At 71.5% G+C, this 51,240-nt stretch carries 22 protein-coding genes; 9 read left to right on the top strand and 13 right to left on the bottom strand.

The window, feature by feature from the left end; translation table 11 throughout:
• From ABZ707_RS31215 to ABZ707_RS31190, 6 genes are all read right to left on the bottom strand, one after another.
• Positions 1–2,007, bottom strand: a 2,007-nt coding sequence (locus ABZ707_RS31215) for a type I polyketide synthase (protein ID WP_360181504.1), incomplete at its 3' end; no start/stop codon positions are given.
• A gap of 25 nt (positions 2,008–2,032) precedes the next feature.
• The gene (locus tag ABZ707_RS31210; RefSeq protein WP_360181501.1) at positions 2,033–12,538 is read right to left on the bottom strand and encodes a type I polyketide synthase; all 10,506 of its coding nucleotides are present in this window, start codon (positions 12,536–12,538) and stop codon (positions 2,033–2,035) included.
• Between the two features lie 47 nt (positions 12,539–12,585).
• Positions 12,586–31,950 carry a type I polyketide synthase gene (locus ABZ707_RS31205; RefSeq protein WP_360181499.1) on the bottom strand — a complete coding sequence of 6,455 codons (19,365 nt, stop codon included), beginning with the start codon at positions 31,948–31,950 and terminating at the stop codon, positions 12,586–12,588.
• Positions 31,951–32,285: 335 nt separating this feature from the next.
• Complete coding sequence (locus ABZ707_RS31200; RefSeq protein WP_360181496.1) at positions 32,286–33,830, bottom strand: PH domain-containing protein; 1,545 nt, start codon at positions 33,828–33,830, stop codon at positions 32,286–32,288.
• Complete coding sequence (locus ABZ707_RS31195; protein ID WP_360181493.1) at positions 33,827–34,327, bottom strand: PH domain-containing protein; 501 nt, start codon at positions 34,325–34,327, stop codon at positions 33,827–33,829. The genes ABZ707_RS31200 and ABZ707_RS31195 overlap by 4 nt, the downstream gene beginning before the upstream one ends.
• Before the next feature lie 59 nt (positions 34,328–34,386).
• Positions 34,387–34,935, bottom strand: a complete 549-nt coding sequence (locus tag ABZ707_RS31190) for a hypothetical protein (RefSeq protein ID WP_360181490.1) — start codon at positions 34,933–34,935, stop codon at positions 34,387–34,389.
• Between the two features lie 169 nt (positions 34,936–35,104).
• On the opposite strand from ABZ707_RS31190, the gene ABZ707_RS31185 reads away from it, so the two are divergent.
• Together ABZ707_RS31185 and ABZ707_RS31180 are read left to right on the top strand one after the other, a co-directional pair.
• A complete protein-coding gene (locus tag ABZ707_RS31185) occupies positions 35,105–36,349 on the top strand; it encodes a sensor histidine kinase (RefSeq protein ID WP_360181487.1) in 1,245 nt (414 codons plus the stop codon).
• On the top strand, positions 36,342–36,974 hold the full coding sequence (locus tag ABZ707_RS31180; RefSeq protein WP_360181484.1) for a response regulator transcription factor: 633 nt from the start codon (positions 36,342–36,344) through the stop codon (positions 36,972–36,974). Before ABZ707_RS31185 ends, ABZ707_RS31180 begins: the two co-directional genes overlap by 8 nt.
• Positions 36,975–37,090: 116 nt before the next feature.
• Here the strand turns inward: ABZ707_RS31180 and ABZ707_RS31175 are convergent, their stop codons facing one another.
• Entirely contained in the window at positions 37,091–37,456 is a 366-nt protein-coding gene (locus tag ABZ707_RS31175) for a hypothetical protein (RefSeq protein WP_360181481.1), read from the bottom strand.
• A gap of 427 nt (positions 37,457–37,883) precedes the next feature.
• On the opposite strand from ABZ707_RS31175, the gene ABZ707_RS31170 reads away from it, so the two are divergent.
• From ABZ707_RS31170 to ABZ707_RS31145, 6 genes are all read left to right on the top strand, one after another.
• Complete coding sequence (locus tag ABZ707_RS31170; RefSeq protein ID WP_360181478.1) at positions 37,884–38,867, top strand: ABC transporter permease; 984 nt, start codon at positions 37,884–37,886, stop codon at positions 38,865–38,867.
• Between the two features lies 1 nt (position 38,868).
• Positions 38,869–39,822: an ABC transporter permease gene (locus ABZ707_RS31165; RefSeq protein WP_360181475.1), complete on the top strand. Its 954-nt coding sequence runs from the start codon at positions 38,869–38,871 to the stop codon at positions 39,820–39,822.
• Positions 39,819–41,903 carry an ABC transporter ATP-binding protein gene (locus ABZ707_RS31160; RefSeq protein WP_360181472.1) on the top strand — a complete coding sequence of 695 codons (2,085 nt, stop codon included), beginning with the start codon at positions 39,819–39,821 and terminating at the stop codon, positions 41,901–41,903. The genes ABZ707_RS31165 and ABZ707_RS31160 overlap by 4 nt, the downstream gene beginning before the upstream one ends.
• A 119-nt stretch (positions 41,904–42,022) precedes the next feature.
• Positions 42,023–43,708 (top strand): ABC transporter family substrate-binding protein, encoded by a 1,686-nt coding sequence (locus ABZ707_RS31155; RefSeq protein ID WP_360181469.1) that lies wholly within the window; start codon positions 42,023–42,025, stop codon positions 43,706–43,708.
• Between the two features lie 442 nt (positions 43,709–44,150).
• On the top strand, positions 44,151–44,618 hold the full coding sequence (locus ABZ707_RS31150; protein ID WP_360181466.1) for an Rrf2 family transcriptional regulator: 468 nt from the start codon (positions 44,151–44,153) through the stop codon (positions 44,616–44,618).
• Positions 44,619–44,861: 243 nt separating this feature from the next.
• A complete protein-coding gene (locus ABZ707_RS31145) occupies positions 44,862–45,368 on the top strand; it encodes a MarR family transcriptional regulator (protein WP_360181463.1) in 507 nt (168 codons plus the stop codon).
• 161 nt (positions 45,369–45,529) lie between these two features.
• On the opposite strand, the gene ABZ707_RS31140 is transcribed toward ABZ707_RS31145, so the two are convergent.
• From ABZ707_RS31140 to ABZ707_RS31115, 6 genes are all read right to left on the bottom strand, one after another.
• The gene (locus ABZ707_RS31140; protein WP_360181460.1) at positions 45,530–46,387 is read right to left on the bottom strand and encodes an alpha/beta hydrolase; all 858 of its coding nucleotides are present in this window, start codon (positions 46,385–46,387) and stop codon (positions 45,530–45,532) included.
• 317 nt (positions 46,388–46,704) lie between these two features.
• A complete protein-coding gene (locus tag ABZ707_RS31135; RefSeq protein ID WP_360181457.1) occupies positions 46,705–47,013 on the bottom strand; it encodes a hypothetical protein in 309 nt (102 codons plus the stop codon).
• 349 nt (positions 47,014–47,362) lie between these two features.
• On the bottom strand, positions 47,363–48,241 hold the full coding sequence (locus ABZ707_RS31130; protein WP_360181454.1) for an alpha/beta hydrolase: 879 nt from the start codon (positions 48,239–48,241) through the stop codon (positions 47,363–47,365).
• Positions 48,242–48,376: 135 nt separating this feature from the next.
• Positions 48,377–48,568, bottom strand: a complete 192-nt coding sequence (locus ABZ707_RS31125; protein ID WP_360181451.1) for a hypothetical protein — start codon at positions 48,566–48,568, stop codon at positions 48,377–48,379.
• Positions 48,569–48,794: 226 nt separating this feature from the next.
• Positions 48,795–49,400, bottom strand: a complete 606-nt coding sequence (locus ABZ707_RS31120) for a hypothetical protein (RefSeq protein ID WP_360181448.1) — start codon at positions 49,398–49,400, stop codon at positions 48,795–48,797.
• Positions 49,401–49,666: 266 nt separating this feature from the next.
• Complete coding sequence (locus ABZ707_RS31115; protein ID WP_360181445.1) at positions 49,667–49,963, bottom strand: hypothetical protein; 297 nt, start codon at positions 49,961–49,963, stop codon at positions 49,667–49,669.
• A 750-nt stretch (positions 49,964–50,713) separates the two neighbouring features.
• Between ABZ707_RS31115 and ABZ707_RS31110 the strand changes: the two genes are divergently transcribed.
• Positions 50,714–51,240: NAD(P)-binding domain-containing protein (locus ABZ707_RS31110; protein WP_360181443.1), on the top strand; the 527-nt coding region annotated here is incomplete at its 3' end.

Below are 51,240 nucleotides of genomic sequence, written 5' to 3'. Positions count from 1 at the left end.
GATCTCACCCACCGAATGCCCCGAGACAAAGTCCGGCCGCACACCCCACGACTCCACCAACCGGAACAGCGCCACCTCCACCGCGAACAACGCCGACTGCGCAAAACCCGTACGGTCAAGGATTTCAGCGTCCTCCCCGAACACCACATCCCTCAACGACCGCTCAAGACGCACATCCACATGCGCACACACCGCGTCAAAGGCATCCGCGAACACCGGATATGTCTCATACAACTCACGCCCCATACCAAGACGCTGACTCCCCTGCCCGGTGAACAGGAACGCCACCTTCCCCAGCACCGGCGAACCCTCCACCACCCCCGCCACACTCCGACCCTCACCCAACGCCACCAGAGCCGAATCGAAATCCTCACGACCGGCACCAACAATCACCGCACGATGATCAAACGCCGCACGGGTCGTCGCCAGCGAGTAGCCGATGTCGGTGATGTCGCCGGGAGTTGACCGATCCCCGCTCTCGGCCAGGTACGATCGCAGCCGCTCCGCCTGGGCCTGTGCCGCTTCGGCGCCGCGCCCCGAAAGGAGCCAGGGCTGGACGGGAAGAGACCGCGCCGGTGTGTCCTCGGCGGCCGTGGACGGATCGGGTGCGGTGGTGTCCTCCGGGGCCTGCTCGATGATGGTGTGCGCGTTGGTGCCGCTCACACCGAACGCCGAAACACCGGCGCGGCGCGGCCTGCCGGTCTCCGGCCAGGGCCTCGCCTCCGTCAGCAGCGAGACCTGGCCGTCCTCCCAGTCGACCTCCGGTGTCGGCCGGTCGATGTGCAATGTGCGCGGAAGGACGCCATGACGGATGGCCATGACCGTCTTGATGATCCCGGCGACGCCTGCCGCGTTCTGGGTGTGTCCGAGGTTGGACTTCAGCGATCCCAGCCAGAGCGGTTCCGCCTCGGGCCGGCCCTGGCCGTAGGTGGCGAGCAGCGCCTGCGCCTCGATCGGGTCACCCAGTGTGGTGCCCGTACCGTGGGCCTCGACGGCGTCGATGTCCGGCGGTGTCAGCCGGGCGTTCTCCAGGGCCTGGCGGATGACACGCTGCTGCGCGGGGCCGTTGGGCGCGGTCAGACCGTTGGACGCGCCGTCCTGATTGACTGCCGAACCACGGACGACGGCCAGCACCTGGTGGCCGTTCCGCTTGGCGTCGGACAGCCGCTCCACCAGGAGCACGCCGACGCCCTCGGACCAGCCGGTGCCGTCCGCGCCCGCCGCGAACGACCGGCACCGGCCGTCCGGGGACAGCCCGCGCTGCCTGCTGAACTCGATGAACACGTCGGGCGTCGCCAGTACGGTCACACCGCCCGCCAGCGCGAGTGAGCACTCGCCGTTGCGCAGTGCCTGCACCGCGAGGTGGAGGGCGACCGAGGAGGACGAGCAGGCGGTGTCGATGGTGGCTGCGGGCCCTTCGAGACCGAAGACATACGCGAGCCGTCCGGACACAACGCTGGAGGCCGTGCCGGTGAGGAGGTGCCCTTCGACGCCTTCCGGGAGTTCCTGCCGGCCCGTGCCATATGCCTGGGACGACGCCCCGACGAACACACCGGTCCGGCTGCCCTGGACGGACGCCGGGTCGATGCCCGCGCGCTCGAACGCCTCCCAGGAGGTCTCCAGCAGCAGCCGCTGCTGCGGATCCATCGCCAGCGCCTCGCGCGGCGAGATGCCGAAGAACGCCGGGTCGAAGTCGGCGGCGTCATGGAGGAAGCCGCCGCCCCGGGCGTAGAAGGTCCCCTGGCGGTCGGGGTCCGGGTCGTACAGCGACTCGATGTCCCAGCCGCGGTCGGCCGGGAAGCCGGAGATGGCGTCCCCGCCCTCGGCGACGAGCCGCCACAGCTCCTCGGGTGAGCTGATGCCGCCCGGGAATCGGCAGCTCATGCCGACAATCGCGATGGGTTCCCGCGACGCGTCGGTGAGCTGCTGGTTCTGCCGTCGCAGGCGCTCGGTTTCCTTGAGCGACGCCCGCAGCGCTTCAACGATCTTTTCGTTGGGGGTTGTCATCACTTACTCCGCTTGAGGGGCCGCGTCAGGATTCGGTGCTGCCGGCACTGGCAGTGCCGTCGGGGCCGCCGGACAGGTCGAGCCCGTCGAGCGCCATGTCGATGAGGTTCTGCACGTCCATGTCGTCGATGGACGTGGTGGTTCCGGTGGTCTCGTCGTCGCTGCCCGGGGTCGCGGCCCCGGAGCCGGCGAGCCGCAGCAGCGTCTCCAGCAGACCGGCTTCCCTGATCCGGCCGACCGGGATGGCGGCGAGGGTTCTGTGCAGTTCCGCTTCGTGGGGATCGGACTCCAGGTGCGCCCAGCCGTCGGGGGCCCGGCCCTGTCCGGGGCCGGACGGGGACAGTTCGCGGAGCAGATGGGCGGCGAGCACGGTGGGGTTCGGGTAGTCGAAGACAAGGCTGGAGGGCAACCGCAGTCCGGTGCCGGATCTGAGCCGGTCGCGGAGTTCGACGGCGGTGAGCGAGTCGAAGCCCAGTTCCTTGAAGGCCCGGCCTGCTGCCACGGCGTCCGCCGAGTCATGGCCGAGCGCGGCGGCCGCGTGGGTGCGGACGAGTTCCAGGAGTGTGTCCCGGCGGTCGGTGTCGTCGAGTTCAGCGAGGTGGCGCCGCAGCTCCGAGGCGCCGTCGGCCCGGTTGTCCTCGGCGTCCCCCACGGCGTCGCCGCGCAGCGTCGCCGCGACCTCGGGCAGGTCCTCGATCAGCGGGCGGGGACGGGCGGCGGTGAAGGCGGGGGTGAAGCGCTCCCAGTCGACCTCGGCCACGGTCACGGCCGTGTCGCCGTGGTCCAGTGCCTGGCGCAGCGCGATCAGGTTCAGCTCCGGTTCCATGGGCGGTAGTCCGCGCCGGGTGAGCTGCTCCTCCGCGTCGCCTTCGGTGGCCATTCCGCCGTCGGCCCAGGGGCCCCAGGCCAGGGCGGTGACGGTGAGGCCGCGGGCCGCGCGGTGTTCGGCGAGCGCGTCGAGGTACGCGTTGGCCGCCGCGTAGGCGCCCTGGCCGCCGCTGCCCCAGACGCCGGCGATGGACGAGAACAGGATGAAGGCGTCGAGCGGTTCGGAGTCCTCGCCGAAGAGGTCGTCCAGATGGCGGGCTCCGGCGGTCTTGGCTCCGACGACGCGCGCGAAGCCGGCCAACTCCTCACCGGTGCCCGGTGGCTGGGAGATGCCCGCGGCGTGGACGACGGCCCTGACCGGGGTGCCGTCGGCCGCCAGCTTGCCGACGAGCGCCTCCAGGGCGCCGCGGTCCGCGACATCGCAGGCGGCCACGATCGTTTCGGCGCCGAGTGCGGCCAGTTCGGCCGTGATCCCGGCGGCGCCCGGTGCGTCGGCGCCGCGCCGGCTCAGCAGGACCAGCCGTTCGGCGCCGTTCTCCGCGAGCCAGCGGGCGGCATGCCTGCCGAGCGCGCCGGTGCCGCCGCTGATCAGGACGGTCCCGCGGGGCTTCCACGGCGCCGGGGTGCCGGATGCGCCGAGCCCGGTCCTGCCGGTGTCGTACGGGGCGTGCACAAGCCTCCGTACGAAGACTCCGCCGGTGCGTACGGCGAGCTGGTCCTCGTCGCCCGCTGCCGCGAGCAGTCCCGCCAGCGCCGTCAGCACCCGTGGGTCCGGCGTTTCCGGCAGGTCGATCAGGCCGCCCCAGCGTTCGGGGTGTTCCAGGGCGGTGGTCCTGCCGAGTCCCCACACCTGTGCCTGGGCGGGGCGGGTGAGCCGGTCGGTGGCGTCGACGGAGACGGCGCCCGAGGTGACACACCACAGCCGGGCCCCGCTACCCGCGACCGGTGCGGGCGTCGGGCCGGCGGGTCGGGTGCCATTGAGTACGTCCGTCAGTGTGACGGTCAGTGCCAGGCCGGTGGGCAGCTCGGGGTGTTCGGGATGCGGTCGCTCGTCCAGTGCCAGCAGGGACAGCACACCGGCCACCGGGCCACCGTCCGCCGCGGTGTCCAACCGGGCGGCGACCGAGGCGTGTTCACCGGTGTCGGCGGTGTCCAGCTCGACGCGTACGACCCGCGCGCCGCGCCGGGTCAGCTCGTCCTCCACCGCCTCGGCCAGAGTGTCGTCCGTGCGTGCGGCGGACAGGGCCAGAAGCCAGGTCCCGGTGAGGGCCGTCGCGCCGCTGCGCGGGCCGGTCGCCGGGCGCGGCTTCCACACGACGCGGTAGCGCCTGCTTCCGGCGACGGACTCCTTGTGCCGGCTGCGGCGCCAGGACGACAGCGCGGGCAGGACGGAGCCGAGCGGCTGTGCGCTCTCGACGCCCAGTTCGGTGGCGATCGACTCCAGGTCTTCCCGCTCCACGGCCGCCCAGAAGCGGGCTTCCACCGCGTCCGCCGGTGTGCGCGCCGGGGCGGCGGCCGGGGAGGCGGCCTCCGGCCAGAACCGGCGCCGCTGGAAGGCGTAGGTGGGCAGGTCCACTCGCCGGGCGCCGGTGCCGGCGAAGTACGCGTCCCAGTGCGGGCCATGGCCCACCACATGCAGACGGGCGACGGCGGCGGACAGTGCTTCGGTTTCGGGCCTGCCCTTGCGCAGGGCCGGTATCAGCGAGGCGGATTCCGGTCGCGAGAGACAGTCCACGGCCATCGCGGACAGCACGCCGTCCGGGCCGAGTTCGAGACAGGCCGTCGTCCCGCGCGCCTCAAGGGTGCGGACCGCGTCGAGGAACCGGACCGTGTCACGGACGTGCCGTACCCAGAACTCGGGGTCGCGGATCTCGTCGGCCGGGACGAGAGCGCCAGTCAGGCCGGAGACGATCGGGATGCCCGGGACCTCATAGGTGAGCCCGGCCGCCACGTCCCGGAACGCGTCCAGCATCCCGTCCATATGGGGCGAATGAAACGCGTGGCTGACCGTAAGCCGCTTGGTCTTGCGCCCCTCCGCCTCAAAACGCGCCGCGATCTCCAGGACAGCGTCCTCGTCACCCGACACCACCACCGAAGAAGGACCATTGACCGCGGCGACAGCCACCCGGTCCGACAGCAGCGGCAGCACCTCGTCCTCCGACGCCTCCACCGCCACCATCGCACCACCGACCGGCAACGCCTCCATCAACCGGCCACGCGCCGCCACCAGCACACACGCATCCGCCAGCGACAACACACCCGCCACATGCGCCGCGGCGACCTCACCGATCGAATGCCCGGCCAGGACGTCCGGCCGTATCCCCCATGACTCCATCAGCCGGAACAGCGCGACCTGTACGGCGAACAACGCGGGCTGGGTGAAGCCCGTGCGGTCCAGCGGAGCCTCTTCGTCGCCGAACAGCACGTCTTTCAGGGGCCGTTCGAGCTTCCCGTCCAGTTCCGCGCAGACCGCGTCCAGCGCGTCCGCGAACACCGGATACGCCGCGTACAGTTCGCGTCCCATGCCGAGGCGCTGACTCCCCTGCCCCGTGAACAGGAACGCCATCTCGCCCTCGGTCACCTGGCCGTCGATCAGCCGCACCGGCGCCTCGCCGTGTGCCATCGCGTCGAGGTCCCTCAACAGCGAGGGCCGGTCCGTCGCGGTCAGCACGGCACGGTACTGATGAGCGGCGCGGCCCGTGGCCAGTGTGTGGGCGACATCGGTCAGGCCGAGTTCCGGCGCGGCCTCCAGTCGCCGCCGCAGCCGCTCGGCCTGGCCACGCAGTGCGTCCGCGTCCCGTGCCGACAGCGGACAGAGAACGGCCGGGGGCGGCGCGCTCCCACCGGCGGCGTCGGCCGGCTCCGTGTCCGTGGTGGCCACGGCGGCGGGCGCCTGCTCGATGATCGTGTGCGCGTTGGTGCCGCTGATACCGAAGGACGACACCGCGGCCCTGCGGGGTCTGCCGGTCTCGGGCCAGGCCACCGGCTCCGTCAGCAGCTCCACCGCGCCCGATGCCCAGTCGACGTGCGGTGTCGGCGCGTCGACGTGCAGAGTCCGCGGCAGCGTTCCGTGCCGCATCGCCAGCACCATTTTGATGATTCCGGCGACACCGGCCGCCGCCTGCGTGTGGCCGATGTTCGACTTGACCGAGCCGAGCAGCAGGGGCCGCCCGGCGTCCCGGTCCTGGCCGTAGGTGGCGAGCAGCGCCTGTGCCTCGATCGGGTCACCGAGTTTTGTGCCCGTGCCGTGTGCCTCCACCGCGTCGACGTCCGACGCAGACAGACCGGCGCCGGCCAGCGCCTGCCGGATCACCCGCTGCTGCGACGGGCCGTTCGGCGCCGTCAGTCCGTTGGACGCGCCGTCCTGGTTGACGGCGCTTCCCCGTACGAGGGCCAGCACCGGATGCCCATGGCGGCGCGCGTCGGAGAGCCGCTCGACCAGCAGCACCCCGGCTCCCTCGCCCCAGCCCGTGCCGTCGGCCGCCGCCGCGAACGCCTTGCACCGTCCGTCCACGGACAGCCCGCCCTGCCTGCTGAACTCGGTGAAGGTGCCGGGTGTCGCCATGACCGTCACACCGCCCGCGAGCGCGAGCGAGCATTCGCCTCGGCGCAGCGACTGGATCGCCCAGTGCAGCGCGACCAGTGACGACGAGCAGGCCGTGTCGACCGTGACCGCGGGTCCCTCCAGGCCGAAGACATAGGAGATACGGCCGGAGGTGACACTGCCGGCGTTGCCCGTCATGACATGCCCGGCGACGCCTTCACCGGCTTCGTCGAGGCTGGTGTCGTAACCGCTGTGGGACGCGCCGATGAACACGCCCGTACTGCTGCCGCGTACGGTCGCGGGGTCGATGCCCGCGCCTTCGAAGGCTTCCCAGGAGGTTTCGAGGAGCAGCCGCTGCTGCGGGTCCATCGCCAGGGCCTCCCGGGGCGAGATGCCGAAGAACGCGGCGTCGAACCGGTCGGCGTCGTGCAGGAATCCGCCCACGCGTGGGTAGTCCTGCCCGCGTGGTGTCCCGGTGGCCGGCCGGTCCCGTGTCTCCCAGCCGCGGTTGACCGGGAAGCCCGACATGGCGTCCGCGCCGGTGGACACCAACTGCCACAGGTCGTCGGGGGTGTGTATGTCTCCCGGGTAGCGGCAGCTCATCGCCACGATCGCGATCGGTTCGCTGTCGGTTGCCGCTCCGTCCTGGCGTACCGGTGGTGTGGTGGTCTCCGTGTCCGCGCCGAGGAGTTCGTCGCGCAGTTGTCCGGCGAGCGCCGCCGGGGTCGGATGGTCGTAGACGAGTGTGGTCGGCAGCCGCAGTCCGGTGGCGGTACGGAGGCGGTTGCGCAGTTCGATGGCCGTCAGCGAGTCGAAGCCGAGGTCCTTGAAGGCCCGGCCGGATTCGACGGCGTCCGGTGAGTCGTGTCCGAGGACGGCGGCGGCCTGGGTGCGGACGAGGTCGCGGAGTTCGCGTGTCTGCTCGCCGGCGGAGAGTCCGCGGAGCCGCCCGGCCAGGGTGGCGGCTCCGGCGGTGGCCGCGCTCGTCGCGGTCCTGCGCCGGGGCGTCCGGATCAGGCCGCGGAGCAGCGCGGGTACGGATTCCGTGCCCGTGGCGGAGCGCAGCGCGGCGAGGTCGAGGCGCGCCGGGACCAGGGCGGCGCGGTCGCTGCGCCACGCGGTGTCGAACAGGGCCATGCCCTCCTCTGAGGAGAGCGCGCCGACGCCGCCGCGCTCCATGCGGCGCAGGTCGGCGTGGGTCAGGTGTCCCGTGATGCCGCTGGTCTCGGCCCACAGTCCCCAGGCGAGGGAGGTCGCGGGCAGGCCCTGGGCGTGGCGGTGGGCGGCGAGCGCGTCGAGGAAGACATTGGCGGCGGCGTAGTTGGCCTGGCCGGCGCTGCCGAGGGTGCCGGCGACCGCGGAGTAGAGCAGGAACGCCGACACGTTGAGGTCGCGGGTCAGTTCGTGCAGGTTCCACGCCGCGTCGGCCTTGGGGCGCAGGACACGGTCCAGGCGTTCGGCGGTGAGTGCGGTGATCACCCCGTCGTCGACGACGCCTGCCGTGTGGACGACGGCGGTGAGCGGGCGGTGCGCGGGAACGGCGGCGAGGACCGCCGCGAGCGCGTCGCGGTCCGCCGCGTCGCAGGCGGCGAGGGTGGCTTCGGCGCCCAGCTCGGCGAGTTCGGCGACAAGGTCCGCGGCGCCTTCGGCGTCGGGGCCGCGCCGGCTGGTGAGCAGCAGGTGGCGGGCGCCGTGGGCGGTGGCGAGGTGGCGGGCGGCGAGGCGGCCCAGGGTGCCGGTGCCGCCGGTGATGAGAACCGTGCCGTCCGGGTCGAGTGCGGTGGCGGTGGGGACGGCCGCCGCAGCGGTGGCGGCGCGGGCCAGGCGGGGCACCAGGACGGTGCCGTCGCGCAGTGCCAGTTCGGGTTCGCCGGTGGCGAGGGCGCCGGGCAGCGCGGTGTACGAGGCGTCTTCGGTGTCGAGGTCGACAAGGGTGAAACGGTCGGGGTTCTCGGCCTCAGCCGACCTGATGAGGCCCCACAGTGGGGCGTGTGCGAGATTCCGCACGCCCCGCCGCTGGTCCGGGCCGTTGTGGTGGCCGGTGTCCGCCGCGACCGCGTCCCGGGTGACGAGGACCAGCCGCGAGGTGGCGAACCGTTCGTCGGCGAGCCAGCTCTGGACGAGGGCGAGGGCGTCCCGGGCCGCCTTGTGGACGGCCCCTGCGAGGTCGGTGTCCGTGCCGTGCGGAGCGGTGAGCGGCACCAGCACCAGGCGGGGAGCGGGCGCGGAGGCCGGTGTTCCCGTTCCCGGTGCGTCGGCTGTCGTTCCGGCCGCGGTGCCCAGGGCGTCTCCGAGCGCCGTCAGGTCGCGATACGTGGTGACGGGCGCGCCGGCCGCCGTCAGGGCGCGTGCGACCCCGAGTCCGTCGGTGCCGAGGACCGCGTAGCGCTCCTGGCCGGTCGGTGTGGCGGCGGGCGCCGGGGTCCAGTCGAGCTGGAAGAGGGACTGCCCGAGTGCGCTCCGCCGGGGGCCGTCGAGCAGGCCGGCGGGCGGCGCGCCGAGAGTGAGCCCCTCGATGGTCGCGACGGGCTGCCCGGTGGTGTCGGCGAGCGCCAGGGACACGGTGTGGTCGCCGGTGGGGGTGACGCGTACGCGCAGCGCGGTGGCGCCGACGGCGTGCAGGGTCACACCGCGCCAGGAGGACGGCAGGCGTCGTTCACTCTCCGGCCCGTCCGCCGCGAGCGCGGCGTGCGCGGCGGCGTCGAGGAGCGCGGGGTGCAGTCCGAAGGCCCGGGCGTCGGCCTCGGCGCTCTCGGGCAGCCGTACGTCGGCGAAGATCTCTCCGTCGCGGCGCCAGGCGGACCGCAGACCTTGGAAGAGCGGGCCGTGGACCGGGCCTGTGGTGTCGGTGTCCTCGTAGAAACCGTCGAGCGTGATCTGTTCCGCGCCGGGCGGCGGCCACTGGGCCGGACGGAAGCCGCTGTCCCGGGCGCCCGTGGCGAGGGTGCCGGTCGCGTGGTGTGTCCACTCGCTGTCGGGGGCCGCGTCCTCCGGGCGGGAGGAGAGACTGAAGGTGCGCCGGCCGTCGTCGTCCCTGGCCGCTACGGCGAGCTGGATCCGTACAGCACCGTGGTCCGGCAGGATCAGCGGCTCCTGCGGGGCCAGTTGGAGAAGGTGGTCGCAGCCTGCCTGGTCGCCCGCGCGGAGTGCCAGCTCCACAAAGGTGGCGGTGGAGAGCACCGGCGTCCCGGCGACGGTGTGGTCGGTCAGCCAGGGGTGGGTGCGCGCCGAGAGGCGTCCGGTGAGGAGGAGGGTGTCGGAGCCGGCGACCGGGACCGCGGCGGCGAGCAGCGGGTGGGCCATGTTCTCCAGGCCGGCCGCGGCGATGTCGGCCGTGCCGTCGCCGGGCTCCAGCCAGAATCGCTGGTGCTGGAAGGGGTAGGTCGGCAGGTCGGCGCGGCCGGCGCGGCGGCCCGCGTACACCGCCTCCCAGTCCAGGGGCGCACCGCGTGTGTAGGCCCTCGCGACCGCCGAGGTGAAGGAGTCGGCCTCGGCCTGTCCGGGGCGCAGCGCGGCGGCGAAGGCCCAGCGGTCGGCGGGTGCGCCGTCGTTGTCCGGGCCGGTTCCGCTTTGGGCTTCGGTTGCGGTTTCCGGTGCGGCCAGGCATTCCTGTGCCATGGCGGTGAGGACACCGCCGGGGCCCAGTTCGACGAAGGTGGTCACTCCGTGGTCGCGGAGGGACCGTACGCCGTCGAGGAAGCGTACGGTTTCGCGGACATGGCGGACCCAGAAGTCCGGTGTGGCCATCTCCTGGGCGGCGACGGGGCGGCCCGTGAGGTGGGAGAGGACCGGTGTGTGCGGGGCCCGGTAGGTGAGTCCGGCGGCGACCTCGCGGAACGCGTCGAGCATGGCGTCCATGTGCGGCGAGTGAAAGGCATGACTGACCGTCAGACGCTTGGTCCTGCGGCCCTGTTGTGCGAACGAGGCGGCGAGCGCGAGGACGGCGTCCTCGTCACCTGACACCACCACCGAGGAGGGCCCGTTGACCGCGGCGACACTCACACCGTCACCGAGCAGCGGCAGCACCTCGTCCTCCGAGGCCCCCACCGCCACCATCGCACCACCGGCCGGCAACGCCTCCATCAGCCGGCCACGCGCCGCCACCAGCACACACGCGTCCACCAGCGACAACACACCCGCCACATGCGCCGCGACCAGCTCACCGATCGAATGCCCGGCCACGAAGTCCGGCCGCAGTCCCCATGCCTCCGCCAGCCGGTACAGCGCGACCTCGATCGCGAACAGCGCGGGCTGGGTGACACCCGTACGGTCCAGCAGATCCTGGTCGTCGCCGAACAGTGCGCTCTTCAGGGGCTGTTCGAGGTGGCGGTCGAGTTCGGCGCACACCGTGTCCAGCGCGTCCGCGAACACCGGGAAGGTCTCGTACAGTCCGCGGCCCATGCCCGGACGCTGGCTGCCCTGGCCGGTGAAGAGGAACGCGAGCTTGCCGCCGTCCGCCGAGCCCTCGACCAGACCTGCGGCGGCCCGGCCCGCCGCGAGGGCGGACAGGCCGGTGAGCAGGTCCTCGCGGTCGTGGCCGACGAGCACCGCACGGTGCTCCAGCGCGGCCCGGCCGGTCGCCAGCGAGCGGCCCACCTCTGCCGGACCGAGTTCCGGCCGGGACTCCAGGCGGTCCAGCAGGCGCTGCGCGTTCTCCCGCAACGCGGTGGTGTTCCTTGCGGTGAGGGGCCACGGCAGGGCCGCGCCGGTGACCTCCCGTACGCCGTCGCGCACCCCGTCGCCGTCGGCGGGGCCCGCCTCCTCGTCCTCGGGGGCCTGCTCGATGACGGTGTGCGCGTTGGTGCCGCTCACACCGAACGCCGAAACACCGGCGCGGCGCGGCCGGCCGGTCTCCGGCCAGGGCCTCGCCTCCGTCAGCAGGGAGACCGCGCCCGAGGTCCAGTCGACGTTGGGGGTCGGTTCGTCGAGGTGGAGGGTGCGGGGCAGTACGCCGTGGCGGATCGCCATGACGGTCTTGATGACTCCGGCGATCCCGGCGGCGGCCTGGGTGTGGCCGAGGTTGGACTTGAGGGAGCCGAGCCACAACGGCTGTCCCTCGGGGCGCTCCTGGCCGTAGGTGGCGAGCAGGGCCTGCGCCTCGATGGGGTCGCCGAGCGTGGTTCCCGTGCCGTGGGCCTCGACGGCGTCGATCTCGGCGGCCGACAGCCGCGCGTTCTCCAGGGCCTGGCGGATGACGCGCTGCTGCGCGGGGCCGTTGGGTGCGGTCAGACCGTTGGAGGCGCCGTCCTGGTTGACTGCCGAACCACGGACGACGGCCAGGACCTGATGGCCGTTGCGGCGCGCGTCCGAGAGCCGCTCCACCAGCAGCACCCCGACGCCCTCGGACCAGCCCGTACCGTCGGCCGACGCGGCGAAGGACTTGCAGCGGCCGTCCGGCGCGAGACCGCGCTGCCTGCTGAACTCGACGAAGACGTCGGGGGTGGGCATGACGGCCGCGCCGCCGACGACGGCCAGTGAGCACTCCCGCGCGCGCAGCGCCTGCGTCGCCCAGTGCAGGGCGACCAGCGACGAAGAGCAGGCCGTGTCTATGGTGACGGCCGGTCCTTCGAGCCCGAAGGAGTAGGCGATACGGCCGGACAGGACGCTGGTCGCGCCACCGGTGAGGAGGAGGCCCTCCAGTCCGGCGGGGACGTGTCGCGGATCGGCGGCGTATCCCATCGCGCCGGCGCCGATGAACACGCCGGTGCGGCTGCCCTGGACGGATGCCGGGTCGATGCCCGCGCGTTCGAACACCTCCCAGGAGGTCTCCAGCAGCAGCCGCTGCTGCGGGTCCATGGCCAGGGCCTCGCGCGGGGAGATCCCGAAGTGGGCCGGGTCGAAACCGGCGGCGTCGTCGAGGAATCCGCCGCCGGCCGTGTAGAGGGTGCCCCTGCGGTCGGGGTCCGGGTCGACCAGCGCGTCCAGGTCCCAGCCGCGGTCGGCCGGGAAGCCGGTGATGGCGTCCTCACCGTTGTCCACGAGCGTCCAGAGGTCCTCGGGAGAGGCCACGCCGCCGGGGAAGCGGCAGCTCATCGCGACGATCGCGATGGGTTCCCGCGCGTCCGCCTCGACCTCGCCGAGACGGCGCCGGGTACGGCGCAGCTCGGCGGTCATCCACTTCAGGTTGTCGAGAAGCTTCTCTTCGTTGGCGCTGGCCACTGGATCGTCACCCTCTGGCGGAAGTCGGAACAGATGCGGTCATGGCGTCAGGATCTTCCGAATTCGGTATTGATGATGTCGAAGAGGTCGTCGGCGGAGGCCGAGGCGAGTGCGTCGGTGTCGAGTCCGGCCGGTGCGCTGTCGGCTTCGTGCCACTTCCGCAGCAGAGCGTCGAGCCGGGCCGTGACCCTGGCGCGTTCGGTGTCGTCCGTGGGGACGGTGGAGAGCGCGAACTCCAGCTTGTCGATCTCCGCGAGCGCGGGCAGTTCCTCTTCGGTGTCGTCACCGAGGAGTTCGGCCCGCAGCCGGCCCGCGAGGACCGCGGGGGTCGGGTAGTCGAAGACGAGGGCGGCGGAGAGCCGCAGGCCGGTCTCCGCGTTCAGTCTGTTGCGCAGTTCGACGGCGGTGAGCGAGTCGAAGCCCAGTTCCTTGAACGCCCGGCCCGCGCTGATGTCGCCGGTGCCGTCATGTCCGAGGACGGCCGCGACATGGGCGAGGACCAGATCGAGCAGTATCCGTTCGGCGGCCGGCCCCGATGCTCCGGCGAGCCGCCCGGCGAGGGCCGCCGCGCCGTCGCCGCCCGCGCCGTCGGAGCCGGTGCCCGTGCCCTGGCCGGCCTGGGTGTCGAGGGCGGTCCGTACCTCGGGCAGGTCGGCGATGAGCGGGCGCGGGCGGGCCGCCGTGAAGCCGGCCACGAACCTCTCCCAGTCGACGTCGGCGACGGTCAGTGTGGTGTCGCCGAGGTCCAGTGCCTGCTGGAGTGAGGCGATGGCGTCCTCGGGCGCCATCACGGGCAGGCCCCGCAGGGCGAGTTGGCCGGCGGTGGTGTCGTCGGCGACCAGGCCGCCGCCGGCCCAGGGTCCCCAGGCCACCGAGGTGGCCGCGAGACCCCGTGCGGCGCGCTGCTGCGCCAGCGCGTCGAGGTGAGCGTTGGCCGCCGCGTACGCGCCCTGGCCGCCGCTGCCCCAGACACCGGCGATGGACGAGAAGAGGACGAAGGCGTCCAGCTCCCGGCCGTCGAGGAGTTCGTCGAGATGGCGTGCGCCCGCGACCTTGGCGGTGACGACATCGGAGAACTCGGCCGCCCCGGTCTCGGCGAGCGGTGTGAACTGCCCCGCCCCGGCGGTGTGGACGACGGCGGTGAGCGGTGGGTGCGTCCCGGCGTCCGCGTCGGCGTCGATACCGGCGAGCAGGGCCGCCACGGCGTTCCGGTCGGCGATGTCGCAGGCCACGACCGTGGCCGGGGTGCCCGACGCGTCCAGTTCCGCGACGAGGTCCGGCGCGCCGGGGGCCCCGGGTCCGCGCCTGCTCACCAGCACCAGCCGTTCGGCGCCGCTCGCGGCGAGCCACCGGGCGGCGTGCGCGCCGAGGGCGCCGGTGCCGCCGGTGACCAGGACCGTGCCGCCCGGCTTCCACGCCCCGGCGTTCTCGGGCGCGGGCTCGGCGTGGGTGATCCGCCGGGCGAGGACCCCGGTGGTACGGATCGCGACCTGGTCCTCGTAGCCGTGGTCGTCACCGGTGTCCGCGCCGGTCCCGGCGAGGACGGCCGCGAGCCGGGCGGCGGCGCGTTCGTCGAGGCGCGCGGGCAGATCGACAAGTCCGCCCCAGCGCTCCGGATGTTCCAGGGCGACAACGCGTCCGAGGCCCCACACCTGTGCCTGTGCGGCGCTGCGCGGCGGGTCGGAGACGGTCGTGGACACGGCGCCGCTGGTGGCGCACCAGAGCGGGGCGCCGACTCCGGCGTCGCCGAGTGCCTGGACGAGGACTCCGGTGAGGAGCGGTCCCGTGGGCAGCTCGGCCCGGTGGGGATGCGGGCTTTCGTCCAGGGCCAGCAGGGACAGGACACCGTCGACCGTGCTGTCCGCCAGGGCCGTCCGCAGCCGCGCGGCCAGTGCCTCGCGGTCGAGGCTCGCGTTGTCCGGTTTGAGGCGCAGCAGCCGGGCGCCATGGCCGGCGAGCGCCGCCACGGCCTGTTCCGCGGGCGTGTCCGGGCCCGCGTCGGGAGGCAGGACGACCAGCCATTCACCCGTGAGGGCGGCGGTGGGCAACGGCTCGACCGGTTTCCAGGTGACCCGGTAGCGCCGGGCGTCCAGCGCGGCTCGCTCCCGCTGCCTGCGACGCCACGTGGTGAGCGCGGGGAGTACGGCGCTCAGCGGCTGGTCGGCGCCGATGTCGAGCGCGGCCGTGAGGGAGGCGAGGTCGTCGCTCTCGACGGCAGCCCAGAACCGGGCGTCGGTGGATCCCCCGGCGGCGCCGGTGGCAGCGGCGTCCATGACACCGTGCTGGGTGTCGAGCCAGTACCGGCGGCGCTGGAACGCGTAGGTCGGCAGGTCGACGCGCCGGGCGCCGGTGCCCTCGTACACGGCCTCCCACTCCGGCACCGCGCCGCGCACATACGCCTGGGCGAGCGCGGTGGCCAGGGTGTCGTCCTCGGGCAGGGCCGCGCGCAGCAGCGAAACGAACGCCGTGTCCCGCGCGGTCACGCAGTCCTGTGCCAGTGCGGAGAGGACGGCGTCGGGGCCGATCTCCACATAGGTTGTGACGCCCTGCTTCTCCAGGGTGCGTATGCCGTCGAGGAAGCGAACGGCCTCGCGGACATGGCGTACCCAGTAGTCCGGGGAGCACCACTCGTCGGTGACGAGATCGCCGGTGACGGTCGAGACGACGGGGATGCTCGGCTCGTGGTAGGTGAGGAGGTCGGCGACCTCGCGGAAGTCCGCGAGCATCGCGTCCATGTGCGGCGAGTGGAAGGCATGGCTGACGGTGAGCCGCTTCGTCCTGCGGCCGCGCTCCTCGAACGACGCGGCGACCTCCGTGACCGCGCCGGTGTCGCCGGAGAGCACCACGGCCGCCGGGCCGTTGACGGCGGCGACCCCGATCTCGGACGCGCGTCCCGCCAGCAGCGGGGTCACCTCGTCCTCGGACGCCTCGACGGCCGCCATCGCGCCGCCCGTGGGCAGCGCCTGCATCAGCCGGCCGCGCGCGGCGACAAGAGCGCACGCGTCCTGGAGGGACAGCACCCCGGCGACATGAGCGGCGGCGATCTCACCGATCGAGTGCCCGGCGAGGAAGTCGGGCCGCAGGCCGGAGGCTTCGGCCAGGCGGTAGAGAGCCACTTCCACGGCGAACAGCGCGGGCTGGGTGTACGCGGTGCGGTGCAGCGGCTCGTCGGGATCACCGTCCGCGCCCCCGGCGGTGTCCCGCTCCGCGAACAGTATGTCGTGCAGCGGCCGGTCGAGATGGCGGTCGAGTTCCGCGCAGACCGCGTCGAGCGCCCCGGCGAACACCGGCCGGGACGCGTACAGTTCACGTCCCATGCCAGGCCGCTGGCTGCCCTGTCCGGTGAACAGGAACGCCGTACGGCCGTCGGCCGGCGCTCCCTGGACGACCTGGGCCGCCGGCTCGCCCTCCGCCAGCGCCCGCAGGCCCGCCAGCAGCGCGTCCCGGTCGTGGCCGACGACGGCGGCGCGCACGTCGAGGGCGGACCGTGTGGTCGCGAGGGAGTACGCGAGGTCGGCGGGCGACAGGCCGGGCTCCGCCGCCGCGTAGGCCCGCAGCCGTTCGGCCTGGGCCCGCAGCGCCTTCGGGTCGCGGGCCGACAGGGGCCAGATGAGTGTGGTGGGCTCCGCGTCGCCGACCGGGAGGGGTCCGGCGTCGGAGTCGGGCCGGGGCGTGCGGGCGAGGGCGAGGGTGTTGTCGGGGGCCTGCTCCAGCACGGTGTGCGCGTTTGTCCCGCTGAAGCCGAAGGAGGAGACACCGGCCCGGCGCGGACGGTCCGTCGCGGGCCAGGCCACCGTCTCGGTCAGCAGCTCGACCGCGCCCGCCGACCAGTCGACATGCGGCGTCGGCGCGTCCACATGCAGCGACCTCGGCAGCACCCCGTGCCGCATCGCCAGCACCATCTTGATGATTCCGGCGACACCGGCCGCGGCCTGGGTGTGCCCGATGTTCGACTTGACCGAGCCGAGCAGCAACGGCCGGTCGGCCGCTCGCCCCTGGCCGTAGGTCGCGAGCAGCGCCTGCGCCTCGATCGGGTCGCCCAGCTTCGTACCGGTGCCGTGCGCCTCCACCGCGTCGACGTCCGACGCCGACAGACCGGCGCTCGCCAGGGCCCGGCGGATGACACGCTGCTGGGACGGGCCGTTCGGGGCCGTGAGGCCGTTGGACGCGCCGTCCTGGTTGATGGCAGAACCCCGGACGACGGCGAGTACGGGGTGTCCCAGACGCCGCGCGTCGGAGAGCCGCTCCACCAGGAGCATGCCGACGCCCTCGCCCCAGCCCGTACCGTCGGCCGCCGCCGCGAACGCCTTGCAGCGCCCGTCCGGTGCCAGTCCGCGCTGCCTGCTGAACTCGATGAACGTACCGGGGCTCGACATGACCGTCACACCGCCGGCGAGCGCGATCGAGCACTCGCCGCCGCGCAGCGCCTGAATCGCCCAGTGCAGCGCGACCAGGGAGGACGAGCAGGCCGTGTCGACCGTGACGGCCGGCCCTTCGAGACCGAAGGTGTAGGCGAGCCGGCCGCTGACGACGCTCGCCGCGTTGCCGGTGCCGAGATAGCCTTCCACGCCTTCGGGGACGGCACGCAGCGCGACGTCGTAGTCCTGGCTGTTCGAACCGACAAAGACACCGGCGTTGCTGCCGCGCAGGGTCGCGGGATCGATACCGGCCCGCTCGAACGTCTCCCAGGAGGTCTCCAGCAGCAGCCGCTGCTGAGGATCCATCGCCAGCGCCTCACGCGGCGAGATGCCGAAGAACGCGGCGTCGAACCGGTCCGCGTCGTAGAGGAATCCGCCCTCACGGGCGTAGAAGGTGCCCCGCTTGTCCGGGTCGGCGTCGTACAGTCCGGCGAGGTCCCAGCCCCGGTCGGTGGGAAACGCGCCAATGGCGTCGCCGTCCGTGGTGAGTAGCTGCCACAGCTCCTCCGGGGTGCGCACTCCGCCGGGGAAACGGCAGGCCATCGAGACGATCGCGATCGGATCGTCGTCGGCACCTCCTGGAGCGGAGCCGCTCGCCGCCGGGGCACCCTCGGGCAGGGCCGCGGCGGGGCCGGTCGCCCGGTCGCCGAGGAGTTCGGTGCGCAGCCAGGCCGCCAGGGCCGCGGCGGTCGGATGGTCGTAGACCAGGGTCGCGGGCAGCTTCACGCCCGTGGCGGCGTTCAGCCGGTTGCGCAGCTCGACCGCGGTCAGCGAGTCGAAACCCAGCTCCTTGAACGGCCGGTCGGCGCCGACCGACTTGGGCTCCTCATGGCCGAGTACGGCGGCGACATGGGTACGTACCAGGTCGAGCGCTGCCCGGCCGCGCTCTGCCTCGGAGAGGCCCGCGAGCCGGTCGGCGAGGGCCCCGGGGGCCGAGCCCGGCGCGTCGGGACGCGGGCCGCCGTTCTCCGCGCCGACCGTGGTGTCCAGCGCGGCCCGGGCCTCGGGCAGGTCGGCGATGAGCAGGCTCGGCCGGACCGCGGTGTAGTCGGTGGCGAACCGCTGCCAGTCGATGTCGGCGATGGTCAGGGCGGCGTCGCCGTCCAGGTCGAGCGCCCGCTGGAGCGCGAGGATCGCGGGTTCGGGTGCCATGGGCGGTACGCCGCCCCGGCGCATCCGCTGTCCGAGCGACGCGTCGGCGGCCATCCCGCCTTCGGCCCACGGCCCCCAGGCGATGGACGTCGCGGGCAGCCCGTCGGCGCGGCGCTGCTCGGCCAGCGCGTCCAGATACGCGTTGGCTGCCGCGTAGTTGGCCTGTCCCGCCGCACCGACCGTGCCGGAGATCGAGGAGAACAGGACAAACATCTTCAGGTCGCCACGCCGACGGGTCAGCTCGTCCAGGTGGGCCGCGGCGGTCGCCTTGGCTCGGAGGACGGTCTCGATCCTGCCGGGTGTGAGCGCGTCGAGGACTCCGTCGTCCAGCACGCCGGCCGCGTGTACCACTCCGGTCAGCGGCCACTCGGCGGGCAGCGAGTCCAGCAGCCCCGCCAGCGCCGCGCGATCGGCGACATCACAGGCCGCGACCGTCACCCGGACCCCGAGCGCGGTCAGCTCGGCAGACAGCTCCCGCGCGCCCGGCGCCTCCGGGCCACGACGACTGGTGAGCACGAGATGCTTTGTGCCACGGCCCGCCAGCCAGCGCGCCACATGCCCGCCCAACGCGCCCGTACCGCCGGTGATCAGCACAGTGCCGTGCGACTGCCGGGCCGCGTCCGGCCCCTCGCCGCCGGGCGCGCGCACCAGCCGGCGTCCGAACACACCGGACGCCCGGACCGCGACCTGGTCCTCGCCGCCCGCTCCCGCCAGCACCCATGCCAGCCGGTCTCCCGCACGCCCGTCCATCACCGCGGGCAGGTCGACCAACCCGCCCCAGCGCTCGGGCAGTTCCAGCGCCGCGACCCGTCCCAGACCCCACACCTGGGCGCCCGCAGGACTGCCCACCCGGTCCGAACGTCCCACCGACACCGCGCCGCGTGTCGCCAGCCACAGCGGAGCACTCACACCCGCGTCGCCCAGCGCCTGCGCCAGCACCACCGACGCCACCACCACATCGGCACCGAGGCCGCGCGCCCCCGCGCCGAGGAGCGACAGCACTCCGGCGGCCGGTGCCACGGCTTCGCCGCCCGGGACGAGCGCCGTACGCAGTTTCGCGGCCACCCCCGCCCGGTCCTCGGCGCCCACCTCGACCCGCCGGACCTCGACGCCCCGCGTCGCGAACATGCGCACCACACCAGCCGTCAGTTCGTCGACGGCACCATCCCCGGCCGGCGGGACGACAAGCAGCCAGGGGTCCGTGCCGCGCAGAGTCCCGGTGGTCAGGTCGGTGACCGGCTTCCACTGCACCCGGTAGCGCCAGCCGTCCACCTCGGAACGGGCACGCTGACCGCGTCGCCAGGAGGAGAGTGCGGGCAGCAGGCTCTCCAGCGTGGATTCGTTGTCCGTGCCGTCGACCGCCAGAGTGGTGGCGAGTTCCGCGAGGTCGCCGCGCTCGACCGCCTCCCAGAAGCGTGTGTCGACGGTCTCACCGGACAGGGCACCGTCCTGTCCTTCCTCGTCCAGAGTCACCCAGTACCGCTGGTGCTGGAAGGCATAGGTCGGCAGATTCACACGCCGGGCGCCGGTACCGGCGAAGAACGCCTTCCAGTTGGGACCGTGGCCCACCACATGCAGTCCCGCCACCGCCGCCGCCAACGACTCCGTATCAGGACGGCCCTTGCGCAGCGCGGGCACCAGCACAGCCGACTCCGAACCGACAAAGCTCTGTCCCGCCATCGCGGACAGCACACCATCGGGACCCAGCTCCAGATACGCCGTGACACCCTGCGCCTCCAGGACACGCACCCCGTCCAGGAAACGGACACCCTCCCGCACATGCCGCACCCAGAACTCCGGATCACCCATCTCCCCCGCCGACACAACAGCACCGGTCAGATTGGACACGATCGGAATCTTCGGAGCCTCGTAGCCGAGTCCGGAGACCACCTGGCGGAAGGCATCCAGCATCCCGTCCATCCGGGGCGAATGAAACGCGTGGCTCACCGCGAGCCGCTTGGTCCGACGCCCCTCCGCCTCAAAACGGGCCGCGATCTCCAGGACAGCGTCCTCGTCACCGGACACCACCACCGACGTAGGTCCGTTGACCGCCGCCAAACCCGCCCGGTCCGACAGCAGCGGCAGCACCTCGTCCTCCGACGCCTCCACCGCCACCATCGCCCCACCCGACGGCAGCCCCTCCATCAACCCACCACGCGCCGCCACCAGCGTGCACGCGTCCGCCAGCGACAACACACCCGCCACATGCGCCGCCGCGATCTCACCCACCGAATGCCCCGAGACAAAGTCCGGCCGCACACCCCACGACTCCACCAACCGGAACAGCGCCACCTCCACCGCGAACAACGCCGGCTGCGCAAATCCCGTACGATCCAGCAGCCCCGCATCCTCCCCGAACACCACATCCCTCAACGACCGCTCAAGACGCACATCCAGATGCGCACACACCGCGTCAAACGCGTCCGCGAACGCCGGATATGTCTCATACAACTCACGCCCCATACCAAGGCGCTGACTCCCCTGACCGGTGAACAGGAACGCCACCTTGCCGGGCCGCACCGAACCTCGCGTCAGGCCCTTGGCCGTACCGTCGTCGGCCAGGGCCCGCAGTCCGCGCAGCGCCTCGTCGCGGTCTCCGGCGATCAGTACCGCGCGTTCGTCAAAAGCGGTGCGACCGGTCGCCAGTGTGTAGGCGACATCAACCAGGTCGACTCCGGGCTCCGTCTCCAAGTGCTCCAGCAGCCGCCCGGCCTGGCCACGCAGGGCGTCCGGGTCCTTCGCCGACATGGCGTACGGCAGCACCGGTGGGCGCACCGTCACGGGCTCGACGGCGAGGGACGTCATCTCGGGCTCGGGGGCCTGCTCGATGATCGTGTGCGCGTTGGTGCCGCTCACACCGAACGCCGAGATCCCCGCGCGCCGGGGCCTGCCGGTCTCCGGCCACGCCACCGATTCGGTCAGCAACTCGACGGCACCCGATGACCAGTCGACATGCGGCGACGGCTCATCCACATGCAACGTCTGCGGCAGCACACCGTGCTCCATCGCCAGGACCATCTTGATGATCCCGGCGACACCGGCCGCGGCCTGGGTGTGTCCGATGTTCGACTTGATCGTGCCCAGCAGCAGCGGGCGGTCGTCCGTCCGCTCCTGGCCATACGTAGCGAGCAGCGCCTGCGCCTCGATCGGGTCACCCAGCTTCGTACCGGTGCCGTGCGCCTCCACCGCATCGACATCCGCAGCCGACAGACCGGCGCTCGCCAGCGCCTGCCGGATCACCCGCTGCTGCGACGGACCGTTCGGCGCCGTCAGACCATTCGACGCACCATCCTGATTCACCGCCGAACCACGCACCAGAGCCAACACCGGATGACCGTTTCGGCGCGCATCGGAGAGCCGTTCCAGCAGCAGTACCCCGGCGCCCTCACCCCACCCGGTACCGTCCGCACCCGCCGCGAACGCCTTGATGCGCCCGTCGGCGGCCAGCCCGCGCAGTCGGCTGAAGTCGATGAAGTTCTCGGCCGTGGCCATGATGGTGACACCGCCGGCCAGGGCGAGGGAGCATTCACCGCTTCTGAGCGCCTGCACCGCGAGGTGCAGGGCGACCAGCGACGACGAGCAGGCCGTGTCGACCGTGACAGCGGGTCCCTCCAGGCCCAGCGTGTACGAGACACGGCCGGAGATCACACTCGCCGCGTTGCCCGTGCCCAGATGGCCTTCGAGGCCGCCGGGCGCGTCCATCGCCAGGAACATGTAGTCCTGGCCGTTCGTCCCGACGAAGACACCCGCCCGGCTCCCGCGCAGCGAGGTCGGATCGATACCGGCGCGTTCGAACGCCTCCCAGGAGGTCTCCAGCAGCAGCCGCTGCTGCGGGTCCATCGCCAGCGCCTCGCGCGGCGAGATCCCGAAGAACGCCGGGTCGAAGCCGGCCACGTCATAGAGGAATCCGCCCTCCCGGGTGTAGGAGGTGCCCCGGCGGGTCAGGTCCGGGTCGTACAGCGTCTCCAGGTCCCAGCCCCGGTCGTCCGGGAAGCCGGACACGGCGTCCGAGCCACCGGCGAGGAGCTGCCACAGCTCTTCGGGGTCGCGTACGCCGCCGGGGAAGCGGCAGCTCATCGACACGATCGCGATCGGGTCGTCGTCCGTCCCCCTGACCTCCGGCGCCACCGCGTCCGCGCCGGACGGGGCGGCCCCCGGGCCGGCGGCGTCCAGGAGTTCGGCGCGCAGATGGTCCGCGAGCGCTGCGGAGGTCGGGCGGTCGAAGATGAGGGTGGTGGGCAGCCGCAGGCCGGTCACGGCCGAGAGCCGGTTGCGCAGTTCCACGGCGGTCAGCGAGTCGAAGCCGAGCTCACTGAACGCCCGGCCGGCCGCGACGGCTCGCGGCCCGCTGTAACCGAGTACGGCGGCGACCTGCGTACGGACCAGATCCAGCAGTACCTGTTCACGTTCGGCGGCCGGCAGACCGAGAAGCCGTTCGGCGAGAGGCGCGTCGTCGGCGGTTCGCGGGAGGTCCGTGCCGGTGGCCACGGACGTCCGGTCCTCCGCCGGTGCGAGACCGGTGAACAGGGCGCGCGGCCGGGCCGTCGTCATCCCGGGCAGGAACCGGTCCCACTCGATGTCGGCGACGGTCACCGACGTGTCGCCCAGGTCAAGTGCCCGCTGGAGCGCGAGGATCGCGGACTCGGGGGCCATGGGCGGTACGCCGTCGCGCCGCATGCGCTGTTCGAGCGCCTCCCCGGCGGCCATTCCGCCGTCGGCCCAGGGGCCCCAGGCGACGGAGGTCGCGGGCAGCCCGTCGGCCCGGCGCTGCTCGGCCAGCGCGTCCAGATACGCGTTGGCGGCCGCGTAGTTGGCCTGTCCCGCCGCACCGAACGTCCCCGCGACGGAGGAGAACAGCACAAAGGCCGTGATGCCGTCCCGCTCGCGGGTCAGCTCGTGCAGCCGCGCCGCGGCCAGCGACTTGGCGGACAGGACGCTTTCGATCCGCTCCGGCGTGAGCCCGTCCAGCACCCCGTCGTCGAGCACACCCGCCGCGTGCACCACGCCGGTCAGCGGCCACTCGGCCGGGAGTGAGCCCAGCAACTCGGCCAGCGCGTCCCGGTCCGTGACATCGCAGGCCGCCACCGTCACCGCGGTGCCGAGGGCCACAAGTTCGTCCCGAAGTCCGGCCGCTCCCGGAGCCTCCGCGCCCCGGCGACTCGTCAGCACCAGGTGCTCCGCCCCACCGCGGGCCAGCCACCGGGCGACCTGCGCTCCGAGCGCGCCCGTACCGCCGGTCACCAGCACCGTCCCGCGTGGGTGCCAGGCGTCCGCCGGAGCCCTGCCGCCGGGTGCCCGTACCAGGCGGCGCCCGAACACACCGGACGCCCGCACCGCCACCTCGTCCTCGTCGCCCGGCGCCGCCAGCACCGACGCCAGCCGGTCCGCCGCACGGCCGTCCAGCGGCTCGGGCAGGTCGATCAGTCCGCCCCAGCGTCCCGGCACCTCCAGGGCCGCCGTCCGGCCCAGCCCCCACACCTGCGCCTGCGCGGGAGAGACCAGCCGGTCCGAGCGCCCCACCGAGACCGCGCCCCGTGTGGCCAGCCACAGCGGCGCCTCCACCTCCGCGTCTCCCAGCGCCTGTATCAGCAGCGCCGACCCGACCACGGCCCGGACGCCGTCGCCGTCGAGGCCGGTAGCCAGCAGCGACAACACCCCCGCGACCGGGCCGTTCTCCTGGCCGGCGAGCGCGGACAGCGACGCGGCCAGGGCCGACCGGCCGATGGCCACCGGGTCGATCTCGACCCTGCGTGTCGCCACCCCGCGCTCCGCGAACATCGCGGCGACGCCCGCCGTCAACGCGTCGTCGGAAGACGTACCGAGCGGGACGGCCAGCAGCCAGGGGCCTTCGAGCGTCCCGGCCGGCCGCCGGCCGGTCAGTGGCTTCCATGTCGTCCGGTAGCGCCAGCCGTCGATCATCGACGACTCGTGTCGCCGCTTGCGCCACGCGGCCAGCGACGGCAGGACGGCGCTCAGCGGCGCCTCCGGGTCGACCTCCAGCTCCGCGGCGAGCGCGCCCCGGTCCTCGTCCTCCACCGCCGCCCAGAACCGCTCGTCGGCGGACGGCTGGGGGGCCGGTGTGCTCGCGGTCCCGGCCACGCTGTCGGCCAGCCAGAACCGCTCGCGCTGGAACGCGTAAGTGGGCAGGTCGACGCGCCGGGCACCGGTCCCGGCGAAGAACGCGGACCAGTCGACGGCGACACCCTGGACATGCAGCCGCGCCAGCGCCGTCACCAGGGTCTCCGGCTCGCCACGGTCCTTGCGCAGGACGGGAAGGCGGACGGTGTCGGCAGCCGCCAGGAGGGAGTCCTCGGCCAGCGCCGACAGGACGCCGTCCGGTCCCAGCTCGACGTAGACGGAGCAGCCCTCGGCTTCGAGGGCACGGACGCCGTCGAGGAAGAGGACCGCTTCGCGGACGTGCCGTACCCAGAAATCGGGGTCCCTGATCTGGTCCGGCGCGACAACGCCACCCGTGAGGTTCGAGACGATCGCAATTCTCGGCGCGTGGTAGGTGAGGCCCGCCGCGACCTCGCGGAACGCGTCGAGCATGGCGTCCATGTGCGGCGAGTGGAAGGCATGACTGACCGTCAGGCGGCTGGTCTTGCGGCCCTGTTCCTCCAGTGCCCGGGCGATCTCCAGGACCTCGTCCTCGGCTCCGGAGAGCACCACGGAGGACGGCCCGTTGACCGCCGCGACGGCGACCCGGTCGCTCAGCAGCGGCACGACGTCGTCTCTCGTCGCCCGCACCGCGACCATCGCTCCGCCGGCGGGCAGCCGCTCCATCAGCCGGCCGCGCGCCGCGACCAGCGCGCACGCGTCCGCCAGCGACAGCACACCCGCCACATGCGCCGCGACCAGCTCACCGATGGAATGGCCGCAGAGCAGATCGGGGCGGACCCCCCAGGTCTCCAGCAGCCGGAACAGCGCGACCTCGACGGCGAACAGCGCGGGCTGGGTGAAGCCGGTACGGTTCAGCAGCCCCGCCTGGTCCTCGGCGGCGAACAGCACGTCCCGCAGCGGCAGATCGAGGTATTCGTCCAGGTGCGCGCAGACGTCGTCCAGCGCGTCCGCGAACACGGGAAACGCCGCGTGCAGTTCGCGGCCCATACCGAGGCGCTGGCTGCCCTGGCCGGTGAACAGGAACGCGACCTTGCCGTCGGCGGATCCCGGACGCCGCTCGACCAGACCGGCGCGGCTCTCACCGGCGGCGAGGGCGTCCAGTCCGGCGATGAACTCCGCGCGGTCGTCCGCGACCAGTGCCGCCCGCGCGTCCAGCGCCCCGCGGCTGGTCGCGAGGGAGAAGGCGACGTCGGCCGGTGTGAGCTCCGGGTGGGCCGCGAGGTGGCCCCTGAGCGCCACCGCCTGCGCGCGCAGGGCGTCCGGCGTCTTCGCCGAGATCAGCCAGGGAAGCATGGCGTGCCCGGTGACGGACACCGTCGTATCTGACACATCGTCAGGCATGTCTGTGGCGGGGCCGGGTGGCTGCTCGATGATGGTGTGCGCGTTGGTGCCGCTCACCCCGAACGCGGAGACGGCCGCGCGCCGGGGACGGCCGGTCTCCGGCCACCGGGAGGGTTCCGTCAGCAGCTCGACCGCGCCCGACGCCCAGTCGACGTGCGGCGACGGCTCGTCCACATGCAACGTCCGCGGCAGCACTCCGTGCCGCATCGCCAGCACCATTTTGATGATCCCGGCGACACCGGCCGCGGCCTGGGTGTGGCCGATGTTCGACTTGACCGAGCCGAGCAGCAGCGGCCGGCCGGGATCCCGGCCCTGGCCGTAGGTGGCGAGCAGCGCCTGCGCCTCGATCGGGTCACCCAGTGTGGTGCCCGTGCCATGTGCCTCCACGGCGTCCACCTCAGCCGTGGAGAGCCCGGCCGACGCCAGCGCCTGCCGGATCACCCGCTGCTGCGACGGACCATTGGGCGCCGTCAGACCGTTCGACGCACCGTCCTGGTTCACCGCCGAACCACGGACGATCGCCAGCACCGGATGACCGTTCTCGCGGGCGTCGGAAAGCCGCTCCACCAGCAGCATCCCGGCACCCTCGCCCCACCCCGTACCGTCCGCGCCCGCGGCGAACGCCCTGCACCGGCCGTCCACGGACAGGCCGCCCTGGCGGCTGAAGTCGACGAAGGGTTCCGGGGTCGACATCACCGTCACACCGCCCGCCAGGGCGAGCGAGCACTCGCCGCCGCGCAGCGCCTGGATCGCCCAGTGCAGCGCGACCAGCGAGGACGAGCAGGCCGTGTCGACCGTGACGGCCGGGCCTTCCAGGCCGAAGGTGTACGCCAGCCGGCCGGACACCACACTCGCCGCGTTGCCCGTCCCCAGATGGCCTTCCAGTCCCTCGGGCGGTACGGAGACGAGGGACGCGTAGTCCTGGCCGTTGGTCCCGGCGAACACACCGGTCCTGCTGCCGCGCAGGGTGGCCGGATCGATACCGGCCCGCTCGAACACCTCCCACGACGTCTCCAGCAGCAGCCGCTGCTGAGGATCCATCGCCAGCGCCTCGCGTGGCGAGATCCCGAAGAACTCCGCGTCGAAGTCGGCGGCGTCGTAGAGGAATCCGCCCTCGCGTGTGTACGAGGTGCCCTGCTGCGCGGGGTCCGGGCTGTAGAGGCCGGCGAGGTCCCAGCCGCGGTCGCTGGGGAACTCCGCGATGACGTCCTCACCCGCGGTGAGGAGCTGCCACAGCTCCTCCGGGCTCCGGACACCGCCGGGGAAGCGGCAGCTCATCGCGACGATGGCGATGGGGTCGTCGTCGACGGCCGCCTGGGCGGTGGCGGCGGGCCCGGAGACCCCGGCCGAAGCGGTGGCGCCCGCGAGTTCGTTCCGCAGATGGGCCGCGAGCGCGGCGGAGGTCGGATGGTCGAAGATGAGCGTGGCGGACAGCTTCAGACCACTGGCCGCCGTCAGCCTGTTGCGCAGTTCCACGGCCGTCAGCGAGTCGAAGCCCAGTTCCTTGAAGGCCCGTTCCGCCGCGACGGACTCGGAGCTGTCATGTCCGAGGACGGCGGCGACCTGCGTACGGACGGTGTCCAGCGTGATCCGGAGCTGTTCCGCCTCGGAGCGTCCGGCCAGCCGCCCGGCGAGGGTGGTGACCGCGTCGCCGCTGGTGACAAGGCGCCCACTGGCCGCGTCCAGGACGCGCGCCGCCTCGGGGATGTCGGCGAGGAACGGGCTCGGGCGAGCGGCTGTGACACCGCGTGCGTAGCGTGCCCAGTCGATGTCGGCGACGGTGAGCGCGGTGTCGTCGCCGTCGAGTGCCCGCTGAAGCGCGCCGATGGCCAGTCCGGCCGCCATGGGGGCCATGCCCTCACGGCGCAGGTGCTGTTCGAGTGCCTCGCCGGCGGCCATGCCCGCCCCGGCCCAGGGGCCCCAGGCGATGGCGGTCGCGGGCAGCCCGTCGGCCCGGCGCTGCTCGGCGAGCGCGTCGAGGTAGGCGTTGGCCGCGGCGTAGTTGGCCTGTCCGGCGGCGCCCAGCGTGCCGGCGACGGACGAGAAGAGGACAAACGCCGAGAGATCCAGGCCGCGCTCACGGGTGAGTTGGTCGAGGACGGCGGCGGCGCCCGCCTTGGCGCGTAGCGCGGTGTCGATCCGTTCGGGCGTCATGGCGTCGAAAACGCCGTCGTCCAGTACGCCCGCGGCGTGGACGACGGCCGTCAGAGGATGCTCCTCCGGCAACGCGTCCAGCAACCCACCCAACGCCTCCCGATCAGCCACATCACACGCCGCGACCATCACCTCCACACCCAGCGCCACCAACTCCTCCCGCAACCCCACCGCACCCGGAGCCGCCAACCCACGACGACTCACCAACACCAGACGCTCCGCACCACACCCCACCAACCACCGAGCCACCTCACCCCCCAACGCACCCGTACCACCCGTCACCAACACACTCCCCCGCACCGACCAACCACCCACACCCTCCGAACCACCCACCACCCGCACCAACCGCCGAACAAACACACCAGAACCCCGCACAGCGACCTGATCCTCACCGCCCGGGCCCGCCAGCGCCGAGGCGAGACGCTCCCCGGTGCGCCCTTCGAAGGTCTCCGGGAGATCGATCAGTCCGCCCCAGCGCTCCGGGTGCTCCAGGGCCACCGTGCGTCCGAGGCCCCAGACCTGCGCCTGGTCCGGGTCGGCGGGCCGGTCCGATCTGCCGACCGACACCGCGCCCCGGGTGGCGCACCAGAGCGGGGCTCCGGAGCCGGTGTCGCCGAGCGCCTGAGCGAGCAGTGCCGAGGCCACCACCCCCCGGGTGCCACCGGCCGTGCCGAGCAGCGACAGGACTCCCGTGGGCGTGAAATCCGCGATGACGGGGGCGAGTTCGCGGGCCAGCGCGGCACGGTCCCGGCGTGCCGCGTCCACATCGAGACGGCGTACCTCGGCGCCACGGGCCACCAGCGCGGCGACGACCCCGGCCGCCCAGGCACCGGATCCGTCGTGGTCCTGTCCGGCCGGTGTGACGACCAGCCAGGTGCCCGGCGCCTCCGGCGCGGTCCGCTCGGTCATGGGCTTCCACCGCACGCGGTAGCGCCAGGTGTCCACGACCGACCGCTCGTGCCGCCGCCTGCGCCACGCGGACAGCGACGGCAGTACGGCGCTCAGTGGTGCGTCACCGCCCAGGCCGAGCGCGGCCACGACGGTGCCGAGGTCCTCGCGCTCGACGGCCTCCCAGAACCGCCGGTCCACCGGGTCTCCGGCGGTGTCGCCCGCCGGGCCGGCCGAGGACGCGTCGAGCCAGTACCGGCGGCGCTGGAACGCGTAGGTGGGCAGGTCGACCCGGCGCGCGCCGGTGTCCGCGTACACCGCCTCCCAGGTGACGTCCGCGCCTCTGGCATACGCCGTGGCCAGGGCGTGGGTCAGGGTCATGGCCTCGGGACGTGTGCCGCGCAGCGCCGCGACCAGCACCGGGGCGGTGTCCGCGGCGGTGTCACGGTCCGGCAGGCACTCCTGCGCCATCGCGGAGAGCACACCGTCCGGGCCCAGCTCGACATAGGTGACAACGCCGCGCGCGTCGAGGGTCCGTACGGTGTCGAGGAAGCGGACGGCCTCGCGGACGTGCCGTACCCAGTAGTCGGGTGAGCACAGCTCCGCCGCCGTGGCGAGGCGCCCGGTGACACCGGAGACCACCGGGATCCGGGGCGGCGCGTAGTCCAGCACCTGGGCGACGCGCCGGAACTCGTCGAGCATGCCGTCCATGTGCGGGGAGTGAAAGGCATGGCTGACGGTCAGCCGTTTGGTCTTCCGGCCTGCTTCCTCGAAGTGCCGGGCGATGCCCAGGACCGTGTCCTCGTCGCCCGAGACCACCACCGAGGCGGGACCGTTGACCGCCGCGACACTCACCCGGCCGCGCAGCAGTGGCAGCACCTCGTCCTCGGACGCCTGGAGCGCCACCATGGCTCCGCCGCCCGGCAGTTCCTCCATCAGCCGGCCCCGGGCCGCCACGAGCGCGGACGCGTCCTCCAGCGACAGCACCCCCGCCACATGCGCGGCGGCCAGCTCGCCGATGGAGTGGCCGGCGACGATGTCGGGGCGCAGCCCCCAGGACTCGGCCAGCCGGAACAGCGCGACCTCGACCGCGAACAGCGCGGGCTGGGTGTAGGCGGTCCGGTCGAGCAGGGCCGCCTCCGCCGCACCCTCCCCGGCGAACAGGATGTCCTTCAGGGGACGTTCCAGTTGCTCGTCCAGATACCAGCAGGCGTCGTCGAACGCGTCGCTGAAGACGGGATACGTCTCGTACAGGGCGCGTCCCATACCGAGCCGCTGGCTGCCCTGCCCGGTGAAGAGGAACGCCAGCCGTCCGCCGCCCTGGACGCCCCGGACCAGGCTCACCCGGCCCGGTGTGGTTCCGGTGTCCGTGGCCAGTGCGCGCAGTCCGTCGAGGAAGTCGTCACGCTCGGCCGCGACGAGGACGGCACGCTCTTCGAAGGAGGTACGGGTCGTCGCCAGGGAGTGCCCGATGTCGGCGGGTGCCGGGCCCCGGTCCGCCTCCAGGTGGGCGAGGAGCCGTGCGGCCTGGTCCCGCAGGGCCTCGGGGGTCCTGGCGGTGAGCACCCAGGGAAGTACGCGGGTGCCCTGGGCGGCCTTCTCCTCGGCGGGCCCGGGCTGTTGGCCCTGGGTGTGCTCGTCCGGGGCGTCGGCCGGGGGCTGTTCGACGATGGTGTGGGCGTTGGTGCCGCTCATGCCGAAGGAGGAGATTCCCGCGCGCCGCGGCCGGCCGTTCTCCGGCCACGGTGCGGGCTCCGTCAGCAGCCGGACGGCGCCCGTGGACCAGTCGGCGTGCGGTGTGGGCGCGTCGATGTGCAGCGTGCGCGGCAGCACGCCGTGCCGCATCGCCATGACCATCTTGATGATCCCGGCGACACCCGCGGCGGCCTGGGTGTGGCCGATGTTGGACTTGAGGGAGCCGAGCCACAACGGCTGCCCCTCGGGCCGCTCCTGACCGTAGGTGGCGAGCAGGGCCTGCGCCTCGATCGGGTCGCCGAGCGTGGTTCCCGTGCCGTGCGCCTCCACGGCGTCGATGTCGGCGGCGGTGAGTCCGGCGTTGGCCATCGCCTGCCGGATGACACGCTGCTGCGAAGGGCCGCTGGGTGCGGTCAGGCCGTTGGACGCGCCGTCCTGGTTGACGGCGGTGCCCCGGACGATGCCGAGGACGGGGTGTCCGTTGCGCCGGGCGTCGGAGAGCCGCTCGACGAGCAGCATGCCGACGCCCTCTCCCCACGCGGTGCCGTCGGCGGCGGCGGCGAAGGGTTTGCAGCGGCCGTCCGGAGCCAGTCCGCGCTGGCGGCTGAACGCGACGAACGAGCCGGGGCCTGCCATGATCGCGGCGCCGCCGGCCAGCGCGACGGTGCACTCGCCGCCGCGGAGCGCCTGGACGGCCAGGTGCAGCGCGACGAGCGAGGAGGAGCAGGCGGTGTCCACGGTGACCGCCGGCCCCTCGAAGCCAAGGGTGTAGGCGATACGGCCCGAGGCGACACTGGCCGCGTTGCCGGTGACGAGATAGCCCTCGAAGCCTTCCTCGGCCTCATGCAGCCGGGGTCCGTACTCCTGGGTCTCGACCCCGATGAACACACCGGCCTGGCCGCCCCGGTAGCGGGTGGGGTCGATGCCGGCCCGCTCGAACGCCTCCCAGGACGTTTCCAGCAGCAGGCGCTGCTGCGGGTCCATCGCGGTCGCCTCACGCGGAGAAATTCCGAAGAAGGCGGGATCGAACTGGTCGGCGTCTTCGAGGAATCCGCCCTCGCGGGTGTAACTGCTGCCGTGCCGGTCCGGGTCCGGGTCGTAGAGACCCGTCAGGTCCCAGCCGCGATTGTCCGGGAATTCGGTGACGGCGTCCCGGCCCTCGGCGACAAGATTCCAGAGTTCTTCGGGCGAACGCACACCGCCGGGAAAACGGCAGCTCATTCCGACAATGGCGACCGGCTCGTCGTCGGCGAGGGCCGGGGCGGCGGGGAGCGGGGCCGGCCCCTCGTCCGGGCCGAGGATCTCCCCGCGCAGGAAGCGGGCGAGGGCAGCGGGCGTGGGGTGGTCGAAGGCGAGGGTGACGGGGAGGCGCAGCCCGGTCCCGGCGGTCAGCCGACTGTGCAGGTCGACCGCTGCCAGCGAGTCGAATCCCAGGTCGAGGAAGGGGCGGTGGGGGTCGACGACGGCGGGTGCGTTGTCACGCAGCGCCTCGGCGACCAGGGTGGTCACCCAGTCCAGCAGCGCCCGGTCCCGGTCCGCGTCCGACAGGTCGGCGAACCGCTTCCGCCACGACGACACCGTGTGCGGACCAGCGCCGCTCATTTCGGCGTTCTCGGGCGTGAAATCCTCGGACTCACCCATCATCGCGCGCCCCATCACTCCCGCAGACATAAGCCAAGAACGTTTCCCAGCGTTCCACAGGACGACGGCCTGAGAAACCCCTGTAAAACCCCCTAGGAACCCCTACCTTTCGGCCGGGAATCCGCTTGGATGAAAGAGGCTCTCCGTCTTCGGGCGCACAGCGGGAAGAAGCCGCCGAACGACACTCGATGAAATACAGACTCGCACAGGGGATGGTTTCCGAGAAAGGGGAGAACGGAATTTTACGGGAATTCTTTCCGACCGTCCGGTGCGCCGGCCAGCCCTGTGCCGCCCGTACGCACGGAAACGTACGGGAACGGACGGAGCCGGCCCGTGGTTCAGTCCCGCGCCGGGACGCGTTCGACAAACGGAGCGAGCAGTCGTGGCACCGCTTCCTCGGCCAGGCTCAGCCCTTCGGAGACCGTCACATCGCGGACCCGGTAGACGCCGCTGCCGGCCCCGGTGGTGGCTCCCAGCGTGAGAAGTCCCGCGCGGCGCTGGAAGAACGACCGGGTGACGGTCCAGCCGACGATGCCCTCGCGTTGCAGTGCGACCGTCCGGTGGGCGAACGTACCGGCACGGGTCACAAGATAGCGGCCGTGGATGCCATGGCCGAGGGTGCGGTACGCGTCCCGGGCCAGCACGGTCGTCAGCGGCAGCAGCACCAGGGCAAGGATCCAGCCGATGTGCACGAGTACCGGGGTGAGCCACAGTCCGAGGCCGACGGGTACGGCGGCCGTCAGCAGTGTGACCGACAGCGCCCGGTTGAGCCGTCGCCGCAGGGCGACGCGGGGATGCGGAACGAGTGCGGCCAGGGTGGTGGGTGACTCGTCCTCAGCCAGGACCTCGGCGGCCACCCGCAGGACCTCGGCGCGCGGGGACGGCGGGGTCAGGACGCGGCGCCTGCGGTTCTCCTCCGCGTCGCCGAGGCCACTCGCCACCGCGCTGAGCTTGGCGCCGCCGGCCCAGCGCAGGGGGATCGGCTCGATGATCTCGACGCCGCGCAGCCGCCGTTCCTCAATGGTGACGGAACGGGTGACGAGCATGCCGCGGCGGACCCGGAACATACCGGTGTCCTGACGTTCGAGCCGGTAGCCGTACCAGCCCTCGGCAAAAGTGGCGGTGGATCCGGCGACGCCGAGCGCCACGACGATCAGCGCGGTGACCAGGACGCCGCACCAGAGCGGTACGGAGCCGAAGCGGTCGGCGACCTCCTTGACGATGCCCAGTTCCAGCGGATCGATCTGCATCTCATCCAGGATCCGGTAGACCGTGCCGAGCGCCGCGAAGACCCCGCCGACCCCCCAGACGGTCAGCGGCCCGTAGCGCAGCCACGCCCAGTCGAGCGCCAGGATCGGAGCGTTGTCCTCGCCGGCCGGCGGCGCCGCGCCGCGCCGCTCGGTGATCCGGCGGCGCAGTTCCTCGGCGTCCGCCACGCTGATCCCGTCCAGCGAGAGTTCACCGCCGGAGGAGGAGCCCTGTCCACCGGCGCCAATACGGAGCGTGGTGAGTCCGAAGACCCGGTGGACCGGGTTGGCGGTGAGATCGAGGCTCCGGATCCGGTCGACCGGCAGGGAACGGGAGCGGTGGAAGACAAACCCTGAACGGACCTCGACCCGCTCGCCGGTGACGCGGTAGCGGGTGGTGAGCAGCCGCAGCAGGCTGATGCCGCAGATCACCAGGAAGGTGACGAAGACCGAGCCGACGGTGATGAGGAGCGGGAGGGTCGCCTTCCCGCCGGTCACCAGGAGGGACCCGAGGAACAGGGCGACCGGCGCGGCGAGGACGGCGAGGTTCACCAGGATCAGCCGGGGGTGGAGCCGGCCCCATGGCTCCTCCGGACCGGGGTCGGCCGGGCTCCGGTCCGCGGTACCGGCGCTCATGTCGCGTCTCCCGGTGTGGACTGGGCGAAGCGGGTGAGGTGGTCGGCGACCTCGGTGGCGACCCGGTGGTCGAGTCCCTTGATCTTCACGGCGCCGGAGGCGGAGGCGGTGGTCACAGTGACGCCGGAGAGGCCGAACATCCGCTGGACGGGGCCGCGCAGGGTGTCGACCGTCTGGATCCGGGAGAGCGGGACCACGCGCCACTGCTGCCAGAGCCAGCCGGACGCCGCGTAGACGGCTTCGTCGGTCGTCTCCCAGCGGTGCACGCGGTAACGCCAGAGCGGCATCACGGCCGTGTAGAGGATTCCGGGGACGAGGCAGCCGAGGAAGAGCCAGCCGAAGACGGGCCGCGCCGGTGGGATGGTGAGCCAGAGGATGCCGAAGACAAGCGGAAGCGGCAGTGTGAAGAGTGTGGACTGCACGGCCCACCAGCCGACGGCGCGGCGCTCGATGCGGTGCCGAGGCGGGCGGAGCCGCACATCGTCCCTGGCCTCCACTCTCTTCCCCTCTTCCTGGTCCGCCGACGCACCCGGTCGGCCGCCGGCGCTCCCCCGGGTCACCTGACACCACCGCCGAACGGCTGCCCGGTCTCCGCCGGGGCTGAGTCTCCGGTGCCGGCGGCGCGCAGCCGGCGCGCCTTCACCATCAGGACCGCGGTCCTGGTCAGCACCGTCGCGAGGGCCATGAAGACGAACGTGTTCGCGTACACGTCCTGGCCGCTCAGCTCGTATCTGACGCTGAACCTGATGAGGCCCTCCGGGAACCAGTGCTCCGCCCCGTAGGCGAACGCCACCCGCCCTCCGGCGAGAACGATCCAGACCAGCGCGTAGGGCACACCGCCCACGGTGTAGACGTCGCCGTTCCGCTCGCGGAAGGCCGGCAGGAACACCGCGGCGACCAGGCCGCAGATGACACCGACCCCCACTCCGATCGTCTGGAGCGAGAGGTCGTTCCCGGACGTCGGGAACGAGTGCACGAACAGGACGATGACAACGGCGACCGCGACGACGGCCCGGAGCATCCGTACCGGGGTGACCTTGCGCCGTCCCAGGTCCGTGGCGAGGATGATGACAAGGATCGTGCCGCTGGCGATGAGCGCGGTCATGAACGGACTCAACGTGTCCACCTCTCCTGGCCGAGCCGTGCGGTCTCCGGCCGCCCACTCCGTATTCACGACGTTACGGATGCGGCCCCGGCCCCGCGACGACCGATCGGTGGGTCCCGCTGTCAACCGACCGGTGGACGCTCTTCCCCCGCGTGGTATGACTGGTGGCGTGCGTACTCAAGCCGGGGAGGGCGTACCAGGGGCCGGTGCGGACCACGACTCCGATACGGGGGCCCGCTGGTTCGGTCTCTGGGACGGCTATTTCGCGATCTCCTACCTCGTCACCACGATCCTGCTCTTCGTCTCCGCCGGTGAGCAGGTCCACCGTGCCGTCGCGATCGGCCTGGTGACCCTCGTCATCCCGTGGTACGCGGCCCTCGGGCGGGATCTGATGATCCACGACACCGCGGGGCGGCGGAACATCGTCTTCGCGCTTGTGCTCACCGTGCTGTTCGCCGCCGCCACCACCTTCGATCTCGCCGCCGCCTTCGGCATGTTCGCGGTGGTACCGATGCTCATCATGAGCCTGCCGATGGCCCGGGCGATCGTGCTCGTCCTGGTGGCCAATCTGTGGCCGGTGGCCGTCGTCCGGGTGGCGGGCGGCGACCAGGTCCGGATGCTGCATGTGCTGCCCATCTCCCTGCTCAGCATCGCCCTGTCGATCTTCCTCGGCCTGTGGATCACTCGCGTGGTACGGCAGAGCAAGGAGCGCGGTGCGCTGATCGAGGAGCTCCAGAGCAGTCGGGAGCGTGAGGCCAGGCTGTCCCGTGACGCCGGCGTCGCCGCCGAGCGCGAGCGGCTCGCCCGCGAGATCCACGACACCATCACCCAGGGCCTGACCAGCATTGTCAGCCTTGTCCAGGCCGCCGACGCGGAGGTGAACGACTCGCCGGGGCTGGCCCGTGAGCGGCTGGCACTGGCGGACCGCGTGGCCAAGGAGAGCCTGGCCGAGGCCCGGGACTTCATCGCGGCTCTCACCCCGCCGACGCTGCGCGGGAGTTCGCTGGCGCAGGCGGTGCGGCGGCAGGCGGAGGGCCTGGAGGCGCAGACCGGTCTTGAGGTGCGCTGCTCGGTGCACGGCGAGGAGAGGCCGCTGCCGATGGCGGTCAGTGTGGTCCTGCTGCGGGCGGTGCAGGAGGCGGTCGCCAATGTACGCAAGCACGCCACGGAGGCCGGCCGGGTCACCGTGACCGTGAGGTACGACGAGGACACCGTACGGCTGCGGGTCGAGGACGACGGACAGGGTTTTGTCCCGGACGGCCTCCAGGAGGGCTACGGGCTGCGCGGCATGCTCGCCCGGGTACGGGAGATCTCCGGCCGGGCGGAGATCCGCAGCCACCCCGGCCAGGGCACAACGATCGACGTGGCCGTGCCGCTGCGGGCAACGGACAGCGAGGCGGCGGCCCATGGATGACGACAGGACGATCAGGGTGCTGCTGGCCGACGACCACCCGGTGGTCCGCGCGGGCCTGTGCGCCATGCTGGAGTCGGCCGAGTACATCAGCGTCGTCGGCCAGGCCGGCTCCGGTGAGGAGGCCGTCGTCCAGGCCGCCTCGCTCGCTCCGGACATCGTCCTGCTGGACCTGCGGATGGGTGGGATGGACGGCGTCGCCGCGACGGGTCACATCCTGCGCCGGTCTCCCGGAAGCAAGGTCGTCATCGTCACCACCTATGAGGACGATTCCGACATCCTGCGCGCCGTGGAGGCCGGCGCGGCGGGCTATCTGCTGAAGGGCAGTTCACGCGCGGAGCTGATCGACGCCGTACACGCCGCCGCCCGTGGCGAGACGGTGCTGACACCCTCACTCGCGGGCAAGCTGTTCCGCGCGCGGACGCCGGAACCCGTTCCGCTGTCGGGACGGGAGCGCGAGGTACTGCGCCTGGTCAGCCGCGGACACACCAACGCCGAGATCGGCAGAGAGCTGTTCATCAGCGAGGCCACCGTCAAGACGCATCTGCTGCGGACGTTCAAGAAACTCGGCGTCTCCGACCGTACGTCCGCCGTGATGACGGCGCTGGAACGGGGCCTGCTGAGCTGAACGGACGCGTTGCCCGGAGTGGGACCGGGGGCCGCGCCACGTGCTCCCCGCCGACGGGAACACATCCGCGTCCTGGAACTCGTGGTCCGCCCGCAACCGGCGGGGGCCGTTCCGGCTCAGTGGGTGACGACCCGATAGCTGACGGCCGGGAAGGGGAAGTCGCCGGAGTGCAGACTGCCGAGGACATAGGTCGTGTCGCCGCTGCTGCCGGGCGTCCCGGGCGCGCAGTCCGGGTTGAAGTACACAACGATGTCCGAGCCGGACAGGTTGACGGCGGAACGCGCCGCCTGCGGCAGCGTCTGGCAGGCGGTGCTGCTCAGATCGACGGGGAACTCCGTCCCACTCTGCCCGGCCGCGGCGTAGAAGGACGCCCCTGGGTAGGGCACCGCCGCCGCGGCGGGCTGCGCCAAGCCCGTGCAGACCAGCAGCGCGGCGCCGGAGCCCGCGAGGACACCGGCGAGCTGCTTCTTGAGACCGACCATGTGATCCATCCTTGAATGCGTGGGAAGCGGATGTCGCGGCACGACGGGACAAGTACGGCTGCCTCGCTGGCGACTTCCAAGATTCTTGCGAGTTCAACTACATGTCGGAAGGTCAGATCCAGCCACCTTCGCGGCGCGAGCGGCACACGCCGGCGAGGGGACCGGGGCGGGAACAACGTCCGGGCCCGGCCCCTGCCTTGTGTCGGGAGCGTAAACAATGTGGCCAGTAAGGGTTGTTTACTACAGCACTATTTCAGCCTTGTGGCAGGAGTGGCCGATTACTGGTGTCAAGGCCGGGCGCTGATCAAACTGAGGCCCGTACGCCGGTGCGTACGCTCCCTCACTCCAGAAAGCCCCCCCGCGCCATGAGCACGTCCGTCAGAACCAGCGTCTTCTGCCTCTCCTCCGAGGAGAGGAGGGAGCGCTTGTGGTCCGCTATGTGATGCGCAAGTCGGCGGGCTGGTTGCTGATGATCGTGGTCGCGACCAACGCCACCTATTTCCTGGCCAGTTGGTTTCTGGATCCGCGGTCGAACTTCAAGGAGCTGCGGCCCGTCCGTACCGAGGTCCAGATCGACCGTGCCCTGGCGCCGTACAACCTGGACCCACGGGTGCCACTGGCCCACCGGTGGTGGGAGTGGTTCACCTCCGTGACGCTCCACTTCGACTGGGGCAGATCTCCCACGGGTGTCTCCGTCAACGGGGAGGTCGGCTACCGGTCGCTCGTCAGCGCGGAACTGGTCGTCATCGCGACGGTTCTGTCGGTCGTGATCGGCGTCATGGTGGGCGTGTACACCGCGTCCCGGCAGTACGGCTGGGCCGACCGGATCTCGCAGGCCGTGTCCGTCGCACTGTTCAACATCCCCACGTCCGTCGCCGCGCTGGCTGTGGTCTTCGTCGCCGTCTGGCTGAACCAGCACGCCGGGCTGCACTTCCTCTATGTCGCCGGGGAGAACGCACCGAACGTCGAAGGGCTCCTCCCCACGATCGGTGACCGTCTCCTTCATCTGATCCTGCCCACCCTGACCCTGACTCTGATGGGCTATGTCGGCTATCACCTGACGCAGCGTTCGTTGCTGCTCGACACGATCAACGCCGACTTCGTGCGTACCGCCCAGGCCACCGGCCTCACCCGGACCCAGGCAGTCCGCCGGCACGCCCTGCGGGCCGCGCTGATCCCCACCGCGACCTCCGTGGCGTTCAGTGTGCCGGCCCTCTTCACCGGCGCCGTCATCACCGAGAGCATCTTCGGCTGGAACGGCATGGGCCGCTACTTCGTGCAGACCATCAGCAAGAACGATGTGCACGGCACGGTCGCGACAGCCGCCTTCGCCGCCGCTCTCACCGCGGTCGGCGCGATCCTCGCGGACATCGCCACGGTCTTCCTCGACCCGAGGGTGAGGGTGAGCTGACATGACCTCGGACCTGACAACGGGCCTGACGGCAGACGTGACCGCGGCCCACGTGCCGGACGCGAAGCTCCCCCTGCCGGAGGACCGGCAGCACACCGGCCTCGGCCGACTCTACCTGCGGCGTTTCCTGCGCAACCGCCTCGCCGTCGTCGGTGTGGTGATCTTCGTGCTGCTGGTGCTGTTCAGTGTGTTCGGCGGCCGGTTCACGTCGTACGCGTACTCCGACACCGACTTCGCCGCACTCACCCAACCACCGAGCGGGACCCACTGGTTCGGCACGAACCAGGGTGGCAACGACATCTACGCCTCCGTCGTACACGGACTTCAGCGCTCGCTGACGATCGCGGTGAGCGTCTCGGTCCTCACCGTTGTCGTCGCCGCGGTCATCGGCTCCAGCGCGGCGTACTTCGGCGGCCGGGTCGAGAAGCTGACGCTCGCCGTCATCCACTTCCTGCTGATCGTCCCCTCGTTCCTCATCCTCGCCCTGGTCTCCCACCGCCTCGCGGGCGACTGGCGAATCCTCATCGTGGTGCTGACGGTGTTCGGCTGGATGCAGACCGCCCGGGTCATCTGGTCCGTCTCGACCTCCCTGCGGGAACGGGACTATGTGGCGGCGGCCGAGTTCATGGGGGTGAGCCCGCAGCGCATCATCATGCGTCACATCATCCCCAACCTCGGCTCCCTGCTGATCGTCAACCTGACACTCGGGGTCGTCGCGACGGTGCTCAGCGAGACCGCGCTGTCCTTCCTCGGGTTCGGCGTCCAGCCCCCGGACGTCTCCCTCGGCACCATGCTCGCGGACGGCGCGAGCACCATCACCAGTGCTCCCTGGCTCTTCGCCTTCCCCGCGGGCCTGGTCGTCCTGCTCACCGTGTCGATGACCTTTGTCGGCGACGGACTGCGCGACGCCCTCGACCCGACGTCCGTGACCGGCGCGGCAGGAGGCCGACGATGACACTCACCACGATTCTGCCGGGCCCCGCCCCGTCCGCCGACGACACCCCCGTGCTCTCCGTACGGGATCTGCGGATCTCCTTCCCCTCCGAGGCCGGTCCCGTCGAGGCGGTACGCGGTGTCAGTTTCGACCTCCTGCCCGGCCGGACCCTCGGCATCGTCGGTGAGTCCGGTTCGGGCAAGTCCGCCACCGCGATGGGCCTCATGGGCCTGCTGCCGCCGACCGCCGTCCTGTCGGGGCAGGTGCTGATCGGCGGCCGTGACCTGGTCGGTCTCGGCGACAAGGAATTCTCGCAGGTACGGGGCAGCACCATCGGCATGGTCTTCCAGGACCCCCTGTCCGCGCTCACCCCCATCTTCTCGGTGGGAAGGCTGCTCTCCGACGCCCTGCGGGTCCACCAGGACCTCACGAGACGGGCGGCCTGGGAACAGGCCGTCGAACTGCTGGATCTCGTCGGCATATCCGACCCGCGCAACCGGGCCAAGTCCTTCCCGCACGAGTTCTCCGGCGGCATGCGCCAGCGCGTCGTCATCGCCATGGCGATCGCCAACAAGCCGTCCGTACTCGTCGCCGACGAACCCACCACCGCCCTCGATGTCACCGTGCAGGCCCAGATCCTCGACGTGCTGCGGGTGGCGCAGGCCGAGACCGGCGCCGGCCTGGTCCTCATCACCCATGACCTGGGGGTCGTCGCCGGACACGCGGACGAGATCGCCGTCATGTACGCGGGCCGGTTCGTGGAGCGGGCGGGCGTCGAGGAGTTGTTCCGCCGTCCGACGATGCCCTACACCGCGCGACTGCTCGCCGCGGTGCCGTCCGTGGACAGCGGGGTCCACCGGCCCCTTGTCCCGATCAGCGGCGAACCGCCCTCCCTCGTGACACTCCCGGCCGGCTGCCCGTTCGCGAACCGCTGCGCCGTCGCCCTCGACGCCTGCCGCACCGACGAACCCGAGCTGCGCGAGATCACCGGGCACGGGCAGGTGGCCTGCCTGCGCGCCGGGGAAGTGGCCGAGGGATCACTCGACCCCGCGGGGGACGCCGTGCCCGCCGACCGGGTGACCGGGCCGGCCCGCGCCGAGGCCGGCGACATCGTGCTGCGGGTCGAGGACCTCGTCAAGACCTTCCCCGTCACCAAGGGCGTCCTCCTCAAGCGCCGGGTCGGTACGCTGCACGCCGTCAACCGGGTGAGCTTCGAGCTGCGCGCCGGAGAGACCCTCGGTCTCGTGGGTGAGTCCGGCAGCGGCAAGACCACGACCCTGCTGGAGATCCTCCGGCTCAAGCGGCCCGAAGGCGGGCGGATCGAGATCGCCGGCACCGATGTCGGCACGATCGGCTCCGCCGCGCGGGCGAGGGAGTTGCGGCGCGACGTACAGATCGTCATGCAGGACCCGCTGGGCGCCCTGGATCCGCGGCTGCCCGTCTTCCAGCTCATCGCCGAGCCCCTCCAGGCCATCGGGCGGAGCCGCGAGGAGATCCGCTCCCGCATCGGCGAACTGCTCGCGCTGGTGGGCCTGGACGCCTCGTTGAGCGACCGGTTCCCGGCCACGCTGTCCGGCGGCCAACGCCAGCGCGTCGGGATCGCCCGCGCCCTCGCGACCGCGCCCCGGCTTCTCGCCCTCGACGAACCGCTCTCGGCCCTCGACGTGTCGGTGCAGGCCGGAGTCATCAACCTGCTGGCACGCCTCCAACGCGAACTCGGGCTCGCCTATCTCGTCGTCGCCCACGACCTGGCCGTCGTCCGGTACATCTCCGACCGGATCGCCGTGATGTACCTGGGCCACGTCGTCGAGACCGGGCCCACCGAGACCATCTTCGCCGACCCCAGACACCCGTACACCAGAGCGCTGCTCTCCGCCATTCCGGTGCCCGACCCGGAACGGGAGCGCAGCCGCGAGCGCGTCGTGCTGGAGGGCGAGCAGCCGAGCGCCGCGCGGCTGCCCCGGGGCTGTGTCTTCGTCGACCGCTGTCCTCTGTACCGAACCGCCGACGAGGACGTGCGCCGGCGCTGTCGTACGGAACGTCCCCTGCCGACCGGGGTGACCGAGCGTCCCGATCACCTGTTCGCCTGTCACGCCGGCTGAGCCTGCTCCGCCTCCCGAGCCCGCCCGACGGTGCCCGGTCCGCCCCGCCCCTTCCCGGCCCTGTACCGGGCCCCCACCTGCCCACATCACTCCACCGAACCAGAAGGAACCATCCCGCCATGCGCGCAAGACTGGCCCTGCCCGTCGCCCTCGTCGCCGCCGTCGCTGTCGCGGCCACCGCGTGCGACTCCTCCTCCGGGACGAGCTCGGCCACCGGCCCGGCCAAGAAGGACGTGCCGAAGGCCGCCTCGGCCGCCGCCGACTACGACCCCCAGCCGTACGACAAGCTCAAGGACGGTGGCACGTACACCACCGCGGGCACCTTCGACGACCAGGGCAACCCCTTCAACGTGAACGCCACGCTCACCGCGTCCCGCGTCTGGGCCTGGTACAACGCCGACGCGATCACGTTCTCGCCCACCGGTGAGGTGCGGTACAACCCGGATTACTACAGCGATGTGAAGGTCGCCGTCGAGGGCGGCAACCAGAAGGTCACGCTGACGATCAACCCGAAGGCCACCTTCAACGACGGGACGCCGATCGACTGGACCGCTGTCCGGGCCACCTGGAAGGCCAACAACGGCTCGAACAAGGCATACGACGCCTCGTCCACGGACGGCTACAGCCAGATCACCTCGGTCGAGCAGGGTGAGAACGCCAAGCAGGCCGTCATCACCTTCAAGGGCGTCAACGCCTCGTGGTCGTCCCTGTTCAGCACCTTCCTGCATCCGAAGGCCGCCACCGTCGACAACTTCAACAAGGCATACGTCAAGAAGGCCCACCCGGAGTGGGGCGCCGGTCCGTACACGGTCGGCACGTGGGACAGCCACTCCGGCAACATCACCTTTGTCCGCAACCCCACGTGGTGGGGCAAGAAGGGCAAGCTCGACAAGCGCGTCTACGTCAACCTGGAGTCGACCGCCGCGGTCAACGCCTTCAAGAACGGTCAGCTCGACTACACCTCCGCCGTCGACGCCGAGAGCCTCAAGCAGGTCAAGGGGCTCAAGAACACCGAGATCCGCAGCGGTGGCAGCCCGTTCGAGTATTCGCTCTACCTCAACACGAAGTCGCCGGTCCTCTCGGACCAGGCCGTCCGCAAGGCCGTCCTGGAGAGCATCGACCGCCCGCAGATCGCGAAGATCCAGTTCCAGGGGCTCGACTACCGGGAGCCGCTGCCCGGCTCGGCCGTGCTGTACAGCTTCCAGAAGGGGTACGAGGACAACGTCTCCGCCGTGCTGAAGTACGCACCGGACGCCGCCGGGAAGACACTCGACGCCGCGGGCTGGAAGCCCGGCCCCGACGGCATCCGCGCCAAGGACGGCAAGAAGCTCGAAATCGGCTACACACTCCTCGGCGATGACCCACTCGACAAGGCGACCGCCGGCGCCTTCGCCGCGATGCTGAAGCCCGCCGGAATCCGACTCGTCATCAAGAAGGCCGACGAGGCGGACTTCGCCTCGATCCTCAGTGAGCGCAGGTTCGACCTCTTCCTGTCGGGCAACCGCTCCATGGACCCGTTCGGCGCCCGCTACCTGTGCGACTTCTACTGCTCCGACCACGACTCGAACCTGACAGGCGCGGGCACGGCGGCCCTGGACAAGGAGATCCGGGCGACCACCGAGATCGCCGACCTCGACCAGCAGGCCGCCGAGGTCAACAAGGTCGAGCGAAAGGCCCTGCGGCAGTACGCCTTCCTGCCACTGTTCAGCGGCCCGTCGACCTACGCGGTGAAGAAGGGCCTCGCCAACGTCGGGGCGACCATCTTCTACAACCCCCTTCCGGAGACGGTCGGCTGGGAGAAGTAAGCATCGGTCCCGGCCGCCGCGGAGGGGGCGGCACGAGCCGGAGGGGCCCGTGGCAGTCGGTGTCCCTCCCGTGTGCCCGCCGGTGACGAAGGGGCGCGGCGTCAGCGCGCCGCGCCCCTTCGCGCGGTGGCCGGTGAGCGGGAATCACGGACGGCCCATAGGGGATTTCCAGAGGATGAAACGCCGTGCGCGTTCTGTCAGAGGTTGGAGAAACGGCCGGCCTGGTCGAGGATCCGCTCCGCGTCGTCGACCGGCGGGTAGATCCAGAGTGTATTGATGTTCTGCTTGAGGGTCTTGGCCTCCGGGCCGCTCATCTATCCTGGCTATTAAGTGTCAAGATTCTCGGAAAACGGTGTGCCACTGATGTCATTCGGCGGCGGGCCGGGCAGGGCTTCGACTCACCCCGATGAACACCCGTTCCAGGACATACAATGTCCGCATTATGCGAATGAGTAAGGGCGTCGAGTGGGCCATCCACACACTGCTCAACCTGGACATGATCGGGGGTGGCCCGGTGGGCAGCGGCCAGCTCGCCGAGGCCCACGGGCTGCCGGCCCCCTATCTGAACAAGCAGTTGCAGCAGCTCGCGAGAGCGGACCTGCTGGCCTCCACTCCAGGTCCACGCGGCGGCTTCCGGCTGACCCGGCCCCTCGAAGACATCACACTCCTGGATGTGGTGCAGGCCATCGAGGGCGACACCCAGCTCTTCCACTGCGCCGAGATCCGCTGCTGCGGCAAGATCGGCGAGCTTTCCCCGCCCCCCACCGGCGCATGCGCCGTCAAAGTGGCCATGCACCGCGCCGACGAGGCATGGCGCCAGGCCCTCGCCGCACAGAGTCTCGCGGACATCCGGCTGGAGCTTGACCGCACTCCGACCATCAGGAGCGTTGTGCGGTCCGCCCTCAACTGATCGCCGGCGAGCCGTTTCCCGTCCGTTCGGCACCATCGCGCCCGGCCGTTCGCACTTTCGCCCAGAGAACGTGTGCCACTGTTCCCACGCGCCGCAGGGAAGGTGTGCAGTGTCGTCGAGGTCCGGGGCCTTGCTGGTGCGGGTGCACAAATAGATCGCGCACCATGTACACGCGAGTGAGGTAACTTGGGGCGCATCAGGGCTCCCAGCTCAGAGGCCGCGCACGCCGTCGGAGGAAAGTTCATGGACGCTCACGAACCTCCCGTTCCGATGCCGGACGAGGAGCCCTCGCTCGATCTCGACGACCAGTTCTGCTTCACGCTGTACGCGGCCTCAAGGGCTGTGACCGCGGCGTACCGGCCGCTCCTCGAATCCGTCGGACTGACGTATCCGCAGTACCTCGTCATGTTGGTGCTGTGGCAGCGGGAGCGGGCGACGGTCAAGGAACTGATCACCGCCCTGCACCTCGACTACGGGACCGCGACACCCCTCATCAAGCGACTGGAGTCCCACGGGCTCGTGGAGCGAACGCGGCGCGCGGACGACGAGCGTGTGGTCGAGGTCGTCCTCACCGGCGAGGGAGCGGACATGCGCCGCCGGATCATGACCGTCCCTCCTTCCATCGGGAAGGCCATGGGATTCAGCCCCGAGGAGTACGAGGCGGCGCAGCTGCTCCTGCGCCGCCTCAGGGCCAACCTGGAGCGTGGCGCGGCCGGGCACGACGCCGGCGGGGTACCGCAGCTCGGCTGAACGGTCGCCACGCGACGAAGGACCGTAGCCGGTCGATGTGTGACACGCGTCGGCGAAAGTTCGGGACCGGCCGTCTCGTACGGGACGCCACCGACGACTCCGTCCACGCGTCGGGTGCCGTTGCTGCCGTCGGCCCCCCGCCGGGGATCGCGTGACAGCCCTCAGCGACCCGAGCCGGTCGCGTGGGCCGCCTGCTCGATCAGGCGCGTGACGGCTCCCGGCTGGGACACGGTGACCGCGTGGGACGCCTTGATCTCGACCTTGTGCGACCCGGCACGGTCGGCCATGAACCGCTGGGCCTTGACGGGGATGTTGAGGTCCTGAGTGGTGATCATCGTCCAGGAAGGGACGGTCTTCCAGGCGGGCTCCCCGGAGAGCTTTTCGTCGAGCGCCGCGCTGGTGATGGGGCGCTGGCCGGCGGCCATGGCTCCGGCAGTGGCGGCCGGGACATCGGCGGCGAACTGCTGGTGGAACTTGTCCTGCGTGATGGAGAGATCAGTGACCTCGGTGCCGTCCGCGAGCGCCGTGGTGACCTCGTGGAGGGTAGGGCCCAGGGTGCTGCCGGGAAACTTCCCGGAGAGACCGGAGGCGCTCTCGCCGGTCTCGGGGAGGAACGCGGCGATGTAGACGAGGGCCTTGACGTCCTTGTCACCGGCTGCGGCGGCGGAGATGACCGACCCGCCGTACGAGTGCCCCGCGAGCACGATCGGCCCCTTGACACTGTTGAGCAGGTCCTTGAGGTAGGCGGCGTCGCTGCTGAGCCCGCGCAGTGGGTTGGCGGGTGCGACGACGGGATAGCCGTCCCGCTTGAGGCGCCCGATGACGCCGTTCCAGCTCGACCCGTCGGCGAACGCACCATGGACGAGCACCACGGTGGGCTTGGGCCCGGAGGCAGCCGAGCGGCTGTCCTTCTCCGCGTTGGCCGGGCCGATCGTGGCCACACCCAGGGCCACCGCGGCGGTGACGGTCCCCATGGCGCTGAGGACGGAGAAGCGGCGTACGCGCTTGCTGGAAGTCATGTCGGTCTCCCTGAGTCGGCGGCCGGACGTCCCCGGCCTGCTCGGGCATCGGCGGATCCAACTCCGTCGATCTCCCATGGAAATAACCTAGTGCACACTTTAATCGTGCGCAAGGTAACTCTTGATCCAAGCCGCCGCCCGACGCGCGGCGCCGGGCCCGCAGGAAGGGCCGTGCCGCGCTCATTGGCAACAGGGAGAGTCACACGGTGAAAGAACGGAGCAGCCGCACCGGCCTGGCTACCGCACACACAACAGTGGCCCCGGTGCGACCCGGGGCCCAGTTCTCCGAGGGGATACGGACGCCCCCGCATCCGGCGTCAGCAGCAGCGCGCCCACTGGAGACGTCCTGCCGTGTCCAGGTACATCCGCTGGACCTCAAGCCGTTCGGGCCGGACGACCGCACCTCCCCGGGCCGTCCGCTCCCGGGTGCTGTTGGCACGCCGCAACGCCAGACGTATCGCTTCGACGGCATCCGAAGCCTGATCCACCACGTAGTAGAGCCACACGGCCCGGGTATCGGGTCCATGGACCTCCAGACCCACCAGCCACTTGTCACCGAGGCCGGCCCCGGCAGGCGCGACGGCCCTCATGTCGGCCTGCCCGGAGAAGGACCGGAGGTGTCGCACACGCGTCCAGGAGTCCTCAAGCCGGGAGGACGACCGATCGCGTACGCACCGTGCGAACTGTTTCTGTCCGTTCGAAGGAGCATGATGTTCCCCTCTGTTCTCAGCCGGCGATCACATCGGGCATCAGGGCGCCTGATCCGCACGGCGAAGACTGGTTTTCCCATCAACTAGGTGACCGGACAGCACCCCCGCATGTGACACGCGTCTCACGCGGAGAAGGACCGGCCCGGGGATCGCGTACGGCGAACCATCGGGTCCGTCAGATCGCGCCGGCCCACGGCGGGGCGGAGGATCGCCGCCGGCGGCATTCTCCCGGCAGGCGCCCGGAGAATGCCGCCGGGACATCGGCTCAGCCCTCTCCGTGGCCGTGCTGTTCCGGCGCCGAGCGCCGCAGGAATCCGGTCACCGTCGTACGGAACTCCACGGCCTGCTCAAGGTGGGCCATATGGCCGGACTTCTCCAGAGTCACCAGCTCGGACCCGGGGATCAGTTCGTGGATCATCCGGGCCCACCGCGGCCCGCAGATGAAGTCCTCTGCCCCGACCAGCACCAGGGTGGGCGCCGCGACGGCCGGCAGCTTCTCCCGGACGTCGAAGGGCGGGCCTTGGCCGCGAGAGGGATCCGTGTACATCCGCACGGCCCGGCGGGCGGGGTCGAACTCGTCCTCGCGCCCCCAGTAGTCGAAGAAGTACGCGGGCATGATCGTACGCAGCACCGTGGTGGCGCCGTCGTCGTCGAGTTGGTCGAGGCGCGCGGTGAGGCTGTCGACATAGGTGGCCACCTCGGGGTGCCGACTCGCGTGCCGCTGTGCGAACCGATCCATGTTCGCGACCGCGGTCGACCAGAAACTCTCGTCCGTCACCGGCGAGGTGTCGTACAGGATCAGGGACGCGACACGGTCGGGGTGGTCAAGGGCGTACTGCTGGACGACAAAACCACCATGAGAGTGGCCGAGCAGACTGACCCGCGGCTGCGCCAGGCGCTCGACAAGGGCATGCAGAAAGTGCGTATAGGTGGCCATGTTGTAGTCGCGCGGATCGGCCAGTCGCCCGGAAGCACCGGTGCCCACGGGTTCGGCGTAGACCATGGTGTGGCTGCGTTCGAGCAGCGGCATGCGCAGATAAGCCCAGTCGATGCCGGGGCCGCCCGAGTGGGCGATGCACACGGGTCCCGTTCCGGCGACGTGGTAGCGCTGTTCGACAATGGCCGATCCGTGCTGGACGGGCATCGTGTGTGTGCCGGGTGCCAGGACATCGGCAGTGTCTCCGGCCGGGTGAGGAAGAGCCAGGGGCCCAGTTGGTGTATTCACATGGACTGGATGCGGAGCGGCGAGGGAAGTTCGCCGAAGACACTGTGGCGCTGGTCACAAAGGCTCGGAGTCCGGGGGTGAACAGCGGCGGTGGAACAGTCGCAGCCGGTGGTGCCTGCCCCCGCTGAGCATCACCAGCCACACCACGGACGGCGGACAGTGCTCCGGGTCGTCCGGCGGGCTGAGGAGTTCCATGTCCCAGATGGTGGTGAAATGCCATGAGCCGAAGGGAGCCACCGTACTCACAGCCCCGCCTCCCGGGACGTCATGGAGACGCGGACGGGCCGCCGGGCCGGGCGCGAGCCGCCCGCTGTGCCGCGATACGTACGGGTGGACATGCTGGTCATGGAACCTCCGGGCTTGGTGGCGGTTGTCGAGCGGTGCCGCCGGTCGAGCGGGAGGCCATGGCTCGCGGGGAGGCACCGACGCGCCCGCAAGCGGACCCGAAAGAGACTTTCGCCAGGGGCCCGAGTCAGGGATTGGCGCGGTAGAGGCCCCGGCCTGCACGGCGGATACGGGAGGCACCGACGAGCCGGTCGAGTGTGGACCGGACGGCGTTGATGCTTCCGGCGTCGGTGTCGCGTCCGAGCGCCGCGGCCACATCGCGGGCGCGCACATCGGTGTCACCGATGCGTGCGAAGTAGTCCATGATCTGTCCGGTGAGTCTGCCGTACTTCCCGTCCGCCGCGTCTGCCGGGGCGCCGAGCGGCGCGGGCTGCTCCGCGTCCGCCGAGCCCACGACCTGTGCCGGCGCGGACCCTCCCTCGGGCTGTCTGGAAGCGGACGCGGCAGGAACGGAGTCACCCCCGTCTGCCCCGGGTGCCAGGGCAGCCGCGGGCACCTCGGCCTTCGGCGCGTCCGCCTTTCCACCGGAGGCCGTGACATACGTCGTGGCGCTCATCAGGTCCTGGAGGGCATGAAGGGCCGCCTCCACCGAGCCGAGGTGGGCCACGACCGCGGTCAGTTCCCTCTCCAGCGCCTGCTTCTGGGCCCCCAGGCGAACCAGCTCGTCCTTGAGGCGCTCCGCGGTGTTCTCAATGTTCTTCGCCGTATTCGCCGCATGGGCTCCGGAGACCATGTGTTCCTCTCGTCCTCAACCCACCCTGCCGTCCCGCGCATGCCCCGATTGGGCGTTCATTCGCCCATGGTGTGGCGTGACTGAAGCGCGGCAGCCCGTCCGGCACACAGATTAGTACGGCGCGGCGCCGCGTGACCCAATGAGTGGCAGGACACCACTCCTTCAGCACCGAACGGTGAGACAACGATGGACACACCCATTGGTTCTGAGCTGCCGAAGCACCGGGGCGGACAGGGGGAGCAGCCACGGGCGGGCACTCGATCCGTTCAGTGCCGACGGGGCACGGAGCGATGAGACCGCCTCAGACATCCGCCGTCCGGACGGTTCGAGGCGCCACTGCGTGCCTGCTCACCACAGCCGTCTTCGCCGGTTGCCGCGTTGACGAGGCCCGCAGGACGGGTCAGCCACTGCAGTGAGTCGGATATGTCTTCCATCCGGGCGTTGACGGCGGCGAGTTGTTCTCTGATCAGACGGACGCGCGTGTCGAGCCGCGCGGCTTCGGCAGTCAGCGACTCGATGGCTTCCTCGACATCAGGGCGGTGGTCGGGGTCTCGGAACATCATGCGTCTTTCTTTGTCACGGGCTTTGTCACGGGCTCTGCGATGGGCCGGCAGCTTCGCGTTGCGGGAATGGCTGGCGGGCGGGCGCGCCGGTCCCGCCCTCGGGCGGACGGAGCCGCTTTCGCGACTCGCCCCGATCGCTGTCATACGGACGTCCTCGGGGCTCCCACTCATGCCATGTTGTGGTCCCTTCTTCACCGCACGGGCTTGTCTCCCCGCACGGGCTCGTATCAACGCCGCGCATGTCGTTCATCCACACTGACCGGACGCGAGCGACGACTGTGACAGTTCTTCTCGCGAAGGAATCGCCCGTGGGGTTCGCCAGGGCGTCTCGGGCCCACACACCGTGTGTTTCCCCTGGACCGGAAGGCCGACAGCCCGCCCGGCCGCCAGACCCTCGTACCGGACCCCCGCAGGCCGGCTTACGACGGCACCGGGCCCTGTCCGGTGGAATCCTCTCGCGGTCGCCGGGTTACTGTGGGAGCCGGGTCCGAACGCCGTCCACTGAGCGTGAGACAGTGTGATCGGATCAGGCCGCTCACCGGGCACAACCCGGAGCCGGTCCCCCGCGGGGCGCTCGGCCGGCAGCGACAAGCAGCCGGCGCCGCACCACTTGAAAAGTCACAGACCGTCCCGCGTTGGCGAGACCCGAGGGTGTACGGCGATCCCCTGCCCACTCTGCCCCGACCGCGGCTCCTCCCGCTGTCTCCGGTCTCTCCCCACCGTCTCCCCCGCGTACGAAAGGCGATATCCATGGCCGAGCTGTTCTATGACGACGATGCCGACCTGTCCATCATCCAGAACCGCAAGGTCGCGGTCATCGGCTATGGCAGCCAGGGCCATGCCCACGCGCTGTCGCTGCGTGACTCTGGTGTCGACGTCCGGGTCGGTCTGCACGAGGGTTCCTCGTCGAAGGCGAAGGCGGAGGAGCAGGGTCTGCGGGTGGTGACGCCCGCGGAGGCCGCCGCCGAGGCCGATGTGATCATGATCCTGGTGCCGGACCCGATCCAGGCCCAGGTCTACGAGGAGTCCGTGCGGGATCATCTCCAGGACGGTGACGCGCTGTTCTTCGGTCATGGTCTGAACATTCGGTACGGCTTCATCAAGCCGCCGGCGAACGTCGATGTGGCGATGGTCGCGCCGAAGGGTCCGGGGCATCTGGTGCGGCGCCAGTACGAGGAGGGCCGTGGTGTTCCGTGTATCGCGGCGGTCGAGCAGGACGCCTCGGGCCGGGCGTTCGAGCTGGCGCTGTCGTACGCGAAGGGCATCGGGGGTACCCG

Origin of the sequence: Streptomyces sp. NPDC006923, from assembly GCF_040635655.1 — a bacterium.
GTDB lineage: Bacteria > Actinomycetota > Actinomycetes > Streptomycetales > Streptomycetaceae > Streptomyces.
This window is presented reverse-complemented; position numbering and strand designations above follow the sequence as displayed.

Bases quoted from the DNA above. Each gene is read 5' to 3' on its own strand.
- ABZ707_RS31205 (WP_360181499.1), bottom strand. From the start codon at position 31,950: ATGATGGGTGAGTCCGAGGATTTCACGCCCGAGAACGCCGAAATGAGC.
- ABZ707_RS31200 (WP_360181496.1), bottom strand. From the start codon at position 33,830: ATGAGCGCCGGTACCGCGGACCGGAGCCCGGCCGACCCCGGTCCGGAG.
- ABZ707_RS31190 (WP_360181490.1), bottom strand. From the start codon at position 34,935: ATGACCGCGCTCATCGCCAGCGGCACGATCCTTGTCATCATCCTCGCC.
- ABZ707_RS31180 (WP_360181484.1), top strand. From the start codon at position 36,342: ATGGATGACGACAGGACGATCAGGGTGCTGCTGGCCGACGACCACCCG.
- ABZ707_RS31175 (WP_360181481.1), bottom strand. From the start codon at position 37,456: ATGGTCGGTCTCAAGAAGCAGCTCGCCGGTGTCCTCGCGGGCTCCGGC.
- ABZ707_RS31165 (WP_360181475.1), top strand. From the start codon at position 38,869: ATGACCTCGGACCTGACAACGGGCCTGACGGCAGACGTGACCGCGGCC.
- ABZ707_RS31160 (WP_360181472.1), top strand. From the start codon at position 39,819: ATGACACTCACCACGATTCTGCCGGGCCCCGCCCCGTCCGCCGACGAC.
- ABZ707_RS31155 (WP_360181469.1), top strand. From the start codon at position 42,023: ATGCGCGCAAGACTGGCCCTGCCCGTCGCCCTCGTCGCCGCCGTCGCT.
- ABZ707_RS31150 (WP_360181466.1), top strand. From the start codon at position 44,151: ATGCGAATGAGTAAGGGCGTCGAGTGGGCCATCCACACACTGCTCAAC.
- ABZ707_RS31145 (WP_360181463.1), top strand. From the start codon at position 44,862: ATGGACGCTCACGAACCTCCCGTTCCGATGCCGGACGAGGAGCCCTCG.
- ABZ707_RS31140 (WP_360181460.1), bottom strand. From the start codon at position 46,387: ATGACTTCCAGCAAGCGCGTACGCCGCTTCTCCGTCCTCAGCGCCATG.
- ABZ707_RS31130 (WP_360181454.1), bottom strand. From the start codon at position 48,241: ATGCCCGTCCAGCACGGATCGGCCATTGTCGAACAGCGCTACCACGTC.
- ABZ707_RS31120 (WP_360181448.1), bottom strand. From the start codon at position 49,400: ATGGTCTCCGGAGCCCATGCGGCGAATACGGCGAAGAACATTGAGAAC.
- ABZ707_RS31115 (WP_360181445.1), bottom strand. From the start codon at position 49,963: ATGATGTTCCGAGACCCCGACCACCGCCCTGATGTCGAGGAAGCCATC.